This is a genomic window from Serratia sp. ME47 (assembly GCF_903970925.1).
GTDB lineage: Bacteria > Pseudomonadota > Gammaproteobacteria > Enterobacterales > Enterobacteriaceae > Serratia > Serratia ureilytica.
On record NZ_CAJCKE010000018.1, the window covers coordinates 56,120 to 105,276 of the forward strand.

General features: G+C 60.1%; 45 protein-coding genes, 1 pseudogene and 1 other annotated feature (1 of these 47 cut by a window edge). Of the genes and pseudogenes, 22 read left to right on the forward strand and 24 right to left on the reverse strand.

What is annotated here, in order from left to right; all coding sequences use genetic code 11:
* The 5 genes in view from sapA to sapF are tightly spaced (at most 1 nt apart) and all read left to right on the forward strand, a layout consistent with a single transcriptional unit that may run on beyond the window.
* Window positions 1–789: the final stretch of an ABC transporter substrate-binding protein SapA gene (gene sapA, locus H7A77_RS17475; RefSeq protein ID WP_033643238.1), read on the forward strand. The gene continues 861 nt to the left of window position 1, outside the view; 789 of the gene's 1,650 nt are visible here — the last part of the coding sequence; its start codon lies beyond the left edge, outside the window; the stop codon is at window positions 787–789.
* Complete coding sequence (gene sapB / locus H7A77_RS17480; RefSeq protein WP_004930575.1) at window positions 786–1,751, forward strand: putrescine export ABC transporter permease SapB; 966 nt, start codon at window positions 786–788, stop codon at window positions 1,749–1,751. The genes sapA and sapB overlap by 4 nt, the downstream gene beginning before the upstream one ends.
* Window positions 1,738–2,628: a putrescine export ABC transporter permease SapC gene (sapC, locus tag H7A77_RS17485; RefSeq protein ID WP_004930580.1), complete on the forward strand. Its 891-nt coding sequence runs from the start codon at window positions 1,738–1,740 to the stop codon at window positions 2,626–2,628. The genes sapB and sapC overlap by 14 nt, the downstream gene beginning before the upstream one ends.
* On the forward strand, window positions 2,628–3,620 hold the full coding sequence (gene sapD, locus H7A77_RS17490; RefSeq protein ID WP_182074454.1) for a putrescine export ABC transporter ATP-binding protein SapD: 993 nt from the start codon (window positions 2,628–2,630) through the stop codon (window positions 3,618–3,620). The genes sapC and sapD overlap by 1 nt, the downstream gene beginning before the upstream one ends.
* Before the next feature lies 1 nt (window position 3,621).
* Window positions 3,622–4,434, forward strand: a complete 813-nt coding sequence (gene sapF / locus H7A77_RS17495; RefSeq protein ID WP_016927550.1) for a putrescine export ABC transporter ATP-binding protein SapF — start codon at window positions 3,622–3,624, stop codon at window positions 4,432–4,434.
* A 145-nt stretch (window positions 4,435–4,579) separates the two neighbouring features.
* Here the strand turns inward: sapF and H7A77_RS17500 are convergent, their stop codons facing one another.
* Window positions 4,580–4,837, reverse strand: a complete 258-nt coding sequence (locus H7A77_RS17500; protein WP_004930590.1) for a hypothetical protein — start codon at window positions 4,835–4,837, stop codon at window positions 4,580–4,582.
* A gap of 17 nt (window positions 4,838–4,854) precedes the next feature.
* On the opposite strand from H7A77_RS17500, the gene H7A77_RS17505 reads away from it, so the two are divergent.
* Window positions 4,855–6,039: a peroxidase-related enzyme gene (locus H7A77_RS17505; RefSeq protein WP_182074455.1), complete on the forward strand. Its 1,185-nt coding sequence runs from the start codon at window positions 4,855–4,857 to the stop codon at window positions 6,037–6,039.
* 42 nt (window positions 6,040–6,081) lie between these two features.
* On the opposite strand, the gene H7A77_RS17510 is transcribed toward H7A77_RS17505, so the two are convergent.
* Entirely contained in the window at window positions 6,082–6,987 is a 906-nt protein-coding gene (locus H7A77_RS17510) for a LysR family transcriptional regulator (protein WP_033650272.1), read from the reverse strand.
* A gap of 64 nt (window positions 6,988–7,051) precedes the next feature.
* Entirely contained in the window at window positions 7,052–8,221 is a 1,170-nt protein-coding gene (gene dacD, locus H7A77_RS17515) for a serine-type D-Ala-D-Ala carboxypeptidase DacD (protein ID WP_182074456.1), read from the reverse strand.
* 282 nt (window positions 8,222–8,503) lie between these two features.
* Between dacD and H7A77_RS17520 the strand changes: the two genes are divergently transcribed.
* Complete coding sequence (locus H7A77_RS17520; RefSeq protein WP_047026021.1) at window positions 8,504–10,810, forward strand: FdhF/YdeP family oxidoreductase; 2,307 nt, start codon at window positions 8,504–8,506, stop codon at window positions 10,808–10,810.
* 15 nt (window positions 10,811–10,825) lie between these two features.
* On the opposite strand, the gene H7A77_RS17525 is transcribed toward H7A77_RS17520, so the two are convergent.
* Window positions 10,826–11,680, reverse strand: a complete 855-nt coding sequence (locus H7A77_RS17525; protein WP_047026020.1) for a LysR family transcriptional regulator — start codon at window positions 11,678–11,680, stop codon at window positions 10,826–10,828.
* Between the two features lie 99 nt (window positions 11,681–11,779).
* On the opposite strand from H7A77_RS17525, the gene gloA reads away from it, so the two are divergent.
* A complete protein-coding gene (gene gloA, locus H7A77_RS17530; protein ID WP_019452681.1) occupies window positions 11,780–12,307 on the forward strand; it encodes a lactoylglutathione lyase in 528 nt (175 codons plus the stop codon).
* A gap of 186 nt (window positions 12,308–12,493) precedes the next feature.
* Window positions 12,494–14,428: an exoribonuclease II gene (locus H7A77_RS17535; protein ID WP_033643246.1), complete on the forward strand. Its 1,935-nt coding sequence runs from the start codon at window positions 12,494–12,496 to the stop codon at window positions 14,426–14,428.
* 74 nt (window positions 14,429–14,502) lie between these two features.
* On the opposite strand, the gene H7A77_RS17540 is transcribed toward H7A77_RS17535, so the two are convergent.
* Together H7A77_RS17540 and H7A77_RS17545 are read right to left on the reverse strand one after the other, a co-directional pair.
* Entirely contained in the window at window positions 14,503–15,813 is a 1,311-nt protein-coding gene (locus tag H7A77_RS17540) for an MFS transporter (protein WP_182074457.1), read from the reverse strand.
* A 30-nt stretch (window positions 15,814–15,843) separates the two neighbouring features.
* Window positions 15,844–17,007 carry a M20 aminoacylase family protein gene (locus tag H7A77_RS17545; RefSeq protein WP_182074458.1) on the reverse strand — a complete coding sequence of 388 codons (1,164 nt, stop codon included), beginning with the start codon at window positions 17,005–17,007 and terminating at the stop codon, window positions 15,844–15,846.
* Window positions 17,008–17,391: 384 nt separating this feature from the next.
* Between H7A77_RS17545 and H7A77_RS17550 the strand changes: the two genes are divergently transcribed.
* Window positions 17,392–19,458 carry a carbon starvation CstA family protein gene (locus H7A77_RS17550; protein WP_182074459.1) on the forward strand — a complete coding sequence of 689 codons (2,067 nt, stop codon included), beginning with the start codon at window positions 17,392–17,394 and terminating at the stop codon, window positions 19,456–19,458.
* Window positions 19,459–19,506: 48 nt separating this feature from the next.
* Here the strand turns inward: H7A77_RS17550 and fsa are convergent, their stop codons facing one another.
* The gene (gene fsa / locus H7A77_RS17555; RefSeq protein ID WP_033643250.1) at window positions 19,507–20,172 is read right to left on the reverse strand and encodes a fructose-6-phosphate aldolase; all 666 of its coding nucleotides are present in this window, start codon (window positions 20,170–20,172) and stop codon (window positions 19,507–19,509) included.
* Window positions 20,173–20,321: 149 nt separating this feature from the next.
* On the opposite strand from fsa, the gene H7A77_RS17560 reads away from it, so the two are divergent.
* The 4 genes from H7A77_RS17560 (at window position 20,322) to osmB (ending at window position 24,931) form a co-directional block, all read left to right on the forward strand.
* Window positions 20,322–21,221, forward strand: coding sequence for a glycyl-radical enzyme activating protein (locus tag H7A77_RS17560; protein ID WP_072627570.1), 900 nt, complete (start codon window positions 20,322–20,324; stop codon window positions 21,219–21,221).
* A gap of 4 nt (window positions 21,222–21,225) precedes the next feature.
* Window positions 21,226–23,658 carry a formate C-acetyltransferase/glycerol dehydratase family glycyl radical enzyme gene (locus tag H7A77_RS17565; RefSeq protein WP_182074460.1) on the forward strand — a complete coding sequence of 811 codons (2,433 nt, stop codon included), beginning with the start codon at window positions 21,226–21,228 and terminating at the stop codon, window positions 23,656–23,658.
* A gap of 50 nt (window positions 23,659–23,708) precedes the next feature.
* On the forward strand, window positions 23,709–24,455 hold the full coding sequence (locus tag H7A77_RS17570; protein ID WP_004930631.1) for a DNA-binding transcriptional regulator YciT: 747 nt from the start codon (window positions 23,709–23,711) through the stop codon (window positions 24,453–24,455).
* Window positions 24,456–24,712: 257 nt separating this feature from the next.
* Entirely contained in the window at window positions 24,713–24,931 is a 219-nt protein-coding gene (osmB, locus tag H7A77_RS17575; protein ID WP_004930634.1) for an osmotically-inducible lipoprotein OsmB, read from the forward strand.
* Between the two features lie 188 nt (window positions 24,932–25,119).
* Here the strand turns inward: osmB and yciH are convergent, their stop codons facing one another.
* Entirely contained in the window at window positions 25,120–25,446 is a 327-nt protein-coding gene (gene yciH / locus H7A77_RS17580) for a stress response translation initiation inhibitor YciH (RefSeq protein WP_004930637.1), read from the reverse strand.
* 10 nt (window positions 25,447–25,456) lie between these two features.
* The gene (gene pyrF, locus H7A77_RS17585; protein WP_046687153.1) at window positions 25,457–26,185 is read right to left on the reverse strand and encodes an orotidine-5'-phosphate decarboxylase; all 729 of its coding nucleotides are present in this window, start codon (window positions 26,183–26,185) and stop codon (window positions 25,457–25,459) included.
* A gap of 329 nt (window positions 26,186–26,514) precedes the next feature.
* On the opposite strand from pyrF, the gene H7A77_RS17590 reads away from it, so the two are divergent.
* Window positions 26,515–26,775: a YdgH/BhsA/McbA-like domain containing protein gene (locus H7A77_RS17590; protein WP_033643254.1), complete on the forward strand. Its 261-nt coding sequence runs from the start codon at window positions 26,515–26,517 to the stop codon at window positions 26,773–26,775.
* A 170-nt stretch (window positions 26,776–26,945) separates the two neighbouring features.
* A complete protein-coding gene (locus H7A77_RS17595) occupies window positions 26,946–27,245 on the forward strand; it encodes a hypothetical protein (protein WP_033643255.1) in 300 nt (99 codons plus the stop codon).
* Window positions 27,246–27,306: 61 nt separating this feature from the next.
* Here the strand turns inward: H7A77_RS17595 and lapB are convergent, their stop codons facing one another.
* The 3 genes from lapB to pgpB form a co-directional block, all read right to left on the reverse strand.
* The gene (lapB, locus tag H7A77_RS17600; protein ID WP_015378034.1) at window positions 27,307–28,479 is read right to left on the reverse strand and encodes a lipopolysaccharide assembly protein LapB; all 1,173 of its coding nucleotides are present in this window, start codon (window positions 28,477–28,479) and stop codon (window positions 27,307–27,309) included.
* A gap of 6 nt (window positions 28,480–28,485) precedes the next feature.
* On the reverse strand, window positions 28,486–28,788 hold the full coding sequence (locus H7A77_RS17605; RefSeq protein WP_033643257.1) for a LapA family protein: 303 nt from the start codon (window positions 28,786–28,788) through the stop codon (window positions 28,486–28,488).
* Between the two features lie 298 nt (window positions 28,789–29,086).
* Entirely contained in the window at window positions 29,087–29,851 is a 765-nt protein-coding gene (pgpB, locus tag H7A77_RS17610) for a phosphatidylglycerophosphatase B (RefSeq protein WP_047026012.1), read from the reverse strand.
* A 278-nt stretch (window positions 29,852–30,129) separates the two neighbouring features.
* Between pgpB and ribA the strand changes: the two genes are divergently transcribed.
* The gene (gene ribA, locus H7A77_RS17615; RefSeq protein ID WP_019452695.1) at window positions 30,130–30,723 is read left to right on the forward strand and encodes a GTP cyclohydrolase II; all 594 of its coding nucleotides are present in this window, start codon (window positions 30,130–30,132) and stop codon (window positions 30,721–30,723) included.
* 56 nt (window positions 30,724–30,779) lie between these two features.
* Here ribA and acnA read toward each other — a convergent pair whose 3' ends face one another.
* From acnA to topA, 6 genes are all read right to left on the reverse strand, one after another.
* Entirely contained in the window at window positions 30,780–33,452 is a 2,673-nt protein-coding gene (gene acnA / locus H7A77_RS17620; RefSeq protein WP_182074461.1) for an aconitate hydratase AcnA, read from the reverse strand.
* A 223-nt stretch (window positions 33,453–33,675) separates the two neighbouring features.
* Window positions 33,676–33,912, reverse strand: a complete 237-nt coding sequence (locus H7A77_RS17625; protein ID WP_182074462.1) for a hypothetical protein — start codon at window positions 33,910–33,912, stop codon at window positions 33,676–33,678.
* Window positions 33,909–34,373 carry a DUF2778 domain-containing protein gene (locus H7A77_RS17630; RefSeq protein WP_313958302.1) on the reverse strand — a complete coding sequence of 155 codons (465 nt, stop codon included), beginning with the start codon at window positions 34,371–34,373 and terminating at the stop codon, window positions 33,909–33,911. The genes H7A77_RS17625 and H7A77_RS17630 overlap by 4 nt, the downstream gene beginning before the upstream one ends.
* Window positions 34,374–34,627: 254 nt before the next feature.
* Window positions 34,628–35,602 carry an HTH-type transcriptional regulator CysB gene (gene cysB, locus H7A77_RS17635; protein ID WP_004930690.1) on the reverse strand — a complete coding sequence of 325 codons (975 nt, stop codon included), beginning with the start codon at window positions 35,600–35,602 and terminating at the stop codon, window positions 34,628–34,630.
* 221 nt (window positions 35,603–35,823) lie between these two features.
* On the reverse strand, window positions 35,824–35,958 hold the full coding sequence (locus H7A77_RS25605) for a hypothetical protein (RefSeq protein ID WP_255201708.1): 135 nt from the start codon (window positions 35,956–35,958) through the stop codon (window positions 35,824–35,826).
* A 5-nt stretch (window positions 35,959–35,963) separates the two neighbouring features.
* Complete coding sequence (gene topA / locus H7A77_RS17640; RefSeq protein ID WP_042784671.1) at window positions 35,964–38,561, reverse strand: type I DNA topoisomerase; 2,598 nt, start codon at window positions 38,559–38,561, stop codon at window positions 35,964–35,966.
* Between the two features lie 427 nt (window positions 38,562–38,988).
* On the opposite strand from topA, the gene H7A77_RS17645 reads away from it, so the two are divergent.
* Window positions 38,989–39,240, forward strand: a complete 252-nt coding sequence (locus tag H7A77_RS17645; protein WP_033643262.1) for a YciN family protein — start codon at window positions 38,989–38,991, stop codon at window positions 39,238–39,240.
* Window positions 39,241–39,290: 50 nt separating this feature from the next.
* On the opposite strand, the gene sohB is transcribed toward H7A77_RS17645, so the two are convergent.
* On the reverse strand, window positions 39,291–40,337 hold the full coding sequence (sohB, locus tag H7A77_RS17650; RefSeq protein WP_072627554.1) for a protease SohB: 1,047 nt from the start codon (window positions 40,335–40,337) through the stop codon (window positions 39,291–39,293).
* Between the two features lie 359 nt (window positions 40,338–40,696).
* On the opposite strand from sohB, the gene H7A77_RS17655 reads away from it, so the two are divergent.
* Together H7A77_RS17655 and cobO are read left to right on the forward strand one after the other, a co-directional pair.
* Entirely contained in the window at window positions 40,697–41,458 is a 762-nt protein-coding gene (locus H7A77_RS17655; RefSeq protein WP_147838010.1) for a YciK family oxidoreductase, read from the forward strand.
* Window positions 41,459–41,471: 13 nt separating this feature from the next.
* Complete coding sequence (cobO, locus tag H7A77_RS17660; protein WP_033643265.1) at window positions 41,472–42,062, forward strand: cob(I)yrinic acid a,c-diamide adenosyltransferase; 591 nt, start codon at window positions 41,472–41,474, stop codon at window positions 42,060–42,062.
* A gap of 38 nt (window positions 42,063–42,100) precedes the next feature.
* Here the strand turns inward: cobO and rluB are convergent, their stop codons facing one another.
* From rluB to H7A77_RS17685, 5 genes are all read right to left on the reverse strand, one after another.
* Window positions 42,101–43,006, reverse strand: coding sequence for a 23S rRNA pseudouridine(2605) synthase RluB (gene rluB / locus H7A77_RS17665; protein WP_033643266.1), 906 nt, complete (start codon window positions 43,004–43,006; stop codon window positions 42,101–42,103).
* A 159-nt stretch (window positions 43,007–43,165) separates the two neighbouring features.
* Window positions 43,166–43,963, reverse strand: a complete 798-nt coding sequence (locus tag H7A77_RS17670) for an alpha/beta fold hydrolase (protein WP_182074463.1) — start codon at window positions 43,961–43,963, stop codon at window positions 43,166–43,168.
* A 148-nt stretch (window positions 43,964–44,111) separates the two neighbouring features.
* Entirely contained in the window at window positions 44,112–44,471 is a 360-nt protein-coding gene (locus H7A77_RS17675; RefSeq protein WP_016927523.1) for a Rap1a/Tai family immunity protein, read from the reverse strand.
* 115 nt (window positions 44,472–44,586) lie between these two features.
* Window positions 44,587–45,207, reverse strand: a complete 621-nt coding sequence (locus tag H7A77_RS17680; protein ID WP_033643268.1) for an L-threonylcarbamoyladenylate synthase — start codon at window positions 45,205–45,207, stop codon at window positions 44,587–44,589.
* A gap of 47 nt (window positions 45,208–45,254) precedes the next feature.
* Window positions 45,255–46,136: a PHP domain-containing protein gene (locus H7A77_RS17685; RefSeq protein ID WP_033643269.1), complete on the reverse strand. Its 882-nt coding sequence runs from the start codon at window positions 46,134–46,136 to the stop codon at window positions 45,255–45,257.
* 252 nt (window positions 46,137–46,388) lie between these two features.
* Window positions 46,389–46,492, forward strand: a sequence feature (Trp leader region).
* Window positions 46,493–46,516: 24 nt separating this feature from the next.
* On the opposite strand from H7A77_RS17685, the gene H7A77_RS17690 reads away from it, so the two are divergent.
* Together H7A77_RS17690 and trpD are read left to right on the forward strand one after the other, a co-directional pair.
* Window positions 46,517–48,079, forward strand: coding sequence for an anthranilate synthase component 1 (locus H7A77_RS17690; protein ID WP_182074464.1), 1,563 nt, complete (start codon window positions 46,517–46,519; stop codon window positions 48,077–48,079).
* Window positions 48,079–49,157: pseudogene (gene trpD / locus H7A77_RS25610) on the forward strand (anthranilate phosphoribosyltransferase); the annotation flags it as partial. The gene H7A77_RS17690 and the pseudogene trpD, both read left to right, overlap by 1 nt.

Here is a 49,157-nt window from a genome sequence, read left to right on the forward strand (position 1 = left end):
CCGCGCCTGCGCCTGACGCTGCGTCCGGGGATGAATATCGCCTATCTGGCGTTCAACACCCGCAAACCGCCGCTCGACAACCTCAATGTGCGCCAGGCGATCTCGCTGGCGATCAACAACCAGCGGTTGATGCAGTCTATCTATTACGGCACGGCGGAAACCGCCGCCTCGATCTTGCCGCGCGCCTCCTGGGCCTATGACAACGACGCGCACGTCACCGAGTACGATCCGGCCAAATCTCGCGAGATGCTGCGGCAGGCCGGCGTCGGCCAGCTGAACCTGAAGCTGTGGGTGCCGACCGCCTCCCAGTCTTACAACCCGAGCCCGCTGAAAACCGCCGAGCTGATCCAGGCCGACCTCGGCCAGGTGGGCATCAACGTCACCATCGTGCCGGTGGAGGGTCGCTTCCAGGAAGCGCGCCTGATGGAGATGAACCACGATCTGACCCTGACCGGCTGGGCCACCGACAGCAACGATCCGGACAGCTTCTTCCGGCCGCTGCTGAGCTGCGCGGCAATCCGTTCGCAAACCAACTATGCTCACTGGTGTGACCCGAGCTTCGACGAAGTGCTGCAGAACGCGCTGCTGTCGCAGCAGCTGTCTCAGCGCATCGACAACTACCGCAAGGCGCAGAAAATCCTCGAGCAGCAATTGCCGGTGCTGCCGCTGGCGTCTTCCCTGCGCCTGCAGGCCTATCGTTACGACATCAAGGGATTGGTGCTGAGCCCGTTCGGCAACGCCTCGTTCGCCGGGGTGTACCGTGAATCCGCGCCGGAGGTGAAAAAGTGATTATCTTTACCCTGCGCCGCATTCTGCTGCTGCTGATCACGCTGTTCTTCCTGACGCTGGTCAGCTTCAGCCTGAGCTATTTCACGCCGCGCGCGCCGCTGAACGGCGCCGCCCTGCTGGACGCCTATCAATTCTACTTCGTCAGCCTGCTGCACTGGGACTTCGGCGTCTCCAGCATCAACGGCCAGGCGATCAGCGAACAGCTGCGCGAAGTGTTCCCGGCCACCATGGAACTGTGCCTGCTGGCCTTCGCCCTGGCGCTGTTTATCGGCATTCCGCTGGGCATCATCGCCGGCGTGCTGCGCGGCAAGTGGCAGGACACCGCCATCAGCACCTTCGCGCTGCTGGGCTTTTCGATGCCGGTGTTCTGGCTGGCGCTGCTGCTGATGCTGTTCTTCTCGCTGCATCTCGGCTGGCTGCCGGTTTCCGGCCGTTTCGATCTGCTGTATCAGGTGAAGCCCATCACCGGTTTCGCGCTGATCGACGCCTGGCTGTCGGACTCGCCGTATCGCGCCGAGATGATCGGCAGCGCCCTGCGTCACATGATCCTGCCGATCGCCGCGCTGGCGGTGGCGCCCACCACCGAAGTGGTGCGGCTGATGCGCATCAGCACCGACGACGTGCTGAGCCAAAACTACATCAAGGCCGCCGCCACCCGCGGCCTGTCGCGCTTCACCATCATTCGTCGCCACGTGTTGCACAACGCGCTGCCGCCGATCGTGCCCAAACTGGGGCTGCAGTTCTCCACCATGCTCACGCTGGCGATGATCACCGAAGTGGTGTTCAGCTGGCCGGGCCTCGGCCGGTGGCTGATCAACGCCATTCGCCAACAGGACTATGCGGCGATCTCCGCCGGCGTGATGGTGGTCGGCACGCTGGTGATCACCATTAACGTTCTGGCCGACATTCTGGGTGCGGCAACCAACCCGCTGAAACATAAGGAATGGTATGCCCTTCGATAACGTATACCGCGAGAAAAAGATGCCGAGCCCGCTGCGCTACACCTGGCGGATTTTCTACGGCGACGCGCTGGCGATGATCGGTTTTTACGGCGTGATCGCCCTGTTGCTGCTGTCGCTGTTCGGCAGCCTGCTGGCGCCCTACGCGCTGGATCAGCAGTTCCTCGGCTATCAACTGCTGCCGCCGTCCTGGTCGCGCTACGGCAACGTGTCGTTCTTCCTCGGCACCGACGATCTCGGGCGCGACATCCTCAGCCGCCTGTTGACCGGCACCGCCGCCACCTTCGGTTCCGCGCTGGCGGTGACGCTGGCCGCGGCGTTCTGCGGCGTGATCCTCGGCGTGTTCGCCGGCGTCACCCATGGGCTACGCTCGGCGGTGCTCAACCACATCCTCGATACTCTGCTGTCGATTCCGTCGCTACTGCTGGCGATCGTGGTGGTGGCGTTTATCGGCCCCAAACTTGAACACGCCATGCTGGCGGTGTGGCTCGCCTTGTTGCCGCGCATGGTGCGCACCATCTACAGCGCGGTGCACGACGAACTGGAGAAAGAGTACGTGGTGGCGGCCCGGCTTGACGGCGCCTCCACGCTGCAGATCCTGTGGTACGCGGTCATGCCGAACATCGCGGCGGTGCTGGTGACCGAGTTCACCCGCGCGCTGTCGATGGCCATTTTGGATATCGCCGCGCTCGGCTTCCTCGATCTCGGCGCGCAGTTGCCTTCGCCGGAATGGGGAGCGATGCTCGGCGATTCGCTCGAGCTGGTGTACGTCGCGCCCTGGACGGTGATGCTGCCCGGCGCGGCCATCCTCGTCAGCGTGCTGCTGGTTAACCTGTTGGGCGACGGTATGCGCCGCGCAATCAATGCCGGGGTGGAATAATGCCGTTACTCGATATCCGCAATTTGACGATTGAATTTATGACCGCCGAAGGGCCGGTCAAGGCGGTCGATCGCGTCAGCATGACGCTGACCGAGGGCGAAGTGCGCGGGCTGGTGGGCGAATCGGGCTCCGGCAAGAGCCTGATCGCCAAGGCCATCTGCGGCGTAACCAAAGACAACTGGCGCGTTACCGCCGATCGCTTTCGTTTCGACGACATCGATCTGCTGCAGCTGAGCCCGCGCGAGCGGCGCAAGCTGGTGGGCCACAACGTCTCAATGATCTTCCAGGAGCCGCAGTCCTGTCTCGACCCTTCCGAGAGCATCGGCCGTCAGCTTGCGCAGGCCATCCCGGGCTGGACCTATAAGGGCCACTGGTGGCAGCGCTTCAACTGGCGCAAACGCCGCGCCATCGAATTACTGCACCGCGTCGGCATCAAGGATCATGACGACATCATGGGCAGCTTCCCGTACGAGCTGACGGAAGGCGAGTGCCAGAAAGTGATGATCGCCATCGCGCTGGCCAACCAACCGCGCCTGCTGATCGCCGATGAGCCGACCAACGCCATGGAACCGACCACGCAGGCGCAGATTTTCCGTCTGTTGGCGCGCCTCAACCAGAACAACAACACCACCATTCTGCTGATCAGCCACGACCTGCAGATGATGAGCAAGTGGGCCGATCGAGTGAACGTGCTGTACTGCGGGCAAACGGTGGAGAGCGCCCAGTGCGAAGAGTTGCTGGCGGCGCCGCACCACCCTTACACCCAGGCGCTGATCCGCGCCATGCCGGACTTCGGCCGCTCGCTGCCGCACAAAAGCCGGTTGAATACGCTGCCGGGCGCCATTCCTTCGCTGGAAAACCTGCCGATCGGCTGTCGCCTGGGGCCGCGCTGCCCTTACGCGCAGAAGAAGTGCATCGAAACGCCGCGCCTGCGCCCGGTCAAAAACCACTTCTTCGCCTGCCACTTCCCGCTGAACATGGAGGAGCAATAACATGGAAACGCTGTTGGAAGTGCGCAACCTGAGCAAAACCTACCGCTACCGCACCGGGCTGTTTCGCCGCCAGCACGTCGAGGCGGTGAAATCAGTCAGCTTTACCCTGCGCGAAGGCCAGACGCTGGCGGTGATCGGCGAGAACGGCTCCGGCAAATCCACGCTGGCGAAGATGCTCTCCGGCATGGTGGAACCCACCGCCGGCGAGCTGCTGATCGACGATCATCCGCTGGCGTTCGGCGATTATCGTTACCGCAGCCAGCGTATTCGCATGATTTTTCAGGATCCGAGCACCTCGCTCAACCCGCGCCAGCGCATCGGCCAGCTGCTGGATGCGCCGCTGCGGCTGAACACCGATCTTGAGCCCGCCGAGCGCGAGCAGCGCATCAACCAAACGCTGCGCCAGGTCGGCATGCTGCCGGATCACGCCTACTACTATCCGCACATGCTGGCTTCCGGGCAAAAACAGCGCGTCGCGCTGGCCCGCGCACTGATCCTGCAACCGAAGGTGATCGTCGCCGATGAGGCGCTGGCGTCGCTGGACATGTCGATGCGCTCGCAAATCATCAACCTGATGCTGGAGCTGCAGGAAAAACACGGCATTTCCTATATTTATGTCACCCAGCACCTCGGCATGATGAAGCATATCAGCGACCAGGTGCTGGTGATGCACGAAGGGGAAATCGTCGAGCGCGGCAGCACCGCGGAGGTGTTGGCGGCGCCGCTGCACGAATTGACCAAGCGCCTTATCGCCAGCCACTTCGGCGAAGCGTTGACCGCCGATGCCTGGCGGCGCGACGGCGGCCGCTTCTGAGTCACGCCTTCACCTCAAACCCGCTGCGGCGGGTTTTTTATCGCCTTGCGCTCCTGCCGCTTAGCAAGAAAGCGCACATGCAAATTACATTCTTGTTATATATCCTTATATTTTATTCCTTTCAGTTATTGATTAGTCCGTAACATTATTTTATCTCGCCAGGGCGATCGGTGAGGATATCCCCTACGTTGCACTTCTCATACGACAGGATATCGCACTGATGAACAGCATTCGCCATCGCCGCCTTACGCAGTTTCTGCTCACGCTGGCAGCCGGTTTTTCTGTTTACGGCCACGCCCTCTGCTGTGATGAGCTGCGCTAAAACCGCCTTTCGCCCCGCCTGCGGGCATGTTGCCTCTTTGTCCAGCCGACGCTGCCGCGCGCAGCGGCGGCTGTTGATCATGATTAAGGATTGACCCTATGGAACGACTCCGTCGACAACATAATGCCCAGTGGTATCACGAAACCCAAAGCAGCGTGCGGGGCGATGCGCCGCTGGAACCCCAGGCGGCCACCCTTCGCGATCGCTTTCTGCTGGGGCTGGGCGCCTTCGCCGATGAAGCCTTAAACAATGCGCTCAGCGCTCGCGCCGGGGTGTTCAGCGCCTCGTTGGCCGGTTACCACGCGCTGTTTCCCGACCAGGTGCCGCTGTCACGATACGTGACATTGTCACCCTACGATCGCCTCAGCACCGCGCTGACCGTCGCTCAGGTGACGGGCGTGCAATCGCTTTGTAGCCACTACGCCGCCCGCCTCGCCCCGCTGCACAGCCCGGACGCCTCCCGGGAAAGCAACATCCGCCTTGCTCAGATCACCCAATATGCCCGCCAGCTTGCCAGCCAGCCCACGCTGATTTGCCGCAAGGCGCTGCAACAGCTCGCCGACGTCGGGCTGAGCCCGGCGGATATTGTCACCTTTTCGCAGGTGATCGGTTTTGTCAGCTATCAAGCGCGCGTGGTCGCCGGCGTCGCGGCGTTGGCCGGCCGCCCGGCGGTGGTGGTGTCCGGCTTTCCTAACGTCGAAGACGCCGATGGCATCGCTTTCAGCGCCGACGAACTGAATTGGTCTGCCCGCCTGCCGCCGATCGACGCGGAAACCGCCGCCGCCGAACAGCTTGATGTGTTGGATCAAAGTCACCCGCAGGCGCGCGCCGAATCTTATTATTTGCTGTTAGCCCACGACGCCGCCACCCTGCGCGAGCGCAACGGGGTGTTCAACGGCATCAATGCCGAAGGATATGGGTTATCGAGTCGCCTCAAGGCGCTGGCGACGCTGGCGGTCTCGCGCATCAACGGCAGCCGTTACTGCGCGGCCACCGTCGCGCAAGAATTGCAGGATGAGGGATTGGTTCAGGCGCTGTTCGCCGGGCTGCCTCAGGGGCTGGCGTATACCGAAGATTCGGTAAAACTCGCAGTGATGCGCACCGCCGCCGAGCTGACTCGCGCACCTGAGAAGTTCACCCCGCAGAGCGTGCAGCCGCTGTTCAACAGCGGCCTGGATCAGGCGCAGGCGCTGGAGGTGATCCTCACCGTCGCGCTCTACGCCTGGGAAAACCGCCTGCGCCAAACGCTGGGCGATGCGGAATCTTTCAGCGCTATCGACTGAATACCACTACGCGGCTAATACTGGCCGCAATACATTCTTCCTTCAGATATTTTGCCGCCGCAACCACTCGCTGGCGGCATCGAAAAACTTCTGCGCCAACGGCGTGGCGCGCTCTGACATATCGACCACCACCGCCGCATGACGCGGCATGGCGGCGATGGCCACCGGACGCCGCTGCAATGCCGGCATCAGCGGCGATTGCAGTTGGCCGCGCGGGAACAACCCGCAGCCCAACCCGACGAAAATCCCCTCCAGCAGTTGGAAGATCGAGGTAGTTTCCAGCCGCGGGTGCAGCGTCAATCCAGCGTCGCGGAAATGCTGATCGAGATAGCGGCGGAAATAACGCGTCGGCTCGGCCAGACACAGCGGCAAGGCAGCCACCGCCTCCAGCGGCAACGGCGCATCCCCCACCAGCTTAGGGAAATGCTGCGGATGAAACACCAGCTCGACGCCGGTTTCCACCAGCGGCTGCGATTGGAAATGCAGTTCTTTCAAGGTCGACAGCTCGAAAAAGCCGATGCCGATATCTACGGTGTGCGCCGTCAGCGCCTCCAGCAGCTGATCGGCGCTCAGCACCGCCAACCGATAATCAAGATGGGGATAACGTTCGCTGACCGCCTTGAGCATTTCCGCCACCGAGATGCTGCACTGCGGCACCACGCCGAGGCGCAACGTGCCGTGCAAGCCGTGCTTGAGCGACTCCACCTCCAGTTTCAGCCCTTGGTAGACCGAGACGATCTCGCGCGCCCACGCCAACACCCGTTCGCCCTCGGCGGTAAAGCCGCCGAAATGGTTGCCGCGGTTAATCAGCGAAACGCCCAGTTCTTTTTCCAGATTTTTCAATCGCATGGACAGCGTCGGCTGGCTGACGAAGCTGGCTTCCGCCGCCCGGCCGAAGTGGCGCTCCCGTTCTAAATTACACAGATAAATCAGTTGTTTAATATCCATAGCGCGGCTCAATGATCGGCATTCGCACCAGTATACCACCGGGCGCCGCCGCCCGCCCGGTGAGTCAGAGTTTGAGCTTCACGTAATCCGCCAAGCGCGAGAACACGCCGCCCTGCGGCACCGCCCGCAGCGCCACCAGCGGCAGGGTTTTCACCACCTGGCCATTGTCGCTGATGCGGATCTCGCCGACGATTTGTCCTTTGTTGATCGGCGCTTCCAGCCGCGCAACGTTGAGCACGTACTGCGCCTTCAGCTTGTCCGCCTCGTTTTTCGGCAGGCTGAGCGACTGGTCCTGCGCGCTGCCGACCGGCAAGCGGTGGCTTTCACCATACCAGATCGGCTCTTCCCCCAGGCTCTGGCCGGCGCTGAACAGGTGTACCGTGCTAAAGTCGCGCAGCCCCCAGCTCAGCAGCTTGCGCGCCTGTTCCTCGCGGCCTTTTGAACTTTTGCCGCCCATCACCACGGCGATCAGACGGCGATCTCCTTCGGTGGCGGAAGCGATGATGTTGAAGCCGGCCGAGGCGGTGTGTCCGGTTTTCAGGCCGTCGACGTGCAGGGTCTTGTCCCACAGCAGGCCGTTGCGGTTCTGCTGCGTGATGCCGTTCCAGGTCAGCGATTTCTCGCTGTACATATGGTATTCCGCCGGCTCGCTCATGATGATGGCGCGCGCAATCACCGCCAGATCGCCGGCGGTGGTGAACTGGCCCGGCGCATCCAGCCCGTGCACCGTTTCAAAATGCGTGTTCTGCAATCCCAGCTGCGCGCTCTTCTCGTTCATCAGCTTGACGAAGTTGGCCTGGCTGCCCGCCACATAGTCCGCCATCGCCACGCAGGCGTCGTTGCCGGAATCGATGATGATGCCGCGGCTGAGATCGCGTACCGTGACCCTGTCACCAGGCTTCAGGAACATCAGCGAGGAGCCTTTGAACACCGGGTTGCCCTGCGCCCAGGCGTCTTTCCCCACGGTGACGACATCGTCGAGGCCAATCTTATGCTCATCGAGCGCATGATCGATCACCAAACCGGTCATCAGTTTGGTCAGGCTGGCCGGATTGCGCCGCTCGTCGGCATTGCCGGCAGCCAGCACCTGGCCGGTGGTGTAATCCATCAATACGTAAGAGGCGGCGTCTATCGCCGGTGGAGTCATGGTGGGAAAATGGGACGCCGTTTCCGCCGCCTGCGCCGCTAAAGGCAGTAAGATACCGCCGATCACCACTGATACTGAACGCTTCACGCTGTGTTCCTCAGGCCCGCAGGCTAAATAAAATGCCAATATAATCCGCGAGATAGACTGCATGAATTCACTTTCAGGCGAAACCATTACTCTTTTGCAGCGGGTGTCTTTATGCAACCATTTGTTTAGGTCAGCGTCCGCCTGCGATAGATATGCTCTATGCCGCCATTGCCCCATTCGATTAGACGCCTGCCTGCCGCGCCCCTAAACTTGTGACATAAATACGCAAGACGCATAAAAAAGCGTTTACTTTTTAGCTACAACCACCTGCGAAGTGTCACCATGAAATTCAAACCGTCAATCAAGCCTTATACCGGCCCAGCGGGCGGCTGGGGTTCGCTTGAAGCCACCACCCGCTTTGTCCTCGACAGTAAACAAACCCTAAAAAACATGCGCAACCTGATGCGCGTCAACAAGGCGCGCGGCTTCGACTGCCCCGGTTGCGCCTGGGGCGACGACAACCACAGCACCTTCAGCTTCTGTGAAAACGGCGCCAAGGCGGTCAGTTGGGAAGCGACGCGCAGCGCCGTCGAGCCAGAGTTCTTCGCCGCGCACAGCGTCAGCACCCTGCAACAGCAGAGCGACTATTTCCTCGAATATCAGGGGCGCCTCACGCATCCGATGCGCTACAACGCCGAAACCGACCACTATGAGCCTATTCATTGGCCGGACGCGCTGGCGCTGATCGCCAGGCACATCAACGCAATGGACAACCCGAATCAAATCGAGCTGTATACCTCGGGCCGCGCCAGCAACGAAGCGTCGTACCTTTATCAACTGTTCGGCCGCATGCTCGGCACCAGCAATTTCCCCGACTGCTCCAACATGTGTCACGAGGCGAGCGGCGTCGGGCTGAAGCAAAGCATCGGCGTCGGCAAAGGCACCATCCGCATCGATGACTTCGAAAAAGCCGACGCCATCTTCGTGTTCGGTCAAAACCCCGGCACCAACCACCCGCGCATGCTGCACAGCCTGAAAAACGCCGCCCGACGCGGCGCGCGCATCGTCAGTTTCAACACCCTGCGCGAGCGCGGGCTGGAAAGATTCGCCGATCCGCAGGATCCGGTGCAGATGCTGACGCCCAAATCCTCGCCGATCAGCTCCTCCTATTACCAACCGAATCTGGGCGGCGATATGGCGGCGGTGCGCGGCATGGTGAAAGCGCTGCTGGAAACCCACCGCCAGCGGCTGGCCGCCGGTGAGCCACCCCTGTTCGACCTGGCGTTTATCGAACGGCACAGCGTCGGCGTGGAGGCATACCTGGCGCAGGTGGATGCGACCGAGTGGCGGGCCATTACCGCACAATCGGGCCTGAGCGAAGCGCAATTGCGCCAGGCGGCGGCCACTTACCAGGGCGCCGAGCGAGTGATCTGCACCTGGGCGATGGGCGTGACTCAGCATAAGCACTCGATTGCGACGGTGCGTGAAATCACCAACCTGCAACTGCTGTTCGGGCAACTGGGCAAACCGGGCGCCGGTCTGTGCCCGGTGCGCGGCCACAGCAACGTCCAGGGCAACCGCACCATGGGGATTGACGAGAAGTCGCCCAAGGCGCTGCTCGACAGCCTGGAACGCCACTTTAACTTCACCGCCAATCGCGCGGTGGGCCACAACACGGTGGAAGCGATCGAAGCGATGTTGCGCGGCGAAGTGAAAGTGCTGATCGCGCTGGGCGGCAATCTGGCCGCCGCGGCGCCGGACACCGAGCGCACCGCCCGCGCCCTGCGCAACTGTGATTTGACGGTACACATCAGCACCAAACTTAACCGCAGCCACCTGGTGACCGGCAAAGACGCGTTGATCCTACCAACGCTGGGCCGCACCGAATTGGACATGCAGGCCAGCGGCTCGCAGTACATCACGGTCGAAGATTCTTTCAGCATGGTTCACGCTTCGGAAGGCATCGGCAAACCGCTGGCGGATACCCAAAGATCGGAAACGGCGATCGTCTGCGGCATCGCCGACGCGGTGCTGGGCACGCAGCAGCTGGACTGGCTGGAGTTGGCCGACGACTACTCGCTGATCCGCGATCATATCGCCGCCACCATTCCCGGCTTTGAGGATTTCAACCGTCGCTGCGAGCAGCCCGGCGGATTCTACCTGGGCAATGCCGCCGCCGAACTGCGCTTCGCCACGCCGAGCGGCAAGGCGGAATTCAGCGCCGCCGCGCTGCCGGCGACCCTGTTCCCGCAACTGGGCGACGTGCAAGCGCCGTTTACCCTGCAAACGCTGCGCTCGCACGATCAGTACAACACCACCATCTATGGTCTGGATGACCGCTACCGCGGCGTTTACGGCCAGCGCGAAGTGTTGTTCATCCATCCGGAAGATCTGGCGGCGCTGGGCCTGCAGGATGGCGAACGGGTTGAGATAGAGACTCTGTGGAACGATGGCGTGGTGCGTAAAGTGGACGGATTCAAGCTGGTGAGTTACGACATTCCGCGTGGCAACCTGGCGGCCTACTACCCGGAAACCAACCCGCTGGTGCCGCTGGCCAGCTTCGGCGACGGCACCGGCACCCCGACGTCGAAGTCGATCCCGGTGGCGATTCGCCGCAGCGAACAGCAACCCTCGCTGCGCATTGCCTGAAAACGCGCGCCCGGTTCACGCCGGGCGCTTCAATATCGCCAGGATGGTCTGTAATTCGTCGGACAGCTGATGCCGTCGCCAGACGAAGTACAGATCGCTCACGCCCTCCTCGCCCATTTCCACCACCTTCAGCCCCGGAGCGGGCAAAATCTGCGGCAGCAAAGAACCCGGCACGCAGGCGACGCCGCAACCTGCCTGCACGCAGGCCGCCATCGCGGCATAAGACTCCATTTCCAGCGTCATGCGCGGTTTCAGCCCGCGCGAGGCCAGCCAGTGATCCACCTTCAGGCGGAACGAGCATTCTCGGCTGAACGTGTAAAATTCCAGCGCCGCCAGCGTGGCGGCATCGGGCTGCCCGGCATCGGCCGGCATCAGCATCACCAGCCGTTCGTCAAACGCCTTTTGGCTGGCCAGCAACGGATGTTCAATCGGGCCGTCGGTGATCGCCAGATCGAGGGTACTGTCGATCAGCATGCGCTCCAGCACCAATGAATCGCGGCTGAGCACGTTGATCTGCAGATGGGGTTGTAAACGGCGCAGCCGGGCGATGCGCGCCGGCAAATGGCTGACCAGCGAGAAATCCAGCGCCCCGAGGTTCAGCAGCCCATGCTGATGTTCTCCGGCGAACAGCTGCTTGCTGCGCTCCGCCTGCGCCACGATGTCGCGCGCCTGTTGGTAGAACAGCCGGCCTTTGGGATTGACGTACAGCCGGTTCTTGTCACGGAAAAACAGCTCGCCGCCCAGCGACTCCTCTAGTTCGCGCAGCCGCAGCGTGACGTTGGAAGGCACGCAGTGCAGCTCGCGGGCGGCGGCGGCGATGGTTTTGTGTTCCACCACGGTGCAGAAAAACTTCAACTGGCTCAGCTTCATCTATCATTCACTTTTAGTTAGCGTTTTAGTTAGAAACAATTACTTTAGATTAGCATCGATTTCACCTACAGTCTGTCGACACCCTGAGGAGGATCACTGATGCCACTGAATGATTTACTGACGCTGCCCGGCGTGGCGGCCCAACCGGACGCGGTAACCGACGGTTACGTGTTCAACCACACCATGATCCGCGTGAAAGACCTGACCAAAGCGCTGGATTTCTACACTCGCGTACTGGGTTTTACCCCGGTCTATCTGGAAGAATTCAAAGAGGCCGCCTTCACCATCTGCTACCTGACGCGCAGCCCGCGAGAGCAGATCCCGCAGGATGACGACGAACGCAAACGCTGGGCGCTGAGCCAACCGGGCATTCTCGAGCTGACCCATAACCACGGCACCGAAAATCAGGCGGATTTCCATTACCACAACGGCAACGGCGAGCCGCGCGGCTTTGGCCACCTGTGCGTCACGGTGCCGGACGTGCGCGCCGCCTGCGAGCGTTTTGAGCGCCTGGGCGTCACCTTCCAGAAACGCCTGCATGAAGGCCGCATGAACTACGTCGCGTTCATTCGCGATCCGGACGATTACTGGATTGAAATCCTGCAGCCGACGCCGCTGCAGGACTGATTGCCCCCCTCCTTCACCCCGGCCTGCGCGCCGGGGTTTTTCATCGTTCGCCCTTCGATTGACCAATCTTGCGCAAAATCGCGCGGCAACGCGGGGTTCCGTGACGTTAGGCTTGCTCGCAGCGGGTGATTCGCGTAAAACTGTCAGCCGCAAATCTTGCCACTCACAACCCATTCACTGGACGATATGTTTCAAGATAACCCGCTGCTGGCGCAGCTAAAACAGCAACTTCACTCTCAGACCCCGCGCGTTGAAGGCGTAGTGAAAGGGACTGAGAAAGGCTTTGGCTTTCTTGAAGTAGACGGTCAAAAAAGCTACTTCATTCCGCCGCCGTACATGAAGAAAGTCATGCACGGGGATCGCATTATCGCCACCCTGCACACCGAGAAAGAGCGCGAAATCGCCGAGCCGGAAACCCTGGTCGAGCCGTTCCTGTCGCGCTTTGTCGGCCGCGTGCAAAAGCGCGACGATCGTCTGTCCATCGTGCCCGATCATCCGTTGCTGAAAGACGCGATTCCGTGCCGCCCGGTGCGTGAACTGACCCACAACTTCCAGGCCGGCGACTGGGCGGTGGCGGAAATGCGCCGCCATCCGCTGAAAGGCGATCGCGGCTTCAACGCCGACCTGACCCAGTTTATCACCGACGGTGAAGACCATTTCGCCCCGTGGTGGGTGACGCTGGCGCGTCACAACCTGGAAAAAGAGGCGCCGGAGATGCAGGCCCTCAGCGAGCCGGACTCTGAGCTGGTGCGTGAAGATCTGACCGCGCTCGAATTCGTGACCATCGACAGCGCCAGCACCGAAGACATGGACGATGCGCTGTACGTGACCGACAACGGTGACGGTTCGCTGCAGTTGACCATCGCCATCGCCGATCCTACTGCCTACGTAGAACAAGGCAGCAAGCTGGACGATATCGCCCGCGTGCGCGCCTTCACCAACTATCTGCCGGGCTTCAACATCCCGATGCTGCCGCGCGATCTGTCGGACAACCTGTGCTCGCTGCGCCCTAACGAGCGCCGTCAGGTGCTGGCTTGCCGCGTGACCATCGCCGCCGACGGCGCGCTGGGCGAAGATATTCAGTTCTTCGCTGCCGAGATCGAATCCAAAGCCAAACTGGTGTACGACGAAGTCTCCGACTGGCTGGACGGCATTGCCGGCTGGCAACCGCCGAGCGACGCCATCGCGCAACAGATCACCCTGCTGAAACGCGTTTGCGACGCGCGCAACGCCTGGCGCCACCAGCATGCGCTGGTATTCAAAGATCGCCCGGACTACCGCTTCGTGCTGGGTGAAAAAGGCGACGTGCTGGAGATCGTTACCGAGCAGCGCCGCAGCGCCAACCGCATCGTTGAAGAGTGCATGATCGCCGCCAACGTCTGCGCCGCCATCGTGCTGCGCGATCGCCTGGGCTTCGGCGTGTACAACGTGCACACCGGTTTCGATCCTGCGCTGGTTGAGCAAGCGGTCACCGTACTGCAGGCCAACGGCGTCGAAGCCGAAGCCGAGAAGCTGCTGACCCTCGACGGTTTCTGCGAACTGCGCCGCCACCTGGATGCGCAGCCGACCCAGTTCCTCGACAGCCGCATCCGCCGCTTCCAGACCTTCGCCGAGATCAGCACTACGCCGGGGCCACACTTCGGTCTGGGGCTGGAGGCTTACGCCACCTGGACATCGCCGATCCGTAAATACGGCGATATGGTCAACCACCGCCTGCTGAAGGCGATCATCAACCAGCAGCCGGCGGAAAAACCGCAGGATGACGTGACGGTGCAGCTGGCGGAACGCCGCCGTCTGAATCGCATGGCGGAACGCGACGTCGGCGACTGGCTGTACGCCCGCTTCCTGCAGGACAAGGCCGGTACCGATACCCGCTTCAACGCCGAGATCATCGACGTGACACGCGGCGGCCTGCGCGTGCGCCTGCTGGACAACGGCGCGGTTGCCTTCATCCCGGCGCCGTTTATTCACGCGGTGCGTGACGAGATGCAGTGCAGCCAGGAAACCGGCACCGTGCAGATCAAAGGCGAAGTGGTTTATCGCCAGAGCGATACCTTGCAGGTCACCATCGCCGAAGTGCGCATGGAAACCCGCAGCGTGATCGCCCGGCCGGCGGCCTGAACGCCAGCCTGAAACGGTAGCGACGCCAAACGCCGACGGTGAAAACCGCCGGCGTTTTTTTTCGCCCGCACTCGCTAACGCAATGGATCGCCGCCGGTTTCACGCAGCAATGGCAGCACCGCCAACGAAGCCAGCGTCGCCAGCATCAGGTAGACGGCGGGCGCCAGCAGCGAGCCGCTCAACGCGATCGACTGCGAGGCGATATATTGGGCGAAGCCGCCGAAAATCGCCACGCCGAGGCTGTAGACCAACGCAAACCCCAATGCGCGAATGCGCTGCGGAAACAGCTCCGAAATCATCAGCATGGTCGGCACCGAGCCGAGCGTGGTCAATCCGACCAATATCGCGACAATCAGCAGCAGCACCGCCGGATGCGGCGCGGCGCTCAGCCACCAAAACGCCGGCAAGGCCACGATCAAGATAGCGATGCGCGAGCCTCGGATCAGTGGCAGGCGGCCATAGCGATCGCACCAGTGCCCGACTAACAGGCTGCCGCCGAAGGTCACCAGCCCCGCCAGCAGCATCGCGGCGTAGCCGTAGGCTTGCGGCATGCCTAAGTATTTCACCGCGTAAGTGCCGAGATAATACATCGAGATGTAAGTGGCGACGGTGGCGCCAATGGTCAGCATCACGCCGAGCGCCACCGCCCGCGAGTGCCGTCGCAGCTGCGCCGGCGGTTCATGAGCCCGCGACACCGGCGGCCGGTCGCTTTCCAATCCGATACGCAGCCAGCAACCGAGCGGCGCCAGCGCCACGCCGATAAAGAACGGAATGCGCCATCCCCACTCGGCCATGGCGTTCGGCTCGCCGGAGATCGCCGGCAACGCCGCGCTGAGCGCCAGCGCGGTGACGCCGCCGACCACGGTGGCGATGCCCTGCGTCGCCAGCGACCAACTGGAATAGAAGCCTCGCCGGTTAGGTGGCGCCGACTCCACCAGCAACGACATCGATGCGCCCACCTCGCCCCCCGCCGCCACGCCCTGGATCAAACGCGCCGCCACCAGCGTGACGGTTCCCCAATAACCGGCGCTGGCGTAGGTCGGCGCAAAGCCGATCATCGCCGTGCCGAGGCTCATCAGTGAAATCGTCAGGATCATCGCCGGCTTGCGGCCATGGCGATCGGCATAGGCGCCGATCAGAATGCCGCCCAGCGGCCGCATGAAAAAACTGACGCCAAACGTGGCGAACGCCAACAGCAACGCCAAATTGGGATCGCTCGAGGGGGGAAAAAACAATACGCTGATATAAATAACGAAGAAGTTATAGATACCGAAATCGAAAAACTCCAGCGCATTGCCGAAGGAGGCGGCAAATATCACTTTCTTGCCGCCTACCCTCGCGGGCGCGTTTATTGTTGATTGCGTCGCCGCCGTATTTTCACTCATCATTATCTTCCCTGTTATTATTCTTCGAATTTATTTTAAATACGCTTCCGCCAACGCTCCCCAATACTGGCTGCCGGCCGCCAGACACCCATCGTTAAAGTCATATCCCGGGTTATGCACCATGCAGCTTCCTTCGCCGTCGCCGTTGCCGATGATCAGGTAGCAGCCTTGCGGATGCGCATCGAGCATAAAGGCGAAGTCTTCGCTGCCCATCAGCGGTTTGGCGCCGTAGTGTGCGCGGGCGGCGCCGAACTGCTGCTGCGCCACGCGATGGGCGAAACGGGTCATCGCTTCGTCGTTGACCAACACCGGCGTGCCGTTAACGTGTTCCACCACCGCGTGGGCGCCGAAGCTTGCCGCCTGCGCCTCGATCAGCGCCGGAATGCGCGCCAGCAGGGTTGCGCGTGCCTGACGATCCAGAGAGCGTACGCTGAGCTTCATCTCCGCGCTGTCCGGGATCACGTTGGCCGCCTCGCCGGCCTTGATGCTGCCAACGGTGATCACCGCCGCTTCCAGCGGATCGATATTGCGCGAGACGATGCTCTGCAGCGCGACGGTGATATGCGAGGCCACCAACACCGGATCAACCGCCAGCTGAGGGATGGCGCCGTGGCCGCCGCGCCCCTGCACCCGCACGTTGAACTGATCCATCGAGGCCATAAACGGACCGTGTTGGAAGAAGAACTCACCGAGCGGCATCCCCGGCATGTTGTGCATAGCGAAGATGGCATCGCAGGGGAAGCGTTCGAACAGCCCCTGTTCCACCATGCGCGCGCCGCCGTTCAGCATCTCTTCCGCCGGCTGGAAAATCAGATGCAGCGTGCCGTTGAAACGGCGGGTTTGCGCCAGGTAGCGGGCGGCGCCGAGCAGCATAGTAGTATGGCCGTCATGGCCGCAGGCGTGCATGCGGTTGGCCACGCTGCTGCTCCAGGGTTTGCCGTTGTTTTCCTCGATCGGCAAGGCGTCCATATCGGCCCGCAGTCCGAGGCGTTTAACGCCGTCGCCCACCCGCAGCGTCCCCACCACGCCGGTGCCCGCCAATCCGCGGTGTACCTCATAGCCCCACGAGCTTAGATAATCCGCCACCAGATCGCTGGTGCGAAATTCTTCAAAACCCAACTCGGGATGCTGGTGAATATCATGCCGGATGGCCGTAAGCTGCGGTAAATACCCTTCAATGACTTTATTTATCATAATTAAATTCCTTTCGTAGCTTTATTATTTATTTAATGAATGAATAAAAGTGCGAATTGAAATAAAGGTATAACACGGCATGAGTAATTTTATTTTGGCGCGCCTCGCCAGATAAAATAATAGGCCGCCAGACGCCGTGCTCAGATAAAAAACGGCGATGATTCGCTGTATGCGAAGTGAAAGTGCAGAATGAACTTCTGCCGGAAAGCGCATGGGCCGCAGCCTGCGCCAGCGGTGTTTCATCACGTTGTTTTTACACTAAAACCCCACCTGCTTCACATTTCTCATCCGACCTGCCACGGTTCGGCGGCAAAACTTCTACTGTTAAAACGTCATTCCTAATAACAACGTCGATTTTACCTCTGCACGCCAAGGAGTTATTTCATGAGAAACATCAGGTCCGGATTTATCTGGCTGCTGGTGGCGTTGGTCGGCGCATTCGCCTTCGCCATGCTGGCGCTCAGCCGCGGCGAGCACGTCAACGCCGTCTGGCTGGTGGTCGCCGCCGTCGCTTGCTATAGCATCGCCTACCGCTTCTACAGCCGGTTCATCGCCGACAAGGTCTTTGAACTGGATGACCGCCGTCTGACCCCCGCCGAACGCCACAACGACGGCCTGGACTACGTGCCCACCAACAAATGGGTGCTGTTCGGCCACCACTTCGCCGCCATCGCCGGCGCCGGGCCGCTGGTGGGGCCGATTCTGGCCGCGCAGATGGGCTTCCTGCCGGGAACCATCTGGATCCTGGTCGGCGTTATGCTGGCCGGCGCGGTGCAGGATTTCCTGGTGCTGTTCATCTCCACACGCCGCGACGGACGTTCACTGGGGGAAATGGCCAAGCAAGAGCTGGGCGCATTCGCCGGGGTGATCACCATGCTCGGCGCGCTGGGGGTGATGATCATCATCCTGTCGGCGCTGGCGCTGGTGGTGGTAAAAGCCTTGGCCGACAGCCCGTGGGGGCTGTTCACCATCGCCGCCACCATCCCGATCGCCCTGTTCATGGGCATCTACATGCGCTTTATCCGGCCGGGCAAGATCGCTGAAATTTCGGTGATTGGCTTCGTGCTGATGCTGTTGGCGATCGTTTACGGCGGCAACGTGGCGCAAGATCCCTATTGGGGGCCGCTCTTCACGCTGCACGGCACCACCCTGACCTGGGTGCTGGTGATCTACGGCTTCGTCGCCTCGGTGCTGCCGGTGTGGCTGCTGCTGGCGCCGCGCGATTACCTTTCCACCTTTATGAAAATCGGCGTCATCATCGGTCTGGCCATCGGCATCGTCTTCGCCATGCCGGAGATGAAAATGCCGGCGGTCTCGCGCTTTATCGACGGCAGCGGCCCGGTGTTCGCCGGCGCCCTGTTCCCGTTCCTGTTCATCACCATCGCCTGCGGCGCCATTTCCGGCTTCCACGCGCTGGTCTCCAGCGGCACCACGCCCAAGCTGGTGGAACGCGAAAGCCACATCCGCTTTATCGGTTACGGCGCCATGCTGATGGAGTCTTTCGTCGCCATCATGGCGCTGATCTGCGCTTCGGTGCTGGATCCGGGCGTCTACTTCGCCATGAATTCACCGGCGGCGCTGATCGGCACCACGGTGGAAAATGCTTCGCAGGTCATTAACAGCTGGGGCTTTATCGTCACGCCGGAGACGCTGGCGCTGATCGCCAAAGAGGTGGGCGAGAACGCCATCCTGTCGCGCGCCGGCGGCGCCCCGACCTTCGCCGTGGGCATGGCGCACATCATCAGTGAGGTGTTCAACAGCCGGGCGATGATGGCGTTCTGGTACCACTTCGCCATTCTGTTCGAAGCGCTGTTCATCCTGACCGCCGTCGACGCCGGCACCCGCGCCTGCCGCTTTATGGTGCAGGATCTGGTGGGCGTGGCGGTGCCGCAGCTGGCCAATAACCGCTCCTGGTTCGGCAACCTGGCGGGCACCACGGTGGCGGTGGCCGGTTGGGGTTTCTTCGTGTATCAGGGCGTGGTCGATCCGCTCGGCGGCATCAATACCCTGTGGCCGCTGTTCGGTATCGGCAACCAGATGCTGGCGTCGATGGCGCTGATCCTCGGCACCGTGGTGCTGTTCAAGATGAAAAAGCAGCGCTACGCCTGGGTGACTATTCTGCCGACCGCCTGGCTGTTCGTGACCTCCATGACCGCCGGCTGGCAGAAGATCTTCCACGAAAAACCGAGCATCGGCTTCCTGGCGCAGGCGAAGAAGTTCTCCACCGGCATCGAGCAAGGCACGATCATTGCGCCGGCCAAATCGTTGAAAGACATGGAAACCATCGTGTTCAGCAACCAGATTAACGCCGCGCTGTGCGGGTTCTTTATGCTGGTGGCGGTGACCATGCTGATCGCCGCCTTCTTCGCGATCCGCCGGGCGCTGCGCGCCGAACAGCCGACGGCGCACGAGGTCGGCGCCGCGCTGAGGGAAGAGGCCGGCCGCAGCTAAACGAACCGAGCATCAAGCAAGGGCGCCGCGGCGCCCTTTTTACTGGCTTTAGCCTAACAGCGTGGAGCCGAACGCCCCTTGCCAATCCTGTTCGAATTTCTCGACCGCGGCCTGCACTGCCGGCGCGTTCAGGAACTGCTCCGCGACGTCCACCGGCAGCGTGATGGCCTGGCAGCCCGCCAACAGGCACTCCAGCGCCTGGCGCGGCGTTTTGAAACTGGCGGCCAGCACCTGCGCCGACGGCGCATGCAGGCTCAACAGCTGCTGCAGCTCGTGCACCATTTCGATGCCGTCGCCGCCCTGCGCGTCCACCCGGTTGACGTAAGGCGCCACATATTCCGCCCCGGCCAAAGCCGCCAACAGCCCCTGTGCAGCGCCGTACACCGCGGTGCCCAACGTCGGAATGGACATCGTTTTAAGCTTCTTGATCGCCGCCAGCCCTTCGGCGGTCGCCGGGATTTTCACCACCAGCCCCGGTACCCGCTGGCTGAGCAGCGCCGCCTCCGCCACCATACGTTCCGCATCGGTCGCCATCACCTGTGCAAACAGCTTGCCGGTGCCGCCGAGGGCGTCGCGCAGCGCGGGCAGCACTTCCCAGATCGGCTTGCCTTCCTTCGCCACGATGCTCGGGTTGGTGGTGACGCCGTGCAGCGGCAGAATGCGCGCCAGGCGTTTTACCGCGGTCACATCGGCGGTATCGAGATAAAGCTCCATCACGGACTCCTGTGTCATGTTCTGTAGGCGGATTCAAACTCTGATCATCATAGGGCAAAAACCGCGCTAACTTTTGATCAAAATCAATTCAACTTTCATTCGAAACATCTTTAATGGCGAAAGATACAGCAACGCCAAACGGGTGACTCATGATCTTCAATCTGCAGCGCTACTCGACCCATGACGGCCCGGGCATCCGCAGCGTGGTCTTTTTAAAAGGCTGCCCGCTGAGCTGCCGGTGGTGTCAGAACCCGGAAAGCCGCTCGCGCCACGCAGACCTGCTGTTTGACGAACGCCTGTGCCTGAGCGGCTGCACGCTGTGCGCCGAGCGTTGTCCGCAAGGGCTGCAACGCACCGCCGGGCCGTTGACGCTGCAACGCGAGCTGATTAGCGCAGACGATTATGCCGCCCTGGCCGCCGCCTGCCCGACCGGCGCGCTCAGCCTGTGCGGCAGCCCGATCAACCCCGACGATATCATGGCCGAGGTGATGCGGGATAAGCCTTTCTACCTGCGCAGCGGCGGCGGTTTAACGCTGTCCGGCGGCGAACCCTTTATGCAGCCGGACATCGCGGCGGAGCTGCTGCGGCGCGGCCGCGAGGCCGGCATCCACACCGCCGTCGAATCCTGCCTGCACGTCCCGTGGCGTTATATCGCCCCTTCGCTGCCGTGGCTGGATCTGCTGCTGGCCGATCTCAAACACACCGACGAAGCGCGCTTCAGAGCCTGGACCGGCGGTTCCGCCCGCCGGGTGATGAGCAATTTTCGTCGGCTGGCGGCGCACGGCGTACCAATGACCGTACGCGTGCCGCTGATCCCCGATTTCAACGCCGATCGCCGCTCTGTCCGTGCCATCGTCGACTTCGCCGCCGACGAGATCGGCGTGTCGGAGATCCACTTTCTGCCGTACCACACGCTTGGCATCAACAAGTACCACCTGCTCGGCGAACCCTACCATGCCGCCCGCACGCCACTGGACGCACCCGACCTGCTGGCCTTCGCCGAAGACTATGCCGGCGCCAAGGGCCTGACCGCCATTTTGCGAGGATAACACTATGACCACGTTGGATTTGACTACCCTGAGCGCCCGTATCCAGGCGCATAAGAATGCGCTGATTCACATCGTCAAACCGCCGGTGTGCACCGAACGCGCGCAGCACTATACCGAGGCCTATCAGCAGCATCAGGACAAGCCGCTGCCGGTGCGCCGCGCCCTGGCGTTGGCCAACCATCTGGCGAAACGCAGCATCTGGATCGCCAACGACGAGCTGATCGTCGGCAACCAGGCCAGCGAGCTGCGCGCCGCGCCGATCTTCCCCGAATACACCGTCGGCTGGATAGAAAACGAAATAGACCAGTTGGCCGACCGGCCGGGCGCCGGTTTTTCGGTCAGCGACGAGAACAAGGCAATTTTGCATCGTCTGTGCCCCTGGTGGCGCGGCCAAACGGTGCAGGATCGCTGCTACGGCATGTTCACCGACGAACAAAAGGCGCTGCTGGCCACCGGCATCATCAAGGCCGAGGGCAATATGACCTCCGGCGACGCCCATCTGGCGGTCAACTTCCCGCTGCTGCTGGAGTTAGGCCTCGATGGCCTGCGTGAAAAGGTGAACGCGCGCCGCAGCCGCCTGCGTCTGACCGAGTGGGAAGATCTGCACAAGGCGCAGTTTCTCAACGCTATCGATATTGTGCTGACGGCGCTGAGCGAACACATCCTGCGCTTCGCTCGCCTGGCGCGCGACATGGCGCAAAACGAAGCCCGCGACTGGCGGCGCGCCGAGCTGCTGGCTATCGCAGACAACTGCGACCGGATCGCCCATCGCCCGCCGCACACCTTCTGGCAGGCGCTGCAGCTGTGCTATTTCATCCAGCTGACGTTGCAGATCGAATCCAACGGCCATTCGGTTTCCTTTGGCCGCCTCGATCAGTATCTCTATCCCTGGTATCGGCGTGACGTGGAGCTGGAGCAAAACCTGGCGCGGGAAAACGCCATCGAGCTGCTGCACAGCTGCTGGCTGAAGCTGCTGGAGGTCAACAAGATCCGCTCCGGCTCGCACTCCAAGGCCTCCGCCGGCAGCCCGCTGTACCAGAACGTTACCATCGGCGGGCAAAAACTGGTCGATGGCCGGCCGTGCGACGCGGTCAATCCGCTGTCCTACGCCATTCTCGAATCCTGTGGCCGCCTGCGCTCCACCCAGCCCAACCTCAGCGTGCGTTACCACGCCGGGATGAGCGCCGATTTCCTCGACGCCTGCGTACAGGTGATCCGCTGCGGTTTCGGCATGCCGGCATTCAATAACGACGAAATTGTCATTCCCGAGTTCATCAAGCTGGGGGTCGAACCGCAGGACGCTTACGACTACGCCGCCATCGGCTGTATCGAGACCGCCGTCGGCGGCAAATGGGGCTATCGCTGCACCGGCATGAGCTTCATCAACTTCGCCCGCGTGCTGCTGGCTGCGCTGGAACAAGGCCGCGACGCCACGTCCGGGCAGATTTTCCTGCCGCAGGAACAGGCGCTGTCCAAAGGAAACTTCGCCGATTTCGAGCAGGTGATGGCCGCCTGGGATCGGCAAATCCGCTACTACACGCGCAAGTCAATTGAGATCGAGTGCGTGGTGGACAGCGTGCTGGAGGAGAACGCCCACGATATCCTCTGCTCCGCGCTGGTGGATGACTGCATTGAACGCGGCAAAAGCATCAAACAAGGCGGCGCCAAATACGATTGGGTTTCCGGTCTGCAGGTCGGCATCGCCAACCTGGGCAACAGCCTCGCGGCGGTGCGCAAACTGGTGTTCGACCAAGGGGCGATCGGCCAGCAGCAGTTGGCGACGGCGCTGGCCGAAGACTTCTCCGGGCTGGATGGCGAACAGCTGCGTCAGCGGCTGCTCAACGCCGCGCCCAAATACGGCAACGATGTGGACGAGGTCGATCGGCTGCTGGTGCGCGCCTACCAAACCTACATCGAAGAACTGAAACAGTACCGCAACACCCGCTTCGGCCGCGGGCCGATCGGCGGCGGCTACTACGCCGGCACCTCGTCGATTTCGGCCAACGTGCCCTTCGGCGCCGCTACCCTGGCCACGCCGGATGGCCGCAAGGCGCACGCGCCGCTGGCGGAAGGCGCCAGCCCGGCGTCCGGCACCGACCACCTGGGGCCAACGGCGGTTTTCAATTCGCTCGCCAAGTTGCCGACCGAGGCGATCCTCGGCGGCGTGTTGCTCAATCAAAAGCTGAACCCGGCGACGCTGGACAACCCGCGCGATCGGGAGAAGCTGATGCTGATGTTGCGCACCTTCTTCGAGAGCTATCGCGGCTGGCATGTGCAGTACAACATCGTGTCGCGCGACACGCTGCTGGCGGCGAAGCAACACCCTGACCAATATCGTGATTTAGTGGTTCGCGTAGCTGGCTATTCCGCCTTCTTTACCGCATTATCCCCTGAGGCGCAGGATGATATTATTGCGCGCACAGAACATACTCTTTAAACCTTTGACTCTTAGTGGCCGCACCTTGGCGGCCGCATCATCAGGCCGATATGAATTTACGACAACAGACCATATTGCAGTTGGTTAACGATCGCCGCCGGATCAGCGTCAATGAGCTGGCGCGCGCTTCGGGCGTCTCGGAAGTCACCATCCGGCAGGATCTCAACCTGCTGGAAAAACGCAGTTATCTGAAGCGGGTGCACGGCTCCGCCGTGGCGTTGGAAAGCGACGACGTCGACGCCCGCATGATGTCCAATTTCACCCTTAAGCAACGATTGGCGCAGTACGCCGCCGCGCAGGTCAACGACGGCGAGACGATTTTTATCGAGAGCGGCAGCGCCAATGCCCTGCTGGCGCGCTACATCGCCGAACGCAAGCGCATTACGCTGATCACCGTCAGCCACTACATCGCCAACCTGCTCAAAGAAACCGACTGCGACGTGATTGTGCTGGGCGGCATGTACCAGAAGAAAAGCGAGACCGTGGTCGGCCCGCTCACACGGCTGTGCATTCAGCAGGTGCATTTCAACAAAGCGTTTATCGGCATTGACGGCTTTCAGGCCGAAACCGGCTTTACCGGCCGCGACATGATGCGCGCCGATGTGGTCAGCGCGGTGCTGGCCAAGGGCGTGGAGAATATCGTGCTGACGGATTCCAGCAAATTCGGCCAGATCCAGCCTAACCCGCTGGCGCAGCCGGGGCAAATCAGCCGGGTGATCACCGATTCACGTTTGGCGCTGGAGTATCAGCATCAGCTGAAACGTCAGGGCGTACAGGTGGAGCTGGTCAACGAATAACGCGCCGCGCGGGCCACGCCGCCCGCCGTTTCCCTTGCGCAGCGGGATTTTAAGACTATTTACCTGTTTATCCTTCCCGAGAAACCTATACTCAGCTTCGGTAACTTTTGGGCCGTAACCCGCTAATTATTCGGCCGTTAACAAAAATGCCATTTTTTATATCGATACCGTATGGGAATCAACAGCAGGCCTGATTTATGGTTAACGCCTATACTTATAGGGCACTTCCATATAGCCAATGCTAAGGAGAAGTCATTATGATGATTATCAATAAACGTTTCGCCACCGCCGCTCTGGCTCTGACTCTGGCGTTTTCACTGAGCGCCTGTTCCAACATGTCCAAACGCGATCGCAACACCGCTATCGGCGCCGGCGCCGGTGCAGTCGGCGGCGCAGTGCTGACCAACGGCAGCGCTTTGGGCACGCTGGGTGGGGCTGCGGTGGGCGGCATCATCGGTCACCAGGTTGGCAAATAACCTGCCCGATGCTCCTCCGCCGGCAGGCGGGCAAAAGCGCCTCGGCGCTTTGACGTATTAACCAATAACGATGATTTCAGGTCTGTTTTACTTTAAGTCTATGGTTCTTTCGCCGTTAACGGGTTAACCCCCGGCAGCAACAACCTCTAGCCATGCCGCAGCATTGCACTGCGGCATGGCGATTCGCCTCAACCGCCCGCCAGTTTGACCTTCATGCCTTTGGCTTCCAGCAGCTGTTTGAGCAGATCGCGTTTATCGCCCTGGATCTCGATGACTCCCTCTTTCACCGAGCCGCCGCAGCCGCATTTCTTTTTCAGTTCGGCCGCCAGTTTGTCGAGCGCGGCATCATCCAGATCGACGCCGGTAATCAGGCACACGCCCTTCCCCTTGCGGCCGCTGGTCTGGCGCTGGATGCGCACAACGCCATCGCCCTTGGCGCGTTGCGGTTTAACCTCTTCCTGCTTGATGCGACCGGTGTCCGTGGAATACACCAGACGGCTGTTATCGTCATTCATCATCGCTTCCTCAGGCCAAAGAGGCGCGGATCGCGCGCAGCGTCGCGGCCGGATCCGCAGATTGGGTGATCGGACGCCCAATCACCATATAGTCCACGCCGGCGGCCTGCGCCTGCACCGGCGTCATAATACGGCGCTGATCGCCCGCCGCGCTGCCTTCAGGGCGGATCCCCGGCGTCACCAGTTGGAAAGCCTGCCCGCAGGCGGCCTTCAGGCGCTGCGCTTCGTGTGCCGAACATACCACGCCGTCCAGCCCGCAGTCGCGGGTCAGGCGCGCCAGGCGCTCGGCGTGTTCTGCCGGACTGGCCTCGATGCCGATGCCGCGAAGGTCTTCCGCTTCCATGCTGGTCAGCACCGTGACGGCGATCAGCAGCGGCGCATCCGCCCCGTATGACACCAGCGCTTCTTTAGCGGCGGTCATCATGCGCGCGCCGCCGCTGGCATGCACATTGACCATCCAAACGCCCAGCTCGGCCGCTGCGGCTACCGCATGCGCCGTGGTATTGGGAATATCGTGGAATTTCAGGTCAAGAAATACGTCGAAGCCGCGCCCGTGCAGATCGCGCACCAGCTGCGGTCCAAACAGCGTGAACATTTCTTTGCCCACTTTCAGCCGGCAGTCTTGCGGATCGATACGGTCGGCGAACGCCAGCGCAGCGTTCTTATCGGCGTAATCCAACGCTACAACGATTGGAGATGATTTTAAGTCATTGTTATTAGCGTTATTTTCAGACTTCATTTCTTCTACCTTCTGTAAAATGGAGATAATCAGGGACTCACCCGCGAAACTGACCGCCGCATTCTACATGCCAGGGGCCAGAAATCCCAGCCACAGCGCGCACCGGCGCTCTGTCATGTTACCTTGCGTCTTTGTCATGGCGCGTCAACGTAAGCGCGTCAGCAATAAACCACGCAGCGTAAAACGCCGTAAAGATGCGTAAATTATCAATCAAATATTTTGAACCACTTGCTCAGCATTATCAGATTTTCAATCGGCCCAGATGCTTTATTATTCACCACATCGGAAGCGAATGGCTTCCTTCCTAAATAAACAGACTGGAGTCACCCATGAAAACCATCAAATATTTTGCAGCCGCTGCCGCTATCGCACTGACCTCTTTCGCCACTTTGGCCGCTGAGCCGATCAACAGCCAGCAGGCTGATAGCCTGACCGCGACCGGCGTCGTTTCCGCAGGCCACGCAACCACCCTCAGCAGCCTGGAGAAAAAACTGGCCGCTAAAGCAGATGCTCAGGGCGCCAGCAGCTACCGCATTATCTCCGCCGGCGGTAACAACATGTTGAGCGGCACCGCGATCATCTACAAATAAGGTTTCCGGTACAGGGCCCGAGATTTCGGGCCCTGCCTCTATTTCCCGCTTAAAAACCCGCCTTTGCCCGCTCTTTATTGTTACAAAAATATTAAATTTTTATTACACACTAGACACCCGATCGCCAGTGGCTTAGCTTGAAGGCATCTTCCTGCAGAAAGGCTTTCAAAATGAGCGAGATATCGACACTTACCATTAAAATTCCTCTGGCACTGAAGGAGAAAATCCGCGCCGCCGCCGCTGAAAACGAATTTTCATTGAGTGTGGAAGTGTGCCAGCGCCTGGAAAGCAGCTTCAACGCGCCCGTCGTCAAGGCAGAAAAACCGGCCAAGAAAGCGGACGACCTGCACCACGGCGAGATCGACAATCAAAGCACCGAAGAAGAAATCGAACAGCCTCTGAGCCAGAAAGAGCTGAAGAAGCTGCGTCAGCTATTGAAAACCGGCGCTAAAGGCGGCAAGAAAAAGTAAGCGATGAACATAGAAAAACGGGGCGATCAATCGCCCCGTTTTATTTTGTCTCACCGCCGCGCTATTGTCCGTCCAGACCGCGGATCGGTTTAACCGATGACCAGGCGCGACACGACGGACAATGCCAATAGAGCGAGTGCGCGGTGAAGCCACATTTGTGGCAGCGGTAACGCGGTTTGGTGCGAATTTGCTCGCCGACCATATCGCGCAACAACAGCAGACTCTCTTTCGCACGGCCGTCTTCAGCGTCCGCCAGGTGATAATCCATCAGCCGATAAAACACCCGCATAGTGGGGTGACGCTGCAGCTGACGGTTGATATAGACCTGCACCACGTCGCGCCCTTCGTGCTGCTCGATGATTTCGGCCAGCATCAGATCAGCGGTTGCGCCGGTGTTCTCTTCCACGCAGCGTTTAAGGAAATCAGCCCAGTTGTGCTGCTGTTCCGGCAGATGCGTGTAGCATTCCTGCAGCATCGGCAGCGTTTCGCTGACCAGCTCTTTATCCTGACTCAATACGCGTTGCAGCGACTCTGCCGCTTTGGCGTAGTCGTTTTGCGCCATGTAAATGCGCCCGAACATGATGGACACGCGCGCGCACTGTTTATCGGCCGCGTCCGCACGCTTGAGCAGGCTCATCGCCCGATCGAGATCGTCGCTGCCCATCGCCTGCAGCGCCAGTTCACAATAAAAGTGCGCGATCTCGACGCGTTGTTTCTCTTTGCCCAGCTTGACCAACTTTTCCGCCACGTCGATCGCTTTCTGCCAGTCGCTGGTCGCCTGATGGATCACCAGCAATTGCTGCAGCGCCGAGACGCGAAAATCCGCTTCGTCAGTCAACTGGCTGAACATGTCTTCCGCACGGTCGTAAAGCCCGGCGGCCATATAGTCACGGCCCAGCTGTTGCACCGCCAACAGGCGCTGCTCAAAGGTCAGGGAAGCGCTTTCCATCAAGGCCTGATGGATGCGGATAGCGCGGTCGACTTCGCCGCGCGAGCGGAACAGGTTGCCCAACGTCAGGTGGGCCTCAACGGTGTTGCTGTCCTCTTTCAACATGTCGAGGAACAGATCAACCGCCTTATCCTGCTGGTTTGAAAGCAGAAAGTTCACCCCTGCCACGTATTCACGCGACAGGCGGTTGGCTTCTTGCTGTTTATCCTGCTGAGCGCTTCTGCGCCCCATGTACCAACCGTACGCGGCAGCCACGGGCAGCAACAGAAACAGCAGTTCTAACATAGAGGGTTATTCCTTGCTGACAACGGCCTGAGCCGCCGGTTCAGCGGGCTGCTCAAGCTGCAGCTCCAGCCTTTTGATCTTGCGCTCGGCGCGGCCCAGCGCAATGCGCGTACGCAGATAGAACAGACCGCAAATGATCCAGCCGAGAATGAAACCGGCGCCAAACAGCGTGGCCAACAGGGTCGATACGCGATAATCGCCCTGCGCAACCAGATAGTTAAAATTGACCACCTGATCGTTATGCGCGCCCAGGGTGACGGAAATCACGAAGATCACCAGAACCAACAAAAAAATCAGCAAATATTTCACATTCTTTCCCGCGATGCCGAGTGAATCGGATGAACGATGCCAAAACGTGGCGTCCCTAACCCTTAAGTTAGCATTTCCCGTTGCGGCAGGGAAACCCTGCGGCACGATAAAACCACATATCTGCTGGCATATTCGGCAGTAAACGGCTTTAACGAACAAATTGATGAGAAAGCTTCTCAAAACGTCGAATTTATAAGGATATGGGGGCGACGGCGCGGATTGCAATGGCGGGAAAATGTAAGCGGTTAATGCGGCGCCGATCTGGCGCCGCGCTTTTTGTGACATGGTCACATAACGTTCATTTCTCCGGCTTGCGCGCCGCGATTTCCTGCTGCTCTTGCGGCGGCGGCGTCAGAGGACCGAACCAGCGCTGCGCCAGCCAGCAGGTGATCACTACCAGCAACCAACTGATCAACGTGGCCATCGCCAGATCGCGCGGCCAGTGCATGCCCAGCAGCAAGCGGCTGCCCATTACCCCGGCCGCCCACACCATCAGGATCGCGACGGTTTTGTAATGGCGGCGCGGCCACAGCAGCCCTACGCCCAATAGCGCCCAGGTGGCGGCGAACATGGTGTGCCCCGACGGAAAAGCAAAGCCGGTTTCAAACTGCCAGTGCTTGCGCAGCCAGCTCGGCACCAGCGTCTGGTCTTGCAGTTGCTCGCGCACCAGCGCGCTGCGCTCTTTGCGCTGCAGCGAGTAGAAATACTTGCCGTCCACGCCGTGGGTTTGCTCCAACCACACCACGAAAGGACGCGGCTCTTGCACCCGATCCTTGATCAACGACTTCACGCCCTGCCCAATCAACAGCGCGGCGAAAAGCAGCATCGCCAGACCGATGGCCGGCTTCAGCCGAAAGCGCAGGCACCACAAAAACCAACCGCAGAGGATCGCGCTGGTCAGAATGCCCCACGGCGAGGTCACGGTTTCGGTCACCCAGTACAGCGCTTTCAGCAGCCGGTCATTGCCGCCGGGTTGCCAGTGCCAGCCGGATACCCAGACCGCCAGCGGCATCAACAGCAGCAGCAACGCGCCGCCCGCCGTGCGTTTTGCTATCTCATACATTCCCGTTTTCCTCTGCGTGAATCAGGCTGCAGTGTAACAAGAGTGCAATATTGATAACACGCGAAAAATTAAACAGATAGACAACCTATCGCAATAATAGGTGGCCAGAAAACGCCATCTGCTGGTTTGCTGAGCACCGCCCGGCAAGAAGTTGTGGCAAAATAGCCGATAATTAACGAAATAGAGATCGGCGTAGCACGTTTTAGTCTTGGTCAATGCACTGACCGGACTTAGGATGCGCGACAATGATTGAATCGTAGGTTTTTGTGGAGAGTGACATGCAGCTTAAACGGGTGGCAGAGGCTAAACTGCCGACACCTTGGGGCGATTTCCTGATGGTAGGATTCGAAGAACTGGCGACCGGGCACGATCATCTGGCGCTGGTATTCGGTGATATTTCCGGAGAAGCGCCGGTGCTCGCACGCGTGCATTCCGAATGTCTGACCGGCGACGCGTTGTTCAGCCTGCGCTGCGACTGCGGTTTTCAGCTGGAAGCCGCGCTGGAGCAGATCGCCGAAGAAGGCCGCGGCATCCTGCTTTATCATCGCCAGGAGGGCCGCAATATCGGCCTGTTGAACAAGATCCGCGCCTATGCCCTGCAGGATAAGGGCGCAGACACCGTGGAAGCCAACCATCAGCTCGGCTTCGCCGCCGACGAACGCGACTTCACCCTGTGCGCCGACATGTTCAAACTGCTGGGCGTCGACGCGGTGCGCTTGCTGACCAACAACCCGAAAAAGGTCGAGATCCTGACCGAAGCCGGTATCAATATCAGCGAGCGCGTGCCGCTGATCGTCGGCCGCAATCCGAAGAACGAACACTATCTGGCCACCAAGGCCGCCAAAATGGGCCATTTGCTCGACCAGAAGTGATCGCCGCCACGTGAAAACCATCAGGGCGCCTTGCGGCGCCCTTTTTACTGCCCGATTTACAGCATTTTCCTGATTACGTAGTGCAGGATGCCGTCGTTTTCGTAGTAGGTCAGCTCGTTGCCGGTATCGATGCGGCAACGGGTGTCGATCACCTCCTTGCGCCCGTCGGCATAGGTGATATGTACCGGCACCGTCTGGCCCGGCTGCAGCTGTTGCAGGCCGCCGACGCTGATCTGCTCGTCCCCGGTCAGCCCCAGCGTTTTGCGCGTCACGCCCTGCGGGAACTCCAGCGGCAAAATACCCATGCCTATCAGGTTGGAGCGGTGAATACGCTCGAAGGATTCGGCGATCACCACCCGCACGCCCAGCAGGCGCGGCCCTTTCGCCGCCCAGTCGCGGCTGGAGCCGGAACCGTACTCTTTACCGGCGATCACCGCCAGCGGCACTTTCTCCTGCTGGTACTGCATGGCGGCGTCGTAGATAGACAGTTGCTGCTGCGACGGAATATGGCGGGTATAGCCCCCCTCCACGCCCGGCACCATTTCGTTGCGGATGCGGATGTTGGCGAAGGTGCCGCGCATCATTACTTCATGGTTTCCGCGGCGCGAACCGTAGGAGTTAAAGTCCTGCGGCGCCACGCCGTGCTCGCTCAGGTAACGCCCCGCCGGGCTGTCGCGCTTGATGTTGCCCGCCGGCGAGATGTGGTCGGTGGTCACCGAATCGGCCAGAATCGCCAGAATGCGCGCGTCCTTGATGTCCTGCACCGGATCCGGCTTCACCTTCATGGTGCTGAAAAACGGAGGATGGCGGATATAGGTAGAATCCTCCTGCCATTGATAGGTCGCCGAACCGGTCACCTGGATCGCCTGCCAGTTGGCGTCGCCATCGAACACTTCGCCGTATTCTTTGTGGAACATCTCGGTGCGCACTTCTTCCACCGCCTGAGCAATGTCCTGGCTGCTCGGCCAGATGTCCTTCAGGTAGACCGGTTGACCGTCATTGCCCTCGCCCAGCGGCTCTTTGGTCAGGTCGATCTTCATGCTGCCCGCCAGCGCATACGCCACAACCAGCGGCGGTGAGGCCAGCCAGTTGGTTTTCACCAGCGGGTGGATGCGCCCTTCGAAGTTACGGTTGCCCGACAGCACCGCGCCCACGGTCAGATCGCCCTCTTTGATCGCCTGCTCGATAGGATCCGGCAGCGGCCCGGAGTTGCCGATACAGGTGGTACAGCCATATCCCACCAGGTTGAACCCCAGTTCTTCCAGATAAGCGGTGAGCTTGGCGCTGTCGAAGTAGTCGGTCACCACTTTGGAACCCGGCGCCAACGACGTTTTTACCCAAGGCTTGCTGCGCAGCCCTTTCTTGACGGCGTTTTTCGCCAGCAGGCCCGCCGCCATCATCACGCTCGGGTTGGAGGTGTTGGTGCAGGAGGTGATCGCCGCGATCACCACCGCGCCGTCGTGCAGCTCGTGCTGCTGCCCATCCAGCGTAAAGGGTTTGCTGTCTGCCTTGGTCTTGTGGCCGCCGATATCCAACTCGGTAGCGGCCCGGAACGCCTGCGGCACATTCGGCAGCGCGACGCGGTCCTGCGGGCGTTTCGGCCCGGCGAGGCTGGCCTCGACCGTCGACATATCCAGCGCCAGCGAGCTGGTGAATACCGGCTCATCCCCCGGGTTGCGCCACATGCCCTGCGCCTTGGCGTAGGCTTCCACCAGCGCGATTTGTTCAGCGCTGCGGCCGCTGAGTTTCATGTAGCCGAGCGTGACGTCATCTACCGGGAAGAAACCGCAGGTGGCGCCGAACTCCGGCGACATATTGGCGATGGTCGCCCGGTCCGCCAACGGCAGATCGGCCAGGCCGTCGCCGTAAAACTCGACGAACTTGCCGACAACGCCGTGCTTACGCAGCATTTGGGTGACGGTCAGCACCAGGTCGGTGGCAGTAATGCCCTCGCGGAGCTTGCCGGTCAGCTTAAAGCCGACGACGTCCGGGATCAGCATCGACACCGGCTGGCCCAGCATCGCCGCTTCCGCTTCGATACCGCCGACGCCCCAGCCGAGAATGCCCAGGCCGTTGATCATGGTGGTGTGGGAATCAGTGCCCACCAGCGTATCCGGATAGGCCACGCGGCGACCGCTTTCGTCGCTGTGCCATACCGTTTGGCCGAGGTATTCGAGGTTGACCTGGTGGCAGATGCCGGTGCCCGGCGGCACCACGCGGAAACGGTTGAAGGCTTTCTGCCCCCAGCGCAGGAAGGTGTAGCGCTCGTGGTTGCGCTGCATTTCGATACGAACGTTGTCTTCGAAGGCGTTGTTATCGCCGAATTCATCGACGGTGACCGAGTGGTCAATCACCAGATCCACCGGTGACAGCGGGTTCACCTGGTCGACATTGCCGCCCAGCCGCCGCACCGCTTCACGCATCGCCGCCAGATCCACCACCGCCGGAACGCCGGTAAAATCCTGCATCAGCACGCGCGCCGGACGGTAGGCGATCTCACGGTCAGCATGGCCGGTTTGCAACCAGGCGACGATGGCCTTGAGGTCGTCAACCTGCACGGTATCGCCATCCACATGACGCAGCAGGTTCTCCAACAGCACTTTCATTGATTTCGGCAACCGGTCGATATCACCCAGCTGCTTCGCCGCCAGCGGCAGACTGTAGTAGTAATATTCGCTATTCAGCGCAACCAGCTTATCCAGACTTGTTTCACGAAGATCGGACGACATAGCTCCTCCATTTCTTATTGTGATTAAAACAGGGTAATCAGTGAGGTCTTGTTTAAAGATACCACAAAGATAAGTTAACGTTTTGATAACAACACGATTTGATCACAGCGATAGGTGAGAACAATCAAGAAGAAGGAAGTGCAAGCGCAGCCAAGGGGTTAGGCCACGCGTCAACGAAAACGCCGCAACGAGGCGGCGTTTTGGCAGGGAAGATCTCGCGGCTTTAGCGGGGTTTGCGCACCAGGCGGCGACATACTGTGAGCACAACTGCAGCAATGATGGCAGAGACACCCAATTTAATGGCAATGACAGCCGAGTCGAAATTATTCATCCCTATTTCACCATCACCGTTAATTTCTAGGTTGTTGGAAACGAAGCTGTCGAAAATTCCGTCTGGCAGGTAGCGCAACAACAAAAGGGTTAGCAACAAGAACAGAACAATCCAGAGACTTTTTTTCATTGTGATACCACGCATTTACTGTAATCAGGCTCGCCTTGAACATCTATACGACCGTACGCCATCAGCCCTCGACCTCCAGGCACTCTCACCTTTCTACGCCTTAGCAGCGCATCCCGAAGGATCTGAAAGTCAGATGCCTGATAGAGAGTAATACATCCCCAAGAAACACCGGTGCCATCTGTGTTAAGTGGATGCAGTCTAAAACTGTTTCGAAAGACGCCATTTACGGCGAGGTAGTCACTCATAGTTTCATTGCTGAAGAGACCAAACCACTCAGAATGGCGATTCTTGTAGAGATGATACAGGTCAACCAACTCAGAACGAATTTGATTTGCAATACTGCCCTGTGGTCTGTCGACGATCCAGTATGTTCCTGGAGGAATGGCGGCTTTTTCACGATCCGAACAGTTTGGGTTGTTAATGTAATGCTCGATACCCGATAACACGTCGAATGTCCCCACTCCATAGCACCGTAATTTCGCTATCTTGCCATCACTTGATAAATCAGCGTAGTTAAGCCTGCATATCTGCATAACGTTGAATTTCCTTATTCAATGATCCGAACGTTTTGCAGTCTACTTAGAGGCTAACGGGTTGAAAAGAGGACGGTGGTTTTTCAGGATGATCCTGAGAAACAAGGAAGGTGCGGGTTTCCGGGCTAAAAAAACCCGGTTTGGCAGGCGCCTAACCGGGTTTGATTTGATATCGTCAACGATTACTTAATCGGCAGCTTGATGTCCTTGAACATCGCTTCAATCTCTTCGTTGGAGCGCAGCGCCACTGCGCTGTCGACCACGTCGCGCGTCAGGTGCGGCGCGAAGCGCTGAATGAAGTCGTACATGTAGCTGCGCAGGAAGGTGCTGCGGCGGAAGCCGATTTTAGTGGTGCTGTAGGTGAAGATATCGCGCGCATCCACCGTCACCAGATCCGGATCCTGCACCGGATCAACCGCCATGCTGGCGATCACCCCTACCCCCAATCCCAAACGCACATAGGTTTTAATCACGTCGGCATCAGTGGCGGTAAAGACGATGCGCGGCGTCAGGCCGGCGCGGTTGAAGGCGGTGTCCAGCTCCGAGCGGCCGGTAAAGCCGAAGGTGTAAGTGACGATCGGGTAAGCCGCCAGTTCTTCAATGCTGATGCTGCTTTTGCCCGCCAAAGGATGATCGGGCTTCACCACCACCGCACGGTTCCAGTGGTAGCACGGCAGCATGATAAGATCGTCATACAGGTGCAGCGCTTCGGTGGCGATGGCGAAATCTGCGGTGCCCTTGGAGACCGCTTCGGCGATCTGCGTCGGCGAGCCCTGATGCATGTGCAGCGAGACACGCGGGTAACGCTCAATGAAGCCTTTAATCACGTTGGGCAAAGCGTAGCGAGCCTGGGTATGCGTGGTGGCGACGTACAGCGAGCCTTTGTCCGGGTAGGTGTGTTCACCGGCGACGGCCTTGATGGCGTCTACCTTGGACAGCACTTCACGCGCGATGCGAATGATTTCCTGGCCGGCCGGGGTGACCTGGGTCAGGTGCTTGCCGCTGCGGGCGAAAATCTGGATGCCCAGCTCATCTTCGAGCATGCGCACCTGTTTGCTGATGCCGGGTTGAGAGGTATAGAGCCCTTCTGCCGTCGAGGAGACATTCAGGTTGTGGTTAACCACTTCCACAATGTAACGAAGCTGCTGCAATTTCATATCTTATACCATCCTAGGTTAAACACTGCGGCTTACCCGCAGCCAGGTATATCGGTGTCGCCCCGGTATGCTGAAACTCACAAGCCATAAACCCCGTGTTCTACCCTGATGGTGAAGAAAACGCCGTTGTTAATAAGCTTTAATAATAAAAAAACTTTTTATATAACCACTATACCACGATGCAGCTTCAAGTATAGATCCGCGTCACACTATGATAACGATTATTTTGCATGGGTATCAACGTGAAACGGCGGTGTCGGAGGGATAAAAACAGCAAAGGATAGATCCGTTTGCCCCTTTTCACCAATAAAAAAACCAGCCGCCAGGGCTGGTTTTTCATCTTGCGGGCAGGACATCGGCCTTACTTCTTGCCTTCGACCCACTTGCCGTCCACGTAAAACGCGGACCAACCGGTCGCCTTGCCGTCTTTTTCAGAGGAGACGTACTGCTGCTTGGTTTTACGGCTGAAACGCACCAGGGTTTTGTTGCCTTCGGCATCCGCCACCGGCGCATCGGCCAGGTAGCGCAGTTTCTCCGGCAGACGATCCTTGAAGCGAGCCAGTTCTTCCACCAGCGGCGCGCGGGTCTCGCGCGATTTAGGGAAGGTGTTGGCCGCCAGGAACACGCCGGCAGCGCCGTCACGCAGCACGAAATAGGCGTCGGACTTCTCGCACGGCAGCTCCGGCAACGGCACCGGATCTTCCTTCGGCGGCGCGACATCGCCGTTACGCAGGATCTTGCGGGTGTTTTTGCAGTTCTCGTTGGTGCAGCCCATGTACTTGCCGAAACGTCCCATTTTCAGGTGCATTTCCGAGCCGCACTTGTCGCACTCCACCACCGGGCCATCATAGCCTTTCAGACGGAACTCGCCCTCTTCGATCTCATAGCCGTCACACGCCGGGTTGTTACCGCAAACGTGCAGCTTGCGCTGGTTGTCGATCAGATAGCTGTCCATCGCCGTACCGCATTTCTGGCAGCGGCGGCGGGCGCGCAGCGCGTTGGTTTCCGCGTCGTCGCCTTCGAGGATGTTGAGCACTTCCGCTTCCGGCACCAGGTTGATGGTGGTTTTGCAACGTTCCTTCGGCGGCAGCGCGTAGCCGGAACAGCCGAGGAAGACCCCAGTGCTGGCGGTACGGATGCCCATCTTGCGGCCGCAGGTCGGGCAGTCGATGCTGGTCATCACCATCTGGTTAGGCCGCATGCCGCCTTCTTCCGGATCCTTCTCCGCCGTTTCAAGCTGCTCGCTGAAGTCGACGAAGAATTCGTCCAGCACCGCTTTCCACTCGGCCTGGTTGTTGGCGACCTCATCGAGGCCGTCTTCCATGCGCGCGGTGAAGTCATAGTTCATCAGCTCGCGGAAGTTCTCTTCCAGACGATCGGTGACGATCTCACCCATTTTCTCGGCATAGAAACGGCGGCTTTCCACCCGCACATAACCGCGATCCTGAATGGTCGAGATGATGGAGGCGTAAGTGGACGGACGGCCGATGCCGCGTTTCTCCAGCTCTTTCACCAGCGAGGCTTCGCTGTAGCGCGCCGGCGGCTTGGTGAAGTGCTGGCTCGGGATCAGTTTCTGCAGATCCAGCTCGCTGCCGATTTCGACGAACGGCAACGTGCGATCTTCATCGCCTTTGCGCAGAGCCGGCATCACCTTGGTCCAGCCGTCAAAGCGCAGCGTACGGCCCTTGGCGCGCAGCTGATAATCGCCGGCTTTCACCGTCAGCGTGGTGGAATCGTATTGCGCCGGCGTCATCTGACAGGCGACGAACTGACGCCAGATCAGCTGATACAGCTTCTGCGCGTCCGCTTCCATGTCTTTGAGCTGTTCGGCGAGCACGTTCACGTCCGAAGGACGGATGGCTTCGTGCGCTTCCTGTGAATTCTCTTTGCTGCTGTACTGATTCGGCGCCTTCGGCAGGTATTTATCGCCGAAGTTGTCGCCGATGTAGCCACGCACCATGTTGAGCGCATCCTGGCTCAGGTTGGTGGAGTCGGTACGCATATAGGTGATGTGACCGGCTTCATACAGCCGTTGCGCCATCATCATGGTTTTCTTCACGCCGAAGCTCAGGCGGGTGCTGGCGGCCTGTTGCAGCGTGGAGGTAATGAAAGGCGCGCCCGGCTTGCTGCTGGTCGGTTTGTCTTCGCGATCCAGCACCGTGTAGCGGGCTTTTTCCAGCAACTTGACCGCGGCGTGCGTCTGCTCGCGGTTGACCGGCTTGAACGGTTTGTCGTGCGCATGGGTCACTTCCATCTGCAGCGCGGTGTCACCCTTCGCCAGCAGATCGGCATGCAGCTCCCAGTACTCTTCCGGCACGAACGCCTTGATGTCGCGTTCGCGCTCAACCACCAGGCGCACTGCCACCGACTGCACGCGGCCGGCGGACAGGCCGCGGGCGATTTTTTTCCACAGCAGCGGCGAGACCATATAGCCCACCACGCGGTCCATAAACCGGCGCGCCTGCTGCGCGTTGACGCGGTCAATGTTCAACTCGCCCGGCTGTTTGAACGCCTGTTGGATCGCGTTTTTGGTGATTTCGTTAAACACCACGCGGCTAAAGCGTTTGTCATCCCCACCGATCACTTCCCGCAGGTGCCAGGCGATGGCTTCCCCTTCGCGGTCAAGGTCGGTTGCGAGATAAATGTGGTCGGCGTTTTCCGCCAACGATTTTAACTCGGCGACCACTTTTTCTTTACCCGGCAGGATTTCATAATGCGCTTTCCAGCCGTGGTAAGGGTCGACGCCCATGCGATTTACCAGCGCCGCCTTCTCATCTTTTTTAACTTTTTTCTTGGCTTTGTCTTCGGTTGAGTCAGCGCTCTTTTTGCTGGCTGAGCCACTGGTCGGCAAATCACGGATATGACCGACGCTGGACTTCACCACGTAGTCACTTCCTAAATATTTATTAATAGTTTTGGCTTTTGCCGGGGACTCAACTATTACGAGAGCTTTACCCATATTTACCTTTACCTAATTTATTTCTTCTAAAAAGAAGTCTTTTATCTCGCCGTGCCGCGGCAATTCGTGTCTCTTTTTTTATATTGCGGCAGTCTGGCAAGAGATCAACAGATTTTTTTCTTTTGGTTGCCCAACTGCTCAACCTGAACGCAAGTTGTTGATCCTGCCTGCTATTCACCCATGCCCCAGAAGTATGGCTGCGTGATTTTTATTCATGGCGTAAACAAAACCTTCCACCCGACGCCGCAAAATCCCACACTGTACCTGATAAAAAGCGTCACGCAACCTAATTAGCACGGAAAGGCAGATTTCGCCAACCGGCCGCCGCCCATGGCCATCCAGACGGCAAATAAACCTTAGTCGGTTTGCGGATAAAAGCGAACCGGCGTTAGAATATGCGCAGCGTTTTTTGTTTGGAGTCTAATAAATGTACAAGAATACTGCACCTATCGGCCGCGAGGCCCTGCTGGCGGAAGCAAATAACATCATCCGCCAACACGAAGATTATCTGCACGGCATGATCGCCACCGACGTTGAACAAAAAAGCGGCGTTTTAGTTTTTCGCGGCGAATACTTTTTAGATGCCGATGGATTGCCCACCGCCAAAACCACCGCCGTATTTAATATGTTTAAACATTTGGCTCACCTGCTTTCGGAAAAATACCATTTGGTCGATTGAGAAAACAAAACGGGGGCGCCTGGCCCCCGTTGATTCCTGCTCTTCTCGCCTTACAACAACGGCTTTTCCCCGCGCTGCCACCAGCGCAACAGCAAACGATCGACGCTTTCCGCCGCGCTGCCGGTGAAACGATCCATCAAACGTTTACGACGTGCATAGCGCACGGCGATCACTTCGTGGTTATCCAACTCGGCGATCAACAAATCGTCACTGGTGCCGATGGCGTCGATAAGGCCTTTCTCTTTGGCCTGGGTCCCGAACCAGTGCTCACCGGTGGCGACGTTGTCGATGTCCAGCGACGGGCGCTGCTCGTGCACGAAGCGTTTGAACAGCTCGTGCGTTTCGTTCAGATCTTCGCGGAACTTCTCGCGCCCCTGCTCGGTATTCTCACCGAACAGCGTCAGCGTACGTTTAAACTGCCCGGCGGTATGCAGCTCCACGTCGATGTCGTTCTTCTTCAGCAGGCGATGGAAATTCGGGATCTGCGCCACCACGCCGATGGAACCGATGATGGCGAACGGCGCCGCCACGATGCGATCCGCGACGCAGGCCATCATGTAGCCGCCGCTGGCCGCCACTTTATCCACCGCCACCGTCAGGCGGATACCGCCTTTGCGCAAGCGCTCCAACTGCGAAGCCGCCAGGCCGTAGCCGTGCACCACCCCGCCCGGGCTTTCCAGACGCAGCAGGACTTCATCCTGCGCCGAGGCCACCGCCAGCACCGCGGAGATCTCTTCGCGCAGCGACGTCACCTCGTGCGCATCCATGCTGCCCTTGAAGTCCAACACGTACAGGCACGGCTTGGCCACTTCCACCGCGCCGGATTTGGCGCGCTGCTTCTTCAATTTGTCATCAGACTTGGTCTGCTTCTTGAACTGTTTCAGCCAAACCTTTTGCTCGGCAGTATCCATACGCGCCAGGCGCATATCGCGCTGCATTTCGCGATACTGTTCACCGAGATCGGTCAGCTGCAGCTCCCCTTTCTGGCGGCTCTTGCGTTGCCCCAGACTGACCGCCAGGATGGCCAACGCGGCGATGGCGAGCACCACCGTGGCGACCTTGGCCAGAAACAGGCCATAAACAGATATAAACTCCACAGATTCCGCCTTTATTTACAGGTTGTTAGTATGATTCTTTCCATTTTAGCCAACCGCAGCGCCTGCTGTCGCGGCTAAATGAAAATTCATTGCGTTCTGCACGTCACTATGGGGACGATTCAAGGCCGAACCAAGCCGCCGCCGCGCCGCTTTTGTTACAAAAGAATGCCATTTCAGCCTGCTACGCATTGAAAATGCGTACGGATTAAGGCATATAACACCCATTATTCATCAATATGATGAGACAGATTCGCTGCGCGGCCCGCAGAAGGTCGAGCTCTCGCTCCCGCCCTGGCCGCGCGTTTCACCCTTGCTCCCCACGATACGCGGGAGATCAGCCACCCAGGCGAGGATTTATCGTGCATTACCAACCCAAACAAGATCTGCTCGAACAACGCATTATTTTGGTCACCGGCGCCGGAGACGGCATCGGCCGCGAAGCGGCGCTGACCTACGCTCGCTTCGGCGCCCAGTTAGTGCTGCTGGGACGCACCGAGAGCAAACTGCTGGCGGTACAACAAGAGATCGCGGCCCAGGGCGGCGCCCCGACCCTGGTGGTCACGCTCGACTTGCTGCACGCCACGCCGGAGCAATGCCGGCAGATAGCCGACGATCTGGCGCGCCAAATTCCGCGCCTGGACGGCGTGCTGCACAACGCCGGCCTGCTGGGCGACATTGCGCCGATGGCCGACCTGTCGATAACCATGTGGCAAGAGGTGATGCAGGTTAACGTCAACGCCACCTTTATGCTGACTCAGGCGCTGCTGCCGCTGCTGCTGAAATCCCACGCCGGGTCGCTGGTGTTCACCAGTTCCAGCGTCGGGCGCACCGGCCGCGCCGACTGGGGCGCTTATGCGGTGTCGAAGTTCGCTACTGAAGGCATGATGCAGGTATTGGCCGATGAATACAAAAATCGTAATTTGCGGGTAAACTGCATCAATCCGGGCGGAACTCGCACCAAAATGCGCGCATCCGCCTTCCCGCACGAAGACAAAAACAAGCTGAAAACCCCGGCTGACATCATGCCGCTGTACCTGTATCTGATGGGCGAGGACAGCCGGCGAAAAACCGGCATGAGCTTCGACGCCCAGCCGAACCGCAAACCCGGCGCGGCCGAATAATAAGGAGCGTTTCATGGCGGAAGATCGTCATCAACAGCGCCAGCAGCGCCTGAAAGAACAGGTCGATGCACGCATCGCCGCGGCGCAGGACACCCGTGGCCTGCTGCTGGTGTTTACCGGCAACGGCAAAGGCAAAACCACCGCCGCCTTCGGCACCGTCACCCGCGCGGTCGGTCACGGCATGCGCGCCGGGGTGATCCAGTTCATCAAGGGCGAGTGGCCCAATGGCGAAAAGAATCTGCTGCAGCAACATGGCGTTGAATTTCAGGTGATGGCTACCGGCTTCACCTGGGAGACGCAGAACAAGGCAGGCGACACCGCCGCCTGCCAGGCAGTGTGGCAGCACGGCAAACGCATGCTGGCCGACAGCGGCCTGGATCTGGTGCTGCTGGACGAAGTGACCTACATGTTGACCTACGGCTATCTGGAGCTGGAAGAGCTCAAAGAAGCGCTGCGGCAGCGCCCTGCGCACCAAACGGTGATACTGACCGGGCGCGGTTGCCATCGCGAGCTGCTGGAAATGGCGGATACGGTTACGGAGATGCGGCCGGTGAAACACGCGTTCGACGCGGGCATCAAGGCGCAACAGGGGATTGATTGGTAACAAAACGTTCTGGCCCCGAACGGGGCCAGAATGACGGATTAGCTGCGTTTGCTCGGTTTGCCCGATTTACTCGGTTTGCTGCCCGGCGCACTGCGACGGCCGCTGCCGGCCACCTGCGAGTGACGTTTGACCGCGCGACGGATCTGGTTAGCCTTCACGCGGCGGCGCTCACGCTCCACCGGCATCTTGCTGACCGTTTCCGGTTTCAATTCAACCAGCTCGCGCAGGTAGTTGATCGCCGGCAGATCCAGTTCGGCCCAGCCGCCGCGCGGCAGGCCCTTCGGCAGATCGATATCGCCGTAGCGTACGCGGATCAGGCGGCTCACCTGCACGCCCACCGCTTCCCACAGGCGACGCACTTCACGGTTGCGGCCTTCGGTCAGGGTCACGTTGTACCATTGGTTGAGGCCTTCACCGCCCTGGAAGCTGATGGTGCGGAACGCGGCCGGGCCGTCTTCCAGTTGCACGCCTTTGCTCAGCTGCTTCACTTTCGCATCGTCGACCTGGCCAAACACGCGCACCGCGTACTCGCGTTCCACTTCACGGCTTGGGTGCATCAGACGGTTGGCCAGTTCACCATCGGTGGTGAACAGCAGCAGACCGGAAGTGTTGACGTCCAGTCGCCCTACCGCCACCCAGCGCGAACCGCGCAGCTTCGGCAAGCGATCGAACACCGTCGGGCGGCCTTCAGGATCGCTGCGGGTACACAGCTCACCTTCCGGTTTGTAGTAAGCCAGCACGCGGCAGACCACCTCTTCGGACTCTTTGATCGACAGGACATGACCATCCAGACGAATTTTCATCGCCGGGGTCACTTCAACGCGATCGCCCAGCTTGGCGACCTTGCCGTCGACGCTGACGCGCCCGGCTTCAATCATGGTTTCGATTTCACGACGCGAGCCGTGCCCGGCGCGCGCTAATACTTTCTGTAACTTTTCGCTCATTGAGCAACCTCTAATGTCGCCTTCACAGGCGTCGGGGGGATAACCGCCGCGGCCAATCGCCGCAACGGTAATAATACGTTTATCAGGATCGAACCGCGCATTATACAGGCTTTCTAAGGTGTTGAAACCCACTTTATCGGCGGTGACCCCAAGCGGCGTTCACGGCGCCAAGAAGTCCTCCACCGCCCTCAGCACCGCGTCGGGCCGTTCCAGAATGCCGAGGTGAGTGCGGGCCTCTTCTAAACGCGCCACGGAGAAAAACGGCCGCTCGGCGGCAAATGCCTGCTGTTGCCGCAGATAGTCATCGCGGCGATCCAGCGAGTAAATATGCCGGCACGGCGGCGGCGCGCTCATCCCCGCCAGGCGTTGCAGCGGCGAACCGAATTGCCGGTAGGCCTGTTCGATGGCCACGCCGGCGGCGCGCCAGAGCCGGTCATCTTCCTGCGCCATCTCGACCTCCAGATGGCGTTTGACCCGATCGTGGCGGATGCCGCCCTGCCAGAAGTCGAACAAGGCGTCGCGCGCCGCCAGCCACTGCTGCGGCTGCTGCATGCGGCTCACCGCCGTAAAGAACGCCGGCTCCGGCTGCGTCATGATCCAATCGAGAAACACCATGCCCTGCACCTGCTGCGGCAACGCCTCGGCCAACGCCACCGCCAACCAACTGGCGTGCGCCACCGACAGGGTGATCACGTTGTCCAAACGCAGCGCCGTCAGCAATTGGCGCACATCCTCCAGCAAATCGTCCGCCGTCAGCGACATCTCCGCCGCTTTTGACGACAGGCCGTGGCCACGCCAATCGAGGCTGATCGTCCGATAACGGTCGGCCGCCAGCGCGATGAACGGCTCAAACACGGTTTTCGGTTCGCACCAGCCGGGCAGTAACACCAACGTGAGCGGCCCTGAGCCGATATCCTGATAATCGAGGGTCATGTTGGCACTGTGAAATGCGGTCATATTACCTCCTGCGCGTCTCTCCCCGACCCGTTCGGGAATTACCGACGGGCTAAGGGTGACAGCGCAGCAGGTCATGATCTATTGAAGTTCGTGCGGAAAAGACCCGAGCACACCTTATGAAAAAATGCGCACTTATTGGAATGGGAATTTAATGGCGCACGCAGGGATAGGCGGCGCTCAACGCCAGCATAATCACCGACGGTGCGGAATAATGCAGTTGCTCGGGATGTTCGTTCAAGTACTGCATTACCGCGTCGGCGGCTACGCCGATGCTCATTCCGGCCTCTGGGCAGATATTGCGATTGCCCTGCATGGAATAGGTATCGAATACGCCGGCGACGTATCCCATAAACATGCCGCCATTCAGCGCTTCGGCCACGGTGGCTTCACCGCTTTTATTTTTTACGTAACCGCCGGATTCCGCCAGCAAACCGCTGCCCGAATAAAAACCCGCATTCGCCATTGAGGAAAATAATAAGGCCGCTAAAAAAGAAACCTGTTTAATCATTGCTGCGCATCCTGCCCATTATCAATTCTGAAGTCTTCAAGAATAGCGGCTTTCACGCGAAATAGCGTCGCTTCAGCCGTTTTTCAGACAATGGGCAAAGTGGCAATATTTTACATCAGCGGAAAGGCGCCGCGTCGCCGGCACCTTCGCGCACCACTTCCGGCGAGGATTCGGTCAGATCGATAACCGTGGTCGGCTGTTGGCCGAGGAAGCCGCCGTGGATCACCAGATCGACCACCTTGCCCAAATGATCGCTGATCTCTTCCGGATCGGACTCGGCGAAATCATTGCCCGGCAGCATCAGCGTGGTGGACATCATCGGTTCGTTCAACGCCTCCAACAGCGCCAGCGCGATCGGGTTCGACGGCACGCGCAGGCCGATGGTTTTGCGCTTTTCATTCATCAGGCGGCGCGGCACTTCTTTGGTCGCTTTCAGAATGAACGTGTAGTTGCCCGGCGTATTGTTTTTGATCAGACGGAACGCCGTATTATCGACGTGAGCATAGGTCGACAACTCGGACAGATCGCGGCACATCAGGGTAAAGTTGTGGTTGCCGTCCAGCTGACGGATGCGGCAAATGCGCTCCATCGCCGCCTTCTCTTCCAGCATGCAGCCCAGCGCATAGCCGGAATCGGTGGGATAGACGATCACCCCCCCTTTGCGCAGCACCTCTACCGCCTGGTTGATCAGGCGCGGCTGCGGGTTGTCCGGGTGAATATAAAAAAGCTGACTCATGACTTGCTCCTAAAATAATGCCCGCGCGCGTTGCCACGCGCGTAAAATCAGACCGCCTGGCCCGGCTGCGGCCAATCGCGCCACACCGGCTCGACGCCGCCCGGCAGCCACAGCTTGCGCCCCAGTTCGATCCACGAGCAAGGTTGATGGAAATCAGAGCCTTGCGAGGCCAACAGGCGGTAGTCTTGCGCGTATTTCGCCAGCTGAGTGCGCTCATGCGGCGCCTGCTGACACTGCGCCACTTCCATGGCGTCGCCGCCGTGTTCGGCGAAATGCGCCAGCAAGCGTTTCAGCCATTTCGCGGTCAAATCGTAACGGCCCGGGTGCGCCATCACCGCCTGGCCGCCCGATTGATGAATCGCATCAATGGCTTGTTCTATTGTACACCACTGCGGCGGTACATAGCCGGTTTTCCCCTTGGCCAGGTATTTCTTGAACACCTGAGCCATATTGTCCGCCACACCGATCTCCACCAGGTAACGGGCGAAATGGCCGCGGGTCACCGCGCCGGCTCCGGCCAGGCGCTGGGCGCCGGCATAGGCGTCGGGAATACGCGCCTTGCCCAGCCGCACGCCGATCTCCTGCGCCCGCCGGTTGCGGCGTTCGGTTTGTTCCGCCAACAGCGCCACCAGCGCCGGATGCGCGACGTCCATACCCAACCCAACAATATGGATTTCATGATTTTCCCACAGCGTCGAGATTTCCACTCCATTGACCAACCGCAACGGCAACACCTGCTCCGCGATGGCGGCGGCGGCCTCGGCCAGCCCGGCGGTCGTGTCGTGATCGGTGATCGCCAACACCCCCACGCGCATCTCTACCGCCCGCTGCACCAGCTGCGTCGGCGTCAGGTAGCCGTCGGAGGCGGTCGTATGGCTGTGGAGATCGTACAGGGTAAAAGCGGTGGATTGAGGGTTACTGTCTGTCAAAACGGCTATCCGGCAATGGCTTGGTTTTCTATCATACCTGCGATCGGCGGCCGGACGGAAATCTATTCTGCCCCGGCTGGGCGCGCGGGCGGGATGATGAACAGAATTCACGCTGACCGCTAAAACATTGTACAAAAAGGGGGTTGACTTTGCCCTCGCGAACCAGTTAACTAGTACACAAGTTCACGGCAGTGGCCGTGTCGGATGAGAGTTAACAAAGAGAGTCTGCAAATGAACACATACATTTCTCTTCACGGTTGGTGGCGTACCTCCCTCTTGCGGGCGGTGTAATCGCGCATAGCTGTCATCTGACAATGCAGATTTCCTGAGCCCGCACCTGATGCGGGCTTTTTTATGGACAGAATTCACTGGAACCACCGATGATGAACATCAAACCACAATTGACATTACTGAAGGCGCAGGCCAGTTACCGGGGCGATCCCACCACCCTTTTCCACCAGCTGTGCGGCGCCCGGCCGGCCACCCTGCTGCTGGAGTCGGCGGAAATCAACAGTAAACAGAATCTGCAGAGCCTGCTGGTGATCGACAGCGCGCTGCGCATCACCGCGCTGGGTCACACCGTCAGCGTGCAGGCGCTCACCGCCAATGGCGCGGCGCTGCTGCCGCTGCTGGACGAAGCGCTGCCGCCCGAAGTCAGCATTCAGGCGCGCCCAAACGGCCGCGAGCTGACCTTCCCGGCGGTCGACGAGGTGCAGGACGAAGACGCGCGCCTGCGCTCCCTGTCGGTATTCGACGCGCTGCGCACGCTGCTGACCCTGGTCGACTCCCCGGCGGACGAGCGTGAAGCCGTGATGCTGGGCGGCCTGTTCGCCTACGATCTGGTCGCCGGTTTCGAAAACCTGCCGACGCTGCGCCAGGATCAACGTTGCCCGGACTTCTGCTTCTATCTGGCGGAAACCCTGCTGGTGCTGGATCATCAACGCGGTTCCGCCCGATTGCAGGCCAGCGTCTTCAGCGAGCAAGCGAGTGAAATACAACGCCTGCAGCAGCGTCTGGCGCAATTGCAGACCGAATTGAAACAAACCCCGCAGCCAATCCCGCACCAAAAGCTGGAAAACATGCAGCTGAGCTGCAACCAGAGCGACGAAGAGTACGGCGCGGTGGTCAGCGGGCTGCAGGAAGCGATCCGTCACGGCGAGATTTTCCAGGTGGTGCCGTCGCGCCGCTTCTCCCTGCCGTGCCCGGCGCCGCTGGCGGCCTACCAGACATTGAAAGACAACAACCCCAGCCCGTACATGTTCTTCATGCAAGATGACGAGTTCACCCTGTTCGGCGCTTCGCCGGAGAGCGCGCTGAAATACGACGCGGGCAATCGCCAGATCGAAATCTACCCGATCGCCGGCACCCGCCCGCGCGGCCGCCGAGCCGATGGTTCACTGGATCTGGATCTCGACAGCCGCATCGAGCTGGAAATGCGCACCGACCACAAAGAGCTGGCCGAGCACCTGATGCTGGTCGATCTTGCGCGCAACGATCTGGCGCGCATCTGCCAGGCCGGCAGCCGCTACGTGGCCGACCTGACCAAAGTGGATCGCTATTCGTTCGTCATGCACCTGGTTTCCCGCGTGGTGGGCACCCTGCGCGCCGATCTCGACGTGCTGCACGCCTACCAGGCCTGCATGAATATGGGCACCCTGAGCGGCGCGCCCAAAGTGCGGGCGATGCAGCTGATCGCCGCCTCCGAAGGCACGCGCCGCGGCAGCTACGGCGGCGCGGTAGGCTACTTTACCGCCACCGGCGATCTGGATACCTGCATCGTCATTCGCTCAGCCTACGTCGAAGACGGCATCGCCACCGTGCAGGCCGGCGCCGGCGTCGTGCTGGACTCCATCCCGCAGGCGGAAGCCGACGAAACCCGTAATAAAGCCCGTGCCGTGCTGCGCGCCATCGCCACTGCGCACCATGCCAAGGAGGTGTTCTGATGGCCGATATCCTGCTACTCGACAACGTCGACTCCTTTACCTACAACCTGGTCGATCAGCTGCGCGCCAGCGGCCACCAGGTGGTGATTTACCGTAACCAGATCGCCGCCGAGGTGATCATCGAGCGTCTGGCGCAGATGGAACAGCCGGTGCTGATGCTGTCGCCCGGCCCCGGTGCCCCTTCCGAAGCGGGCTGCATGCCGGAACTGCTGCAACGCCTGCGCGGCCGGCTGCCGATCATCGGCATCTGCCTCGGCCACCAGGCGATCGTCGAAGCCTATGGCGGCCAGGTCGGCCAGGCGGGGGAAATCCTGCACGGCAAAGCCTCGGCGATCGTTCACGACGGTGAAGGCATGTTCGCCGGCATGGCCAACCCGTTGCCGGTGGCGCGTTACCACTCGCTGGTCGGCAGCAACATCTCGGCCGATCTGACCGTCAACGCCCGGTTCGGCGAAATGGTTATGGCGGTACGCGACGATCGCCGCCGCGTATGCGGCTTCCAGTTCCACCCGGAATCGATTCTGACCACCCATGGCGCGCGCCTGCTTGAGCAGACCCTGGCCTGGGCGCTGGCGAAGTCATAAAAGGAACACGACGATGCAACCTATCCTTGAGAAACTGTACCGCGCTGAATCGATGAGCCAGCAGGAAAGCCAGCAGCTGTTCAGCGCCATCGTGCGCGGCGAACTGGAGCCGAGCCAACTGGCGGCGGCGTTGATCAGCATGAAAGTCCGCGGCGAGCGCCCGGAAGAGATCGCCGGCGCCGCCAAAGCGCTGCTGGAAGATGCTCAACCGTTCCCGCGCCCTGACTATCTGTTTGCCGATATCGTCGGCACCGGCGGCGACGGCACCAACAGCATCAATATTTCGACCGCCAGCGCCTTTGTGGCGGCGGCGTGCGGCGCGAAAATCGCCAAACACGGCAACCGCAGCGTCTCCAGCCGCTCCGGCTCTTCGGATCTGCTGGCGGCATTCGGTATCCGTCTGGATCTGCCGGCGGAAGAGGCGCGCAAGGCGTTGGACGATGTTGGCGTGTGCTTCCTGTTTGCGCCGCAGTACCACACCGGCTTCCGTCACG

Excerpts from the sequence above, each read along its gene's own strand:
- H7A77_RS17510 (WP_033650272.1), bottom strand. The coding sequence starts at position 6,987 with ATGGATATTAAACAACTGATTTATCTGTGTAATTTAGAACGGGAGCGC.
- gloA (WP_019452681.1), top strand. The coding sequence starts at position 11,780 with ATGCCACTGAATGATTTACTGACGCTGCCCGGCGTGGCGGCCCAACCG.
- lapB (WP_015378034.1), bottom strand. The coding sequence starts at position 28,479 with ATGTTAGAACTGCTGTTTCTGTTGCTGCCCGTGGCTGCCGCGTACGGT.
- yciH (WP_004930637.1), bottom strand. The coding sequence starts at position 25,446 with ATGAATGACGATAACAGCCGTCTGGTGTATTCCACGGACACCGGTCGC.
- pyrF (WP_046687153.1), bottom strand. The coding sequence starts at position 26,185 with ATGAAGTCTGAAAATAACGCTAATAACAATGACTTAAAATCATCTCCA.
- H7A77_RS17525 (WP_047026020.1), bottom strand. The coding sequence starts at position 11,680 with ATGAAGCTGAGCCAGTTGAAGTTTTTCTGCACCGTGGTGGAACACAAA.
- H7A77_RS17550 (WP_182074459.1), top strand. The coding sequence starts at position 17,392 with ATGAGAAACATCAGGTCCGGATTTATCTGGCTGCTGGTGGCGTTGGTC.
- H7A77_RS17675 (WP_016927523.1), bottom strand. The coding sequence starts at position 44,471 with ATGATTAAACAGGTTTCTTTTTTAGCGGCCTTATTATTTTCCTCAATG.
- H7A77_RS17590 (WP_033643254.1), top strand. The coding sequence starts at position 26,515 with ATGAAAACCATCAAATATTTTGCAGCCGCTGCCGCTATCGCACTGACC.
- H7A77_RS17560 (WP_072627570.1), top strand. The coding sequence starts at position 20,322 with ATGATCTTCAATCTGCAGCGCTACTCGACCCATGACGGCCCGGGCATC.
- pgpB (WP_047026012.1), bottom strand. The coding sequence starts at position 29,851 with ATGTATGAGATAGCAAAACGCACGGCGGGCGGCGCGTTGCTGCTGCTG.
- ribA (WP_019452695.1), top strand. The coding sequence starts at position 30,130 with ATGCAGCTTAAACGGGTGGCAGAGGCTAAACTGCCGACACCTTGGGGC.
- rluB (WP_033643266.1), bottom strand. The coding sequence starts at position 43,006 with ATGAGCGAAAAGTTACAGAAAGTATTAGCGCGCGCCGGGCACGGCTCG.
- sapC (WP_004930580.1), top strand. The coding sequence starts at position 1,738 with ATGCCCTTCGATAACGTATACCGCGAGAAAAAGATGCCGAGCCCGCTG.
- topA (WP_042784671.1), bottom strand. The coding sequence starts at position 38,561 with ATGGGTAAAGCTCTCGTAATAGTTGAGTCCCCGGCAAAAGCCAAAACT.
- H7A77_RS17535 (WP_033643246.1), top strand. The coding sequence starts at position 12,494 with ATGTTTCAAGATAACCCGCTGCTGGCGCAGCTAAAACAGCAACTTCAC.
- H7A77_RS17690 (WP_182074464.1), top strand. The coding sequence starts at position 46,517 with ATGATGAACATCAAACCACAATTGACATTACTGAAGGCGCAGGCCAGT.
- sapF (WP_016927550.1), top strand. The coding sequence starts at position 3,622 with ATGGAAACGCTGTTGGAAGTGCGCAACCTGAGCAAAACCTACCGCTAC.
- fsa (WP_033643250.1), bottom strand. The coding sequence starts at position 20,172 with ATGGAGCTTTATCTCGATACCGCCGATGTGACCGCGGTAAAACGCCTG.
- H7A77_RS17500 (WP_004930590.1), bottom strand. The coding sequence starts at position 4,837 with ATGATCAACAGCCGCCGCTGCGCGCGGCAGCGTCGGCTGGACAAAGAG.
- cysB (WP_004930690.1), bottom strand. The coding sequence starts at position 35,602 with ATGAAATTGCAGCAGCTTCGTTACATTGTGGAAGTGGTTAACCACAAC.
- H7A77_RS17505 (WP_182074455.1), top strand. The coding sequence starts at position 4,855 with ATGGAACGACTCCGTCGACAACATAATGCCCAGTGGTATCACGAAACC.
- H7A77_RS17540 (WP_182074457.1), bottom strand. The coding sequence starts at position 15,813 with ATGAGTGAAAATACGGCGGCGACGCAATCAACAATAAACGCGCCCGCG.
- H7A77_RS17645 (WP_033643262.1), top strand. The coding sequence starts at position 38,989 with ATGTACAAGAATACTGCACCTATCGGCCGCGAGGCCCTGCTGGCGGAA.
- H7A77_RS17545 (WP_182074458.1), bottom strand. The coding sequence starts at position 17,007 with ATGATAAATAAAGTCATTGAAGGGTATTTACCGCAGCTTACGGCCATC.
- sapD (WP_182074454.1), top strand. The coding sequence starts at position 2,628 with ATGCCGTTACTCGATATCCGCAATTTGACGATTGAATTTATGACCGCC.
- H7A77_RS17520 (WP_047026021.1), top strand. The coding sequence starts at position 8,504 with ATGAAATTCAAACCGTCAATCAAGCCTTATACCGGCCCAGCGGGCGGC.
- acnA (WP_182074461.1), bottom strand. The coding sequence starts at position 33,452 with ATGTCGTCCGATCTTCGTGAAACAAGTCTGGATAAGCTGGTTGCGCTG.
- H7A77_RS17680 (WP_033643268.1), bottom strand. The coding sequence starts at position 45,207 with ATGAGTCAGCTTTTTTATATTCACCCGGACAACCCGCAGCCGCGCCTG.
- H7A77_RS17565 (WP_182074460.1), top strand. The coding sequence starts at position 21,226 with ATGACCACGTTGGATTTGACTACCCTGAGCGCCCGTATCCAGGCGCAT.
- H7A77_RS17570 (WP_004930631.1), top strand. The coding sequence starts at position 23,709 with ATGAATTTACGACAACAGACCATATTGCAGTTGGTTAACGATCGCCGC.
- cobO (WP_033643265.1), top strand. The coding sequence starts at position 41,472 with ATGGCGGAAGATCGTCATCAACAGCGCCAGCAGCGCCTGAAAGAACAG.
- H7A77_RS25605 (WP_255201708.1), bottom strand. The coding sequence starts at position 35,958 with ATGTCCTGCCCGCAAGATGAAAAACCAGCCCTGGCGGCTGGTTTTTTT.
- H7A77_RS17625 (WP_182074462.1), bottom strand. The coding sequence starts at position 33,912 with ATGAAAAAAAGTCTCTGGATTGTTCTGTTCTTGTTGCTAACCCTTTTG.
- osmB (WP_004930634.1), top strand. The coding sequence starts at position 24,713 with ATGATGATTATCAATAAACGTTTCGCCACCGCCGCTCTGGCTCTGACT.
- H7A77_RS17595 (WP_033643255.1), top strand. The coding sequence starts at position 26,946 with ATGAGCGAGATATCGACACTTACCATTAAAATTCCTCTGGCACTGAAG.
- H7A77_RS17670 (WP_182074463.1), bottom strand. The coding sequence starts at position 43,963 with ATGACCGCATTTCACAGTGCCAACATGACCCTCGATTATCAGGATATC.